General features: G+C 67.8%; 42 protein-coding genes and 2 pseudogenes. 27 read left to right on the top strand and 17 right to left on the bottom strand.

The window, feature by feature from the left end:
- The 3 genes and pseudogenes from VB739_RS07665 to VB739_RS07655 all read left to right on the top strand — a co-directional run.
- Window positions 1–338 (top strand): annotated as a pseudogene (locus VB739_RS07665) (hypothetical protein); the annotation flags it as partial.
- Between the two features lie 71 nt (window positions 339–409).
- The gene (locus VB739_RS07660) at window positions 410–1,726 is read left to right on the top strand and encodes an APC family permease (protein ID WP_323356506.1); all 1,317 of its coding nucleotides are present in this window, start codon (window positions 410–412) and stop codon (window positions 1,724–1,726) included.
- Window positions 1,723–3,318, top strand: a complete 1,596-nt coding sequence (locus tag VB739_RS07655; protein ID WP_323356505.1) for a glycine betaine ABC transporter substrate-binding protein — start codon at window positions 1,723–1,725, stop codon at window positions 3,316–3,318. The genes VB739_RS07660 and VB739_RS07655 overlap by 4 nt, the downstream gene beginning before the upstream one ends.
- Here VB739_RS07655 and VB739_RS07650 read toward each other — a convergent pair.
- Both VB739_RS07650 and VB739_RS07645 read right to left on the bottom strand, forming a co-directional pair.
- On the bottom strand, window positions 3,288–3,809 hold the full coding sequence (locus VB739_RS07650; RefSeq protein ID WP_323356504.1) for a universal stress protein: 522 nt from the start codon (window positions 3,807–3,809) through the stop codon (window positions 3,288–3,290). The two genes, VB739_RS07655 and VB739_RS07650, sit on opposite strands and share 31 nt — an antisense overlap.
- Before the next feature lie 10 nt (window positions 3,810–3,819).
- Window positions 3,820–4,569 (bottom strand): hypothetical protein, encoded by a 750-nt coding sequence (locus VB739_RS07645; protein ID WP_323356503.1) that lies wholly within the window; start codon window positions 4,567–4,569, stop codon window positions 3,820–3,822.
- Between the two features lie 177 nt (window positions 4,570–4,746).
- Here VB739_RS07645 and VB739_RS07640 point away from each other — a divergent pair, with 177 nt between their 5' ends.
- A complete protein-coding gene (locus tag VB739_RS07640; RefSeq protein WP_323356502.1) occupies window positions 4,747–5,178 on the top strand; it encodes a hypothetical protein in 432 nt (143 codons plus the stop codon).
- Here the strand turns inward: VB739_RS07640 and VB739_RS07635 are convergent.
- Entirely contained in the window at window positions 5,111–6,691 is a 1,581-nt protein-coding gene (locus VB739_RS07635) for a ferredoxin--nitrite reductase (protein ID WP_323356501.1), read from the bottom strand. The genes VB739_RS07640 and VB739_RS07635 overlap by 68 nt on opposite strands.
- A gap of 205 nt (window positions 6,692–6,896) precedes the next feature.
- On the opposite strand from VB739_RS07635, the gene VB739_RS07630 reads away from it, so the two are divergent.
- The 7 genes from VB739_RS07630 (at window position 6,897) to VB739_RS07600 (ending at window position 17,307) form a co-directional block, all read left to right on the top strand.
- On the top strand, window positions 6,897–8,036 hold the full coding sequence (locus tag VB739_RS07630; RefSeq protein ID WP_323356500.1) for an anthranilate phosphoribosyltransferase: 1,140 nt from the start codon (window positions 6,897–6,899) through the stop codon (window positions 8,034–8,036).
- 136 nt (window positions 8,037–8,172) lie between these two features.
- Window positions 8,173–9,726, top strand: a complete 1,554-nt coding sequence (locus tag VB739_RS07625; protein WP_323243571.1) for an MFS transporter — start codon at window positions 8,173–8,175, stop codon at window positions 9,724–9,726.
- 173 nt (window positions 9,727–9,899) lie between these two features.
- A complete protein-coding gene (locus tag VB739_RS07620) occupies window positions 9,900–12,182 on the top strand; it encodes a nitrate reductase (RefSeq protein WP_323356499.1) in 2,283 nt (760 codons plus the stop codon).
- Window positions 12,183–12,475: 293 nt separating this feature from the next.
- Window positions 12,476–12,685, top strand: coding sequence for a hypothetical protein (locus tag VB739_RS07615; RefSeq protein ID WP_323356498.1), 210 nt, complete (start codon window positions 12,476–12,478; stop codon window positions 12,683–12,685).
- Window positions 12,686–13,112: 427 nt separating this feature from the next.
- Entirely contained in the window at window positions 13,113–13,682 is a 570-nt protein-coding gene (locus VB739_RS07610) for a histidine phosphatase family protein (RefSeq protein ID WP_323356497.1), read from the top strand.
- Between the two features lie 110 nt (window positions 13,683–13,792).
- Window positions 13,793–16,222 (top strand): phosphoketolase family protein, encoded by a 2,430-nt coding sequence (locus VB739_RS07605; RefSeq protein WP_323356496.1) that lies wholly within the window; start codon window positions 13,793–13,795, stop codon window positions 16,220–16,222.
- Window positions 16,222–17,307, top strand: a complete 1,086-nt coding sequence (locus tag VB739_RS07600) for an acetate kinase (protein WP_323356495.1) — start codon at window positions 16,222–16,224, stop codon at window positions 17,305–17,307. Before VB739_RS07605 ends, VB739_RS07600 begins: the two co-directional genes overlap by 1 nt.
- Before the next feature lie 4 nt (window positions 17,308–17,311).
- Here the strand turns inward: VB739_RS07600 and VB739_RS07595 are convergent, their stop codons facing one another.
- Entirely contained in the window at window positions 17,312–18,055 is a 744-nt protein-coding gene (locus VB739_RS07595; RefSeq protein ID WP_323356493.1) for a succinate dehydrogenase/fumarate reductase iron-sulfur subunit, read from the bottom strand.
- Between the two features lie 435 nt (window positions 18,056–18,490).
- On the opposite strand from VB739_RS07595, the gene VB739_RS07590 reads away from it, so the two are divergent.
- Window positions 18,491–20,017 carry a bifunctional diguanylate cyclase/phosphodiesterase gene (locus tag VB739_RS07590; protein ID WP_323356492.1) on the top strand — a complete coding sequence of 509 codons (1,527 nt, stop codon included), beginning with the start codon at window positions 18,491–18,493 and terminating at the stop codon, window positions 20,015–20,017.
- On the opposite strand, the gene VB739_RS07585 is transcribed toward VB739_RS07590, so the two are convergent.
- Together VB739_RS07585 and VB739_RS07580 are read right to left on the bottom strand one after the other, a co-directional pair.
- Window positions 19,989–21,911 carry a fumarate reductase/succinate dehydrogenase flavoprotein subunit gene (locus tag VB739_RS07585; protein WP_323356491.1) on the bottom strand — a complete coding sequence of 641 codons (1,923 nt, stop codon included), beginning with the start codon at window positions 21,909–21,911 and terminating at the stop codon, window positions 19,989–19,991. The two genes, VB739_RS07590 and VB739_RS07585, sit on opposite strands and share 29 nt — an antisense overlap.
- Window positions 21,908–22,555, bottom strand: coding sequence for a succinate dehydrogenase (locus tag VB739_RS07580; protein ID WP_323356490.1), 648 nt, complete (start codon window positions 22,553–22,555; stop codon window positions 21,908–21,910). The genes VB739_RS07585 and VB739_RS07580 overlap by 4 nt, the downstream gene beginning before the upstream one ends.
- A gap of 84 nt (window positions 22,556–22,639) precedes the next feature.
- Here VB739_RS07580 and VB739_RS07575 point away from each other — a divergent pair, with 84 nt between their 5' ends.
- The 7 genes from VB739_RS07575 to VB739_RS07545 all read left to right on the top strand — a co-directional run bounded on the left by VB739_RS07575 (window position 22,640) and on the right by VB739_RS07545 (window position 31,777).
- Window positions 22,640–23,710: a glycosyltransferase family 2 protein gene (locus VB739_RS07575; protein WP_323356489.1), complete on the top strand. Its 1,071-nt coding sequence runs from the start codon at window positions 22,640–22,642 to the stop codon at window positions 23,708–23,710.
- A complete protein-coding gene (locus VB739_RS07570; protein WP_323356488.1) occupies window positions 23,683–24,981 on the top strand; it encodes a glycosyltransferase family 4 protein in 1,299 nt (432 codons plus the stop codon). The genes VB739_RS07575 and VB739_RS07570 overlap by 28 nt, the downstream gene beginning before the upstream one ends.
- Before the next feature lie 65 nt (window positions 24,982–25,046).
- Window positions 25,047–26,294 (top strand): MFS transporter, encoded by a 1,248-nt coding sequence (locus VB739_RS07565; protein WP_323356487.1) that lies wholly within the window; start codon window positions 25,047–25,049, stop codon window positions 26,292–26,294.
- A gap of 55 nt (window positions 26,295–26,349) precedes the next feature.
- The gene (gene ppk1 / locus VB739_RS07560; RefSeq protein WP_323356486.1) at window positions 26,350–28,491 is read left to right on the top strand and encodes a polyphosphate kinase 1; all 2,142 of its coding nucleotides are present in this window, start codon (window positions 26,350–26,352) and stop codon (window positions 28,489–28,491) included.
- Window positions 28,492–28,608: 117 nt separating this feature from the next.
- Window positions 28,609–29,616 carry a sigma-70 family RNA polymerase sigma factor gene (locus VB739_RS07555; RefSeq protein ID WP_323356485.1) on the top strand — a complete coding sequence of 336 codons (1,008 nt, stop codon included), beginning with the start codon at window positions 28,609–28,611 and terminating at the stop codon, window positions 29,614–29,616.
- 20 nt (window positions 29,617–29,636) lie between these two features.
- Window positions 29,637–30,314: a dolichol kinase gene (locus VB739_RS07550; RefSeq protein WP_323356484.1), complete on the top strand. Its 678-nt coding sequence runs from the start codon at window positions 29,637–29,639 to the stop codon at window positions 30,312–30,314.
- Complete coding sequence (locus tag VB739_RS07545) at window positions 30,314–31,777, top strand: mechanosensitive ion channel family protein (protein WP_323356483.1); 1,464 nt, start codon at window positions 30,314–30,316, stop codon at window positions 31,775–31,777. Before VB739_RS07550 ends, VB739_RS07545 begins: the two co-directional genes overlap by 1 nt.
- Before the next feature lie 41 nt (window positions 31,778–31,818).
- On the opposite strand, the gene VB739_RS07540 is transcribed toward VB739_RS07545, so the two are convergent.
- Both VB739_RS07540 and VB739_RS07535 read right to left on the bottom strand, forming a co-directional pair.
- On the bottom strand, window positions 31,819–32,187 hold the full coding sequence (locus tag VB739_RS07540) for a hypothetical protein (protein ID WP_323356482.1): 369 nt from the start codon (window positions 32,185–32,187) through the stop codon (window positions 31,819–31,821).
- 125 nt (window positions 32,188–32,312) lie between these two features.
- Window positions 32,313–33,386, bottom strand: coding sequence for a 3-deoxy-7-phosphoheptulonate synthase (locus VB739_RS07535; RefSeq protein WP_323356481.1), 1,074 nt, complete (start codon window positions 33,384–33,386; stop codon window positions 32,313–32,315).
- A 193-nt stretch (window positions 33,387–33,579) separates the two neighbouring features.
- Between VB739_RS07535 and acnB the strand changes: the two genes are divergently transcribed.
- Entirely contained in the window at window positions 33,580–36,222 is a 2,643-nt protein-coding gene (gene acnB / locus VB739_RS07530) for a bifunctional aconitate hydratase 2/2-methylisocitrate dehydratase (RefSeq protein ID WP_323356480.1), read from the top strand.
- Window positions 36,223–36,229: 7 nt separating this feature from the next.
- On the opposite strand, the gene VB739_RS07525 is transcribed toward acnB, so the two are convergent.
- The 6 genes from VB739_RS07525 to VB739_RS07500 form a co-directional block, all read right to left on the bottom strand.
- Window positions 36,230–36,610 carry a thermonuclease family protein gene (locus tag VB739_RS07525; protein WP_323356479.1) on the bottom strand — a complete coding sequence of 127 codons (381 nt, stop codon included), beginning with the start codon at window positions 36,608–36,610 and terminating at the stop codon, window positions 36,230–36,232.
- A gap of 128 nt (window positions 36,611–36,738) precedes the next feature.
- Window positions 36,739–37,416, bottom strand: coding sequence for a hypothetical protein (locus tag VB739_RS07520; protein WP_323356478.1), 678 nt, complete (start codon window positions 37,414–37,416; stop codon window positions 36,739–36,741).
- Window positions 37,417–37,664: 248 nt separating this feature from the next.
- On the bottom strand, window positions 37,665–38,051 hold the full coding sequence (locus VB739_RS07515; protein WP_323356477.1) for a VOC family protein: 387 nt from the start codon (window positions 38,049–38,051) through the stop codon (window positions 37,665–37,667).
- A 308-nt stretch (window positions 38,052–38,359) separates the two neighbouring features.
- Window positions 38,360–38,731 (bottom strand): HEPN domain-containing protein, encoded by a 372-nt coding sequence (locus tag VB739_RS07510; protein ID WP_323356476.1) that lies wholly within the window; start codon window positions 38,729–38,731, stop codon window positions 38,360–38,362.
- On the bottom strand, window positions 38,718–39,137 hold the full coding sequence (locus VB739_RS07505) for a nucleotidyltransferase domain-containing protein (RefSeq protein WP_323356475.1): 420 nt from the start codon (window positions 39,135–39,137) through the stop codon (window positions 38,718–38,720). The genes VB739_RS07510 and VB739_RS07505 overlap by 14 nt, the downstream gene beginning before the upstream one ends.
- Window positions 39,138–39,207: 70 nt before the next feature.
- Complete coding sequence (locus VB739_RS07500; protein ID WP_323356474.1) at window positions 39,208–40,299, bottom strand: calcium/sodium antiporter; 1,092 nt, start codon at window positions 40,297–40,299, stop codon at window positions 39,208–39,210.
- Between the two features lie 146 nt (window positions 40,300–40,445).
- On the opposite strand from VB739_RS07500, the gene VB739_RS07495 reads away from it, so the two are divergent.
- Entirely contained in the window at window positions 40,446–42,059 is a 1,614-nt protein-coding gene (locus tag VB739_RS07495; RefSeq protein WP_323356473.1) for a radical SAM protein, read from the top strand.
- Here VB739_RS07495 and VB739_RS07490 read toward each other — a convergent pair.
- Both VB739_RS07490 and purU read right to left on the bottom strand, forming a co-directional pair.
- Window positions 41,986–43,266, bottom strand: a complete 1,281-nt coding sequence (locus VB739_RS07490) for an O-antigen ligase family protein (RefSeq protein ID WP_323356472.1) — start codon at window positions 43,264–43,266, stop codon at window positions 41,986–41,988. The genes VB739_RS07495 and VB739_RS07490 overlap by 74 nt on opposite strands.
- Window positions 43,267–43,315: 49 nt before the next feature.
- The gene (gene purU / locus VB739_RS07485; protein ID WP_323356471.1) at window positions 43,316–44,170 is read right to left on the bottom strand and encodes a formyltetrahydrofolate deformylase; all 855 of its coding nucleotides are present in this window, start codon (window positions 44,168–44,170) and stop codon (window positions 43,316–43,318) included.
- Between the two features lie 126 nt (window positions 44,171–44,296).
- On the opposite strand from purU, the pseudogene psbQ reads away from it, so the two are divergent.
- The 3 genes and pseudogenes from psbQ to pstS all read left to right on the top strand — a co-directional run.
- Window positions 44,297–44,752, top strand: a pseudogene (psbQ, locus tag VB739_RS07480) (photosystem II protein PsbQ); the annotation flags it as partial.
- A gap of 166 nt (window positions 44,753–44,918) precedes the next feature.
- A complete protein-coding gene (locus VB739_RS07475; protein ID WP_323356470.1) occupies window positions 44,919–46,028 on the top strand; it encodes an FAD-dependent oxidoreductase in 1,110 nt (369 codons plus the stop codon).
- A gap of 55 nt (window positions 46,029–46,083) precedes the next feature.
- Window positions 46,084–47,079, top strand: a complete 996-nt coding sequence (pstS, locus tag VB739_RS07470; protein ID WP_323356469.1) for a phosphate ABC transporter substrate-binding protein PstS — start codon at window positions 46,084–46,086, stop codon at window positions 47,077–47,079.
- A gap of 129 nt (window positions 47,080–47,208) precedes the next feature.
- Here pstS and dnaK read toward each other — a convergent pair whose 3' ends face one another.
- A complete protein-coding gene (gene dnaK, locus VB739_RS07465; RefSeq protein WP_323356468.1) occupies window positions 47,209–49,113 on the bottom strand; it encodes a molecular chaperone DnaK in 1,905 nt (634 codons plus the stop codon).
- 176 nt (window positions 49,114–49,289) lie between these two features.
- On the opposite strand from dnaK, the gene VB739_RS07460 reads away from it, so the two are divergent.
- The 3 genes from VB739_RS07460 (at window position 49,290) to rpsF (ending at window position 51,144) form a co-directional block, all read left to right on the top strand.
- Window positions 49,290–50,186 (top strand): shikimate dehydrogenase, encoded by an 897-nt coding sequence (locus tag VB739_RS07460; RefSeq protein WP_323356467.1) that lies wholly within the window; start codon window positions 49,290–49,292, stop codon window positions 50,184–50,186.
- A gap of 36 nt (window positions 50,187–50,222) precedes the next feature.
- Window positions 50,223–50,690: a Tic20 family protein gene (locus tag VB739_RS07455; RefSeq protein ID WP_323356466.1), complete on the top strand. Its 468-nt coding sequence runs from the start codon at window positions 50,223–50,225 to the stop codon at window positions 50,688–50,690.
- 91 nt (window positions 50,691–50,781) lie between these two features.
- Entirely contained in the window at window positions 50,782–51,144 is a 363-nt protein-coding gene (gene rpsF, locus VB739_RS07450) for a 30S ribosomal protein S6 (RefSeq protein WP_323356465.1), read from the top strand.
- Window positions 51,145–51,321 lie beyond the last annotated feature (177 nt).

Raw genomic sequence — 51,321 nt, 5'->3', positions numbered from 1 at the left:
CCGCCGCCCTGGTGGCCAGAGGCCGCCGCCGCCTGGGCCGGCCCGCCGCCGCCCGCTTCTATTCCCAGCAGCCCACCCCCAGCTACGGCGCCAGCTTCCGGCTCGAGCAGCTGGGCCCACCGCCGCTGCTGGCGGATCTGGCTAAGCAGGAGGTACCGCTTCCTTCCAGCCAGCCCATGGTCGCCCCCTTCCAGTCCCCCCACTTCGCCATCGCGCCCACGGAGGACGGCTGGATCATCGAGGCCCGCGTCACCAAGGATCAACAGGGCGACTGGCTGCTGAGCCGCCACGAACTGGAGGAGCTCCAGGCCCTGCTGGAACGGGTGATCGCCTCCTGACCCGCTCCGCTCCCCCCGATCCGGCAGCTGCGGAGCTGGAGTCGCCGGGCCGCCTGCTGAACGTGCTGGGGGTGACCTTCGGCATCGCCGGCGCCGTGGGCGGCACCATCGGCGCCGGCATCCTGCGCACCCCCGGCCTGGTGGCCGCCCAGATGGGCAGCGGCCCCTGGGTGGTGGCGGCCTGGCTGGCCGGCGGCCTCTACGCCCTGCTCGGCGCCATCGCCGTGGCAGAGCTGGGGGCCAGCCTGCCCCTGGCCGGCGGCTGGTACGTCTACGCCCGGCGCTGCTTCGGTGATGCCGCCGGCTTCAGCGTGGGCTGGATGGACTGGATCGGCCACTGCACCGGCATCGCCTGGGTGGCGATCACCATCGGCGACTACGCGCTGTTCCTGCTGCCGGGCCTGGAGCTGCCTGGAAAGCTGCTGGGGCTGGGGGTGGTGGCCCTGTTCACCCTCATCCAGCTGCTGGGGGTGGAGGCCGGCAGCGGCAGCCAGAAGCTGCTGAGCCTGGCCAAGGCGATCGCTTTCCTGGCGGTGGTGGCGGCCTGCTTCCTGCTGGGCGGCCCCGACAGCCGCGCCGCCGCCAGCGCGGCGATCCCCACCACAGCGACGGGCCTGGCCACCCCGGCGGGATGGACGGGCCTGGCGGTGGCGCTGGTGTTCTCCCTGCAGGCGATCGTCACCACCTACGACGGCTGGCACAGCCCCATCTACTTCTCCGAGGAGTTCAGCGAACCCCAGGAGGACCTGCCCCGCTCCCTGATCGGCGGGGTGCTGGCCGTGATCGCCATTTACACCCTGTTCAACCTGGCCCTGCTGCGGGTGCTGCCCCTGAAGGTGATCGCCGTCTCCAGCCTGCCGGTGGCGGATGCGGCCGCCCTGTTGTTCGGCGCCTTCGGCGGCCAGGCGATCACCGTGCTGGCGCTGGTGTCCCTGGCGGGCCTGATCAACGCCTCGATCATGGGCGCCCCGCGCATCCTCTACGGCCTCAGCCGCGACAGGCTGTTCAGTCCCCTGGTCGACCGGGTGAACAAGGGCGGCACCCCCACCGTGGCCCTGGTGCTCACCAGCCTGGCCTCGGCCCTGCTGGTGCTCTGCGGCGATTTCACCATCCTGCTCGGTCTGGCGGCGTTTCTCTACGTGAGCCTCTACCTGGTGGGGATCGTCTGCCTGTTCGTGCTGCGCCGACGTGAGCCGGAGCGGCCACGGCCGTTCAAGGCCTGGGGCCACCCGTGGAGCACCGCCATCGTGCTGGTGGGGTCGATCGTCTTCCTGGTCGGCGCCCTGCTCAACGACACCGCCAACAGCGGCTGGGCCCTGCTGCTGATCGGCGTCAGCGTGCCGGTGTTCCAGGCCACCCGGGCCCTGACGCCGGCCGAAGCACCATGAGCGGCCCGTGGCTGCCGGCCTGGTGGGACGGCGCCCTGGCGGGGGAGATCCTGCAGCGCAGCGGCGAACACCTGCTGCTGGTGGGCACCGCCATCGGCCTGGCCCTGGCGATCAGCCTGCCGCTGGGCCTGTGGATCAGCCGCCGGCCCCGCTGGGCCGGGCCGGTGCTGGCCCTGGCCAGCACGGTGCAGACGGTGCCGAGCCTGGCGATCTTCGGCCTGCTGCTGACCGTGCCGCTGCTGGGGGGCATCGGCACCACACCGGCGATCGTGGCCCTCACCCTCTACGCTCTGCTGCCCCTGCTGCGGGGCCTGGTCACCGGCCTGGCCCAGGTGCCGCCGGGGTTGAAGCAGGCCGGGCAAGCCCTCGGACTCAGCGAGCGCCAGGTGCTGCTGCGGGTGGAGCTGCCCCTGGCCCTGCCCACCCTGATGGCCGGCCTCCGGGTGGCCACGGTGATCGGCGTCGGTGTGGCCACGATCGCCGCCGCCATCGGCGCCGGCGGCCTGGGGGTGTTCATCTTCCGGGGCATTGCCACGGTGAACAACGGCCTGATCCTGGCGGGGGCCCTGCCGGCCGCCGCCATCGCCCTGCTCGCCGATGGCGGCCTGGGGCTGCTGGAACGACGGCTGGCCCAGCCCCGTGCCAAGGGTCCCAGCGGCGGGCGGCGACGGCTGCTGCGGCTCGCCTGGCTCCTGGCGGGCCTTGCCCTGGGCACCGTGCTGGCCATGCGGTTGCTGCCGCCCGCAGGTACAGGGACGGTGCGGATCGGCAGCAAGAGCTTCACCGAACAGTTGATCCTGGGAGAACTGCTGGCCCAGCAGATTGAAGCCGCCACCCCGTTGAAGGTGCAGCGGGACTTCGGCCTGGGGGGCACCGGCCTGATCCACGCCGCCGTGCGCAGCGGCCGCATCGACGGCTACGTGGAATACACCGGCACCGCCTGGACCACGCTTCTTGACCAGTCCCCGCCGCCGCCGGACACGCCAGATCCGGCGCGGCGGGTGTTCGAGCAGACGCGCCGGCTCTATGGCGAACGCTTCGGGCTCACCGTGTTCCCCTCGCTGGGCTTCGAGAACAGCTTCGCGATCCTGGTGCGCCGGGACGAAGCGCGCCGGTTGGGGATCGCCACGATCAGCGAGGCCGCCCCCCACACCCCCAGCTGGCGGGCGGGCTTCGGCTATGAATTCCTCAATCGGCCGGATGGCTACAGCGGCCTGGCCCGGCGCTACGGGCTGCGCTTCGCCCAGCCGCCCGAGGCCATGGATCTGGGTCTCACCTACCGGGCCCTGGCTGAGGGGCGGGTCGACCTGATCGCCGGCGACACCACCAACGGCCTGATCCCCGCCCTCGACCTGCAGCAGCTGCGGGACGACCGCCACTACTTCCCGCCCTACGACGCCGTGCCGGTGTTCAACGCCGCCAGCCTGCGGCGGCACCCGGAGCTGGTGCCCGTGATCGACGCCCTGGCCGGCCGCATCCCCGCCGCCACGATGCAGCGCCTCAATGCCCAGGTCGACCTGGATGGCCTGGGTGTGGCGGACGTGGTGCGCCGCTGGCGGCTTCAGCTGGCCGGGGCGGCCGGGGCCGGCTGAAGCTCCGGATCGCTGCCGGCTTCCGCGGCCACGGGGCGCCGGAAGACGAGCACGGGCAGGTCGGTGTGGGTCAGCACCTGCTGGGTCTCGCTGCCCAGCAGCAGCCCGGCGAGGCCGCGGCGGCCGTGGGAGGCCATGAAGATCAGGTCGCAGCCGTGGCGGCTGGCGGCCTCGATGATCGCCTCGTAGACGACCGGATGATCACCCACGGCCGTGTCGCAGCGGACGCCCGCCTCCTCGGCCATGGCCCGGGCCCGATCCAGCAGCGCGGTGGCGTAGGCCCGCTCAGCCTGGCTGAAACGCTCCACCACGGCCGGATCGAGCAGCACCGGATCGCCGTAGATCGACGCCTGCGGTGGCATCGCCAGGTTGGCGAGCACGTGCAGAAAGGTGATGGTCGCCCCCGTCTCGCGGGCGTAGCTCACCGCCCGGCGGATCGTGCCGTCGGAGAGGTCGGAGCCGTCGGTGGGCACCAGCAGGTGACGGAACATCGGCCTCGCCTCATGCGCGCTGGGGGGACCCCCATGATCGCCCGTCAACCGCGTCCACACCCGCCCCTGCGAGGCGCCGCTCCACCCGGCGCGCCAGCTCCGGGGCCAGCCGGCCCCGATCGAGATCGGCCAGGTCCCCCCGGCCCGCCGGCAGTCGGGCCAGAAGGTCGACGGCCGTGGCCGCCAGGGCGGGATCGAGATCGCCGATGAGCTGGCGCAGGGTCTGCCGTAGGGGAGCCGCCGGCCAGGCGGCGAGCCCCACCGCCAGCCCCTCAAGGGCCGCGCGGCGCTGCTGCAGCGGCAGGGGAGCCAGGACCCGTTGGCGCAACAGCTGGAAATCCTCGGGATCGCGCTGGTGGCCCAGCAGCGGCAACAGAACAGCCATCCTGTCGATGGCCCCATTCCCAGCGGCAGCCCGCGCGTCAGTGGCCTCCCCTGGCAGGCGGAGGGCCTGTCGCAGCAAGGCCCTGCAGCGTCGGTCACGGATCCGGCCGATCAGGTTCAGCAGGGCGGGATTCGCGTCTGATTCGGCCAGCCACCAGGCCAGTAATCGGCTCGCCGCGGCGCCATCGAGCCGCCCGGCCAGCGCCGCGAGCAGATCGGCATCGGGCACCAGGCCGTGGCCCTCGATCGCCTCCAGCCAGGGCTCCAGGTCGAGGTCGTCCTGAGCGCGCAGACGCCGTAGCCAGGGCCAGCGATCGGGGCTGCCGGCTGGAGGCAGGTGCTGGGGAAGGGCCAGGAAAGGAGGCTGCCCGGTCAAGGATGAACCCCCCGGGACCACCGCGAGCCGCCAGCAGCTCCGCCCGATCCACCGGCTTGGCGGGCAGGGCCAGCCCCCTCAGGAACGGTCGCCATTGATACGTTTGATGCCCCAGTCCAGGGGTGTGGAGGCCCCAGGGCTACAAGGAAGGCACACCATTCGCAGGGCAGGCGTCCCATGGCCTTCAGCGGAATCGATGCCTTCTCCCACACCCCCAGCCAAAGGCAACGGGCCGAGACGCGGCGGTGGGGCCGGCCCAGCGAGACGCCGCGAACGGTCGGGCCGGTCGAGCAGAAAGAACGACAGCTGCTGCTGACCCTGGTGGCCCAGTTGGCCGACGCCCAGTTCATCAGGGCCGACAGGGATCGGGTGGCCCAGCTCTGGCAGGAAGTGGCGGCCCTGGAGATTGATCCCGAACGGGTCATCCGGCTTCTTTACGGAGGGCAGGATCTGAAGGACAGGGCCACGCTGGCCATGCTGGACCGTGGCTGGCACCCGGAGGTTCCCCGGGGCAGGCGTTTCCCCTGGGGCCGCCGAGCCCTCAGGCGAGGGTCGTCCGCCGCCGGGCGCCGAAACGTTCCACCAGCAGCGCTTCCAGCACGTCGCTGAGCGCACTGAGAGGAACACCCTTCTCGTGCAGTTCGGCCAGCCGTGGCTCCTGGCCCATCGACCCGCCCAGGAAGATCTTCGCCGCCTCCACCATCAGACCCTCCTGGCGGGCCTTGGCGCCCATCAGGCCGATCTGGCCCATGTAGGGCTGGCCGCAGGCATTGGGACAGCCGGTCCAGTGGGTACGCACCGCCTGGGGAAGCTCCAGGCGACGCTCCAGGTCGTCGATCACGGCCTGGGCGGTGCTCTTGGTGGGGATCAGGGCGAAGCTGCAGTAGCGGCTGCCCGTGCAGCTGACCGCTTCAGCCTGAAGGGGCCCCGGCTCGAGCCGGAACCATTCCAGCAGCGGTTCGGCTTGCAGGGCCCCAAGCCGATGGTTGGGGACATTCACGATCAGCACGTTCTGGGCTTCGGTGAAGCGCAGCTCGCCGCTGCCGTAATCGCGGGCCAGGCGCGCCAGTTCCAGCATCTGCTCCGCATCCAGGCGCCCCATCGGCACGTGCAGCCCCGCCCAGTGGAAGCCTGCCTGCTTCTGGGCCTGGAGGCCCAGCCCGTCGCGCGGGGCCCGCACCACCAGATGGCGGCCATCGTGGGGCAGGGGCGCCGGCGCTGACTCCCCGGCCAGCTTCCGGTAGCCCGCCACCACGGCAGCGCGGTAGGCCTCCAGCCCCAGGCCATCGATCAGATACATCAGCCGACTTTTGTTGCGCTGGACCCGGTTGCCGTGGGCGTCGTAATGCCGCAGCAAGGCCAGGGTGAAAGCGGGCAGCTGGTCGGGCCGCAGCCAGAGGCCCAGGGGAACGGCCAGTTCGTTGCGCTGGGCCGAGAAGAACCCGCCCACCATCACCGTGAAGCCGAGCGGCGCTGCCGGGTCCTGCGGGTGGGGCGCCGGCAGGAAGGCGAGGTCGTTGTGCAGCAGGAAGCTGTCGGGGGCGCCGCCCACCGCCACGTTGAACTTGCGCGGCAGGTTGCGGGGGCCGCCATCGGCCAGCAGCCGCGTCTGGATGGCCTCCACCAGCGGCCGCGTGTCGATCAGCTCCTCGGGATCGAGGCCGGCCAGGGGGTTGCCGGTGATGTTGCGAGGGTTGTCGTGGCCCGACTGGCGACTGGTGAGGCCAACGCGCTCCATCGCCGCCAGCAGGGGCGGCATGTCCTCCAGCAACAGCCCCCGCAACTGCAGGTTCTGGCGGGTGGTGATGTCGGCGCTGCCGTGCTCGCCGCAGCGATCGACGGCGTCGGCCAGCACCTCCAGCTGATCGGAGCGGATCACCCCGTTGGGCAGCCGCAGGCGCACCATGAAGCGACCGGGGGTGACGGGGCGGAAGAAGATCCCCAGCCACTTCAAGCGGATGGTCAGGGTGGCCTCATCCAGGTTGTCCCAGCCAGCCGCGGCCAGTTCCGCCAGCCGGGGCTCCAGATCCAGGCCGCAGAGCTCAGCCTTGGCCTGCTCCACCTTGCTGAGGCTGGGCGCTGGCGGCGTGGTGAGCTCGTTGCTGGTGTCGGTGCTGTTCATGCGAAAACGGTGGTCCGCATGGCCGGCCACGCGGAGAATCCCTGCCAGGCAGGAGGACGCAAGCAACCCCGGGGGGTCGTCTGAAGCCGGGACGCCGGTGAGAGCTGCGTCGACGGGAAGGATCGTTTGTCGGGGAGCGCCAGAGAAAGCTGCGCAGACCCACCGATCAAGAAGGGTTTAGTTTCCGGCATGGAGCCGTCCTCCCATGTCGCCACTGTTACCAGAACCGGCCAGCCTGGGGCCCGACGCCGCGGGGGATCGGCGCCTGGTGCGCCTGCGGGCGCTCGGCCCCGAGCGGGCCCACTTCCGCGAGTTGATCGGCAAGGTGGGCAGCGGCGAACACACCAGCACCGGTCTGGATCGGCAGGAGGCCGGTGTGGCGATGGACCTGATGCTCCAGGGCCAGGCCGATGACGCCCAGATGGGAGCCTTCCTGATCGCGCACCGCATCCGCCGCCCCCACCCCATCGAGCTCTCCGGGATGCTCGACAGCTACCGCCGCTGGGGCCCGGTGCTGGAAACACCCGGCCGACGACCGCTCTGCTTCGGGGTCCCCTACGACGGCCGCAGCCGCACCGCCCCCCTGCTGCCCCTGGTGGCCCTGGTGCTGGCCAGCGACGACCTGCCGGTGGTGCTGCACGGCGGCGACCCGATGCCGGTGAAATTCGGCGTCACCCTGGCCGAGCTGTTCGAGTCGATCGGCATCCCCTCGACCGGCCTGCCGCTCAGCAAAGTCCAAGAGCGCCTCGACCGCTATGGGCTGGCCCTCACCCACCAGCCCGACCATTTCCCACTGGCCGAAAAGCTGGTGCCGGTGCGGGATGCCATCGGCAAACGTCCGCCGGTGGCGAGTCTGGAGCTGCTGTGGACGCCGCACCGGGGGGAGCACCTGCTGGTGAGCGGCTTCGTCCATCCCCCCACCGAGACCCGCGCCTGGCAGGCCCTACAGGACTGCGGCGAGACCGACCTGCTGACGGTGAAGGGGCTGGAGGGCTCCACCGACCTGCCCACCTCCCGCGCCGGCATCACAGCCCGGGTGCGCCAGGGGGCCACCGAGCGGATCCTGCTCCACCCCCGCGACCACGGCATCACTTGCGCGGAGGTGCCCTGGCAGGGCCTTGAGCTGTGGCGATCGCAGGCCCTGGCAGCCCTCTGCGGCGAAGGCACCCTGATGCCGGCGCTGCGCTGGAACGTGGCGGCCTACCTGTGGTTCGCCGGCCGCTTCGAGCGTCTCGAGGACGCCCTGGAGCGGGCGACGGGCCTGCTGATGGCCCGCAGCGGCGAGCGGCTGCGGCGGGACATGACAGAACGTGGAGAAGAAAACGGCCGCCCCGCCCCGACATGACCGCCAATCGGTAGCTATCGCCACAGCCCACGCCCCTGCGCGAATGGTGTGATCTTGGAGTGGTCAGCATTTGCGCCGCTCTACGACCTGGGCGCATTCTTTCCAGAAGCCAGGGTTATCACCCATACCCTGACTCATGCTTGGCGAACTCTGGTCCTTCCAGGGAAGATACCGAACCCTTCACCTCACGTGGTTCGCGTTCTTCCTCACTTTTGTGGTCTGGTTCAATCTGGCCCCGCTGGCCACGACGGTCCAGGCCGATTTCGGCCTCTCCGTTCCCCAGATCCGCACCCTGGCCATCTGCAACGTGGCCCTGACGGTTCCGGCAAGGATTCTGATCGGGATGCTGCTCGATAAATTCGGGCCCCGGATCACCTATTCCACCCTGCTCGTTTACGCCGCCATTCCCTGCCTGATGTTTGCGGCCGCGCAGGACTTCAATCATCTCGTGATCGCCCGCCTGCTGCTCTCCATCGTTGGCGCCGGCTTCGTGATCGGCATCCGCATGGTGGCGGAGTGGTTCCCCCCCAAGGAAATCGGCCTGGCGGAAGGGATCTACGGCGGCTGGGGAAACTTCGGTTCGGCCTTCTCGGCCCTCACACTGGTGATCGTGGCCGGATGGCTCTCCTTCTCCGGCGGCGCCGACATCGGCGGGGTGGTGCTCAACTGGCGCGGAGCCATCGCGCTCACCGGCATCATCGCAGCCGTCTACGGAGTCATCTACTTCTTCAGCGTCTCCGACACTCCCCCTGGCAAGACTTATCAAAAGCCCGCAAAGACCGCCGGCCTGGAAGTCACCTCCATGAAGGATTTCTGGGGTCTGCTGGGGATGAACGTTCCCTTCGCGGTGATTCTGGTCGTGCTGGCCTGGCGCCTTCAGAAGGTCAAATTCCTTGATGCCGGTGGTTACACCATCGCCCTTTTGCTGGTGCTGGCCTGGTTCATCTTCCAGACCTGGGGAATCATCCGCACCAACCGTGATCTGATCTCCGGCGCCAAGAGCTATCCCAAGGAGGATCGCTACGACTTCAAGCAGGTGGCCGTGCTTGAGCTCACCTACATCGTCAATTTCGGCTCCGAGCTCGCCGTGGTGTCGATGCTCCCCACCTTCTTCGAAACCACCTTCGCGCTACCCAAGGCCACCGCCGGCATCCTGGCCTCCGCCTTCGCCTTCGTGAACCTGGTGGCCCGCCCCGGCGGCGGCCTGTTGTCCGATCGGCTCGGCAGCCGCAAGAACACCATGGGCTTCCTCACCATGGGCCTGGGCATCGGCTATCTGGTGATGAGTCTGATCAAACCCGGTACCTTCACAGGAAGTGCCGGGATTGCGGTCGCCGTGGTGCTCACCATGGCCTGCTCCTTTTTCGTTCAGGCCGGAGAAGGGGCCACCTTTGCCATGGTGCCCCTTGTCAAGCGCCGGGTCACCGGTCAGATCGCCGGCATGGTGGGGGCCTACGGGAATGTGGGCGCTGTGGCCTACCTCACCATCTACAGCCTCCTGCCGCTGTGGATGGGGGACGGCTCCAAGGATCCCTCCCCGGCGATCGTGGCGGCCTCCAACAGCGCCTTCTTCCAGGTGCTGGGGATTGCGGGCCTGATCGTGGGTTTCCTCTGTTACTTCTTCCTCAGGGAGCCCAAGGGATCCTTCGCCGAGGAACACGAAGGCGAGGCGGCCCTGGCCCAGGTCTGAGTCCGGTTCGATCCGGTCGTTCGTCCAGAGGCCTCGTTCAGCGGCCTCTTCCAGCTGTGGAGGTCGGTTGCTTCGTCCGATCTCCACCCAGCTGCGAACACCGTTCAGGCCGTTCCGGAACGCCATGCCCACCCAATCCACACGCAAGTCCCTGTTGACGGTCACCTGCCGCGATGGCTGAGCCAACTGACGCCAGAACCCTCTCCCAGTGCCCCTACTGCGGCGTGGGCTGCGGCCTCGAGATGCTTCCACCCGCCGTGGCGGGACAGAGCGTGCGCCGTGATGCCGAGGGAACGCCGATGTGGACGGCCCGCGGCAGCCGCAGCCATCCCTCCAGCCTGGGGCAGGTGTGCATCAAGGGGGCCACGGTGGGGGAAACCCTCTCCCGGGGCCGCCTCAGCCAGCCCCTGTATCGCTCCAGCCTGGAGGAGGACTTCCAGCCGATCCCCTGGGAGGCGGCCTTCGATCTCCTGGTGGATCGGCTTCGCACCATCCTGGACACCAGGGGGGCCGGGGCCATCGCCATGTACGGCTCCGGACAATTCCACACCGAGGACTACTACCTCGCCCAGAAACTGTTCAAGGGGGCCCTGGGAACCAACAACTTCGATGCCAACTCACGCCTGTGCATGAGCTCGGCCGTGGCCGGCTACACCCGCAGCCTCGGCTCTGATGGGCCACCCTGTTGCTACGAGGACCTCGACCACTGCAGCGTCGCGTTCCTGATCGGCACCAACACCGCCGACTGCCATCCGGTGCTCTTCCAGAGGCTGCTGAAGCGCAAGAAACGCCAGCCCCGCAGCGTCACGATCGTCGTGGTGGATCCGCGGGCCACCGACACGAGCAAAGCCGCCGATCTCCACCTCGCCATCGCGCCCGGGACCGATCTGGCCCTGCTGCATGGCATCGCCCACCTGGTGCTGCGGCAGGGGGGCTTCGACAGCGACTTCATCGAAGAAGCCACGGACGACTTTGCCGCCTATGGCCAGCTGGTGGCGGAGTGGACACCCGAGCGGGTGGCAGGCGTCTGCGGCATCCCCGAGAAGCAGCTGCGGGCCGTGGCAAGGCTCTGGGGATCGCAGAAAGGCATCCTCAGCCTCTGGTCGATGGGGGTGAACCAGCGCCGCGAGGGCACTGCCGTGGTGGGGGGACTGATCAACCTCCACCTGCTCACCGGCGAGATCGGCCGTCCCGGGGCCGGGCCCTTCTCCCTCACCGGTCAACCCAATGCCATGGGCGGCCGCGAAGCCGGGGGGCTGGCCCACCTGCTGCCGGGCTACAGGCTGGTGGCCAATGGCGAGCACCGGGCGGTGGTGGAGCAGGCATGGGGCTTCGCGCCGGGGTCGATCGCTCCCGAGCCCGGCCTCACCGCCTGGCAGCAGGTGGAAGCCATCGAGGCCGGCGCCCTCGATCTCTGGTGGGTGGCGGCCACCAATCCGCTGGTCAGCCTGCCGAATCTGGAGCGCGTGAAGGCGGCCATGGCCCGCTGCCCCCTGGTGGTGCTGAGTGAGGCCTATGCCGCCACGGAGACGGCCCACTACGCCCATCTGCTGCTGCCGGCCTCCCAGTGGAGCGAAAAGGCCGGCGCCATGACCAACTCCGAGCGGCGGGTCACCTACTGCCCGGCCTTCCGTCCGCGCCATGGCCAGAGCCGGCCCGACTGGGAGGTGTTCGCTGAACTGGGTCGTCGACTCGGATTCACGGAGCAGTTCCGCTACGGCTCATCCGCGGAGGTCTATGCCGAGTTCGCCGCCCTCACCGCCGGTCGGGTGTGCGATGTCTCCGGCCTGAGCCATGCGCTGCTGCAGCGGGAGGGGCCACAGCAGTGGCCCTTCCCTTCCGGTAGCCAGCCCAGCTCCGCTTCCCGGAGGCTCTACGGCGACCTCTGCTTTCCGACTCCTTCGGGGAGGGCCCGCTTCGTGGCGGAGCAACCGCTGGGCCTGGCGGAACCGGCCTGTGAGGCCTATCCGCTGGTGCTCACCGTGGGGCGCTACCTGGGCCAGTGGCACACCATGACCCGCACCGCCAAGGCGGAGCGGCTGCAGGCCATGCATCCGGAACCACTGCTGGAGATTCATCCACAGGATGCGCAGCGCTTCGGCATCGACGATGGTGACCTGGCGTCCATCACCTCCCGTCGCAGCCGGATCACCGCCAAGGTCCAGGTGACGGATCGGATCCGCCCCGGCTCGGTGTTTCTGCCCATGCACTGGGGCTTCAGCCAGGAGCTGGCCTGTGAAGCCAATGCCCTGATGCACGAGCAGGCCTGCCCCATCTCCGGCCAGCCGGAACTCAAGGCCACCGCGGTCTGCGTGGCTCCTGCCGCCGCCGTGCACCGACCCCGGGAACAGCCTCTGGGAAGCGATCCCGCCAGCCATGCGGGGGATGCCACAAGGTCATCAGGGCATCGGTCCAGTCGAGACGATCAGGGAGGCCCGAGCCGTGCGACCTGTTGAGAAGTATCAAGAACTACAGAAAGTCGTGAGGTCCGGACGGGGCCCACGAGAGTTGCAATCGGTGTCGTCCGCTGCGGATACTTTCCCCTGCATCCCTGCAGGATGAATCAATCACTGAGTTGTTCCAGTGCATCTCGCGATTTCACTGGGCCTGCTCCTGGGTATCGGTCATGGCTGGCTGGCCTCTGAGCAACGACTGCGGTCCACCGTCTCCACCCCTCTGAGCTGGCTTCAACCCGTCAGCCACGGCGAGGCGCTTTCCCCATACTGATGGGGTGCTGCCAGGCTCCCCGATGACCCAGATCAGGACCTCCAACCGCGCCGGGGCCACCCCCCTTGGGGTTGCCGCCGGATTTCTTGGTGCCTTTGTGGTGGCCTCCCTTGCCGTTCAGTTGATCCGTGGGGCCCAGCCTGCTGCCGGCACCGCCATGCAGGCCCCTGCCAGACCAGCCCCCGTTGTGGCCCATCAGGCCGCCCTCTGGGACACGCTGGGCAAGCCCTGACGCGCTCACCTCGTGGGGGAAAAAGCCCCTTGCCGGGCCGCGTACGGGAGATGGGGACAGGACCGCGGATGGACAACAAGCTCAGGCGGTCTTCTGAGCAACGCCCCTGGACCAGCCTCGGCGGCTGGCCACCACCTTCACCGACCTGACCGCGTCCAAGGCAGTGACCTTCTGGGGTCGGATCCTTCCCCGGAGATCGGTCGTAGGGAGGACCACATGGAACGGCGAGCATCCTCGTTCTCACATCCCCAGGAGCAAGAATGACCTTCCGGCAAAAGGGGCATCCCGACGATCCCCCGGTCGGGACGCCATCAATCCCTACCCCAGCTGTCATGCCGTGCCATGGAACGACCAAGCGAGCACACTTCGCCCCATGGAAGGCAAGACAGTGACAACACACCAACACGACCCAGCCCCCGGCGCCGAGGTGGTCCTGATTCGCCATGGAGAAACGGCATGGAGCCTCTCGGGCCAGCACACCGGCAGCACCGACATCCCCCTCACCGAGCGGGGGGAGGCGGCCGCCCGCGGGCTGGCCCCGCTCCTGGCGGCGGGCCCGTTCTCCCTGGTGCTGTCCAGTCCGCTGCAGCGGGCGCGGCGCACCTGCGAACTGGCGGGCCTGGCTGGGGAGGCCCGCCTTGAGCCCGACCTGGTCGAGTGGGACTACGGGGCCTACGAGGGTCTGACGAGCAAGGAGATCCAGCGGGATCGGCCAGGCTGGATGGTGTTCCGTGATGGCTGTCCCGACGGGGAGAGTCCCGCCCAGGTGGGGGAACGGGTCGATCGGGTGATCCGGCGCCTGCAGGAGGGTGGCGGCCGGGTGGCCCTGTTCGCCCACGGGCATCTGCTGCGGGTGTTCGTGGCGCGCTGGATCGGGCTGACGCCCAGCCACGGCGCCCATTTCCTGCTCGACACCGCCACCCTCACGATTCTGTCCAACTACCGCGGCCTGCCGGCGGTGCAGTGCTGGAACGCTCCCCTGGCTCCGGGCCCCTGAGGGCGGTCCATGTCGGATTGCTGACCCCCCCAAAGGAGAGCGGTTGATTTATCAGCTTTTTCACGCAGGCAGGCGAAAGTTGAGGTCAATGCCCCCTGCATGTGACGGCCATGACCATCTCGACGATGGCCCCCTTCGAGGCCCAGGCCATGACGCCGGAACTGGAGCAGGAGCTGTCCCTGATCGATGCCTGGTGGCGCGCCGCCAACTATCTGGCCGTCGGGATGATCTATCTGCGGGACAACCCGTTATTGGCCCAACCGCTGCGCCATGAGCACGTCAAGGCACGGCTGCTGGGGCACTGGGGCTCCTCCCCCGGCCAGGCCTTCCTCTGGGCCCATGCCAACCGGGTGATCCGCCGCCACGACCTCGACATGATCTACCTGTCGGGGCCGGGTCACGGCGCCCCCGGGGTGCTCGGCCCCACCTACCTCGACGGCAGCTACAGCGAGGTGTATCCCGACAAGAGCCAGGACGCCGAAGGGATGCGGCGCTTCCTCAAACAATTCTCCTTCCCCGGGCACATCGGCAGCCACTGCACCCCCGAAACCCCCGGTTCGATCCACGAAGGTGGTGAGCTCGGTTACGTGCTGTCCCATGCCTGCGGAGCGGTGTTCGACAACCCCGATCTGATCGCTCTGGCCTGCGTGGGTGATGGCGAGGCCGAGACCGGGCCCCTGGCCACCTCCTGGCACATCAACAAGTTCCTCAACCCGATCAGCGACGGGGCGGTGCTGCCGGTGCTGCACCTCAACGGCTACAAGATCGCCAACCCCACCCTGCTGGCCCGCATCCCCCACGAGGAACTGGCCAGCCTGATGCGCGGCTACGGCTGGGAGCCGATCTTCGTCGAAGGCCACGAGCCGATGGCCATGCACCGGGCCATGGCCGCCGCCATGGATCGGGCCATCGGCCGCATCCTGCAGATCCGTGCCGAGGCTCGCGCCAGCGGCGAGGCCGTCCGTCCCGCCTGGCCGATGATCGTGCTGCGCTCGCCCAAGGGCTGGACCGGACCGGCCTCCCTGCACGGCAAGAAGCTGGAAGGCTTCTGGCGCTCCCACCAGGTGCCCCTGGCCGCCCCGAACACCGATCCCGAGGAACTGCAGCTGCTGGAGGAGTGGCTCAGGAGCTACCGGCCCGAGGAGCTGTTCGATGCCAATGGCACCCTGCAGCCGGAACTGCAGGCGCTCTCCCCGCAGGGACTGCGGCGGATGGGCTCCAACCCCCATGCCAACGGCGGCCTGCTGCGCCACAAGCTTCGGTTCCCCCCGCTGGAGGACTATGCCGTGCCCGTGGTGTCCCCCGGCACGACGCAAGTGGAAAACACCTATCCGTTAGGGGAACTGCTTCGCGACATCATCCGCCTGAATCCCGATTCGATGCGGGTGTTCGGCCCTGATGAAACCGCCTCGAATCGGCTGCAGGCGATCTATGAGTTCAGCAAGAAGGTGTGGATGGAGGAATTCCTGCCGGAAGACCTCAATGGCAGTGAATTGGCCCGCAACGGACGGGTCGTGGAGATGCTCAGCGAGCACACCCTGGTGGGAATGATGGAGGGCTACCTGCTCACTGGGCGCAACGGGTTCTTCCACACCTACGAGGCCTTCGCCCATGTGATCGCCTCGATGTTCAACCAGCACGCCAAGTGGCTGGAATCCTGCCTGCTGCATGCCCCCTGGCGGGCCCCGATCGGCCCCTGGAACTGTCTGATCTCCTCCACGGTGTGGCGCCAGGACCACAACGGTTTCACGCACCAGGATCCCGGCTTCATCGACCTGGCCGGCAACAAGAGCGGCGACGTGGTGCGGGTGTACCTCCCGGCTGACGCGAACTGTCTCCTGGCGGTGGCGGAGGAGGCCCTGGTGGAAACCAACGTCTGCAACATCATCGTTTCCGACAAACAAAAGCACCTTCAGTACTTCAACCTGGAGCAGGCCAGGCGCCATGTGGCCAAGGGGATCAGCATCGTCGGCTGGGCCAGCAATGACGACTGCGGCACCCAACCGGACAACCCGGATGTGGTGATGGCCTGCGCCGGCGACATCCCCACCAAGGAGACGCTGGCGGCGGTGGAGATTCTGCACCGCGAGATCCCGAGTCTGCGGATCCGTGTGATCAACGTGGTCAAGCTGTTCGCCCTCACCGAACCGAACGAACATCCCCACGGTCTCAGCGACAGGGATTTCGACACTCTGTTCACCACCGACCGGCCGGTGATCTTCAACTTCCATGGTTACCCCTGGCTGATCCACCGCCTCACCTACCGACGCACCAACCACGCCAACATCCATGTGCGCGGCTACAAAGAGAAGGGCAACATCAACACGCCCCTGGAGCTGGCGATGAACAACCAGATCGATCGTTTCAATCTCGTGATTGATGTGGTCGACCGGGTGCCTTTCCTGCGCTCCCGCGCCGCCCATGTCAAGGAGCGCATGCAGGACACGATCCTCGCCCACCGGGCCTATGCCCACGCCCACGGCACCGATGCCCCGGAGGTGACCAACTGGCGCTGGACCCCACCCGCCGCCGCGGACTGATGACGGCAACGCCGGCCGTGGGGGAGGTGCTGGTGCTCAACGCCGGCAGCTCCAGCCTCAAGGTCTCGGTGCACGGGCGCGGCGGGAATCGCCTCTGGAGCGACCAGCGCAGCTGGAGCATCACCGCCACCGAAGACACCGAGGCGGTGCTGGACGCCTGGCTGCCAGAAGCCCTGGCGGCCTGGGGGGATGGGCTGATCCGCGCGGGCCATCGGGTGGTCCATGGTGGTGAGCGCTTCACCGCCCCCGTCCGGCTGGATGAGGAGGTGCTGGAGGTGCTGGAAGGACTGGTGCCCCTGGCTCCATTGCACAACGGACCGGCGCTGCGGGTGATGCGCTGGCTGAGAGGCTGGAAGCCCGCGATCGAGCAGTGGGCCTACTTCGACACGGCCTTCCACAGCACCCTGCCGCCGGAGGCCCGCACCTACGCACTCCCGGCCCGCTGGCGCGCCGAGGGCCTGCGCCGCTTCGGCTTCCACGGCCTCAACCATCAGCACGTGGCCGAAAGCGTGGCCCGCCGCGCTGAAACCGAGGGCCGTCCCGATGCCCCCGGCGGCGAAGCCCTGCGGCTGATCAGCTGCCACCTCGGCGCCGGCTGCTCCCTCTGCGCCATCCGGGGCGGGCGCAGCATCGCCACCACGATGGGCTACACCCCAATGGAGGGCCTGGTGATGGCCACCCGCAGCGGTTCGGTGGATCCGGGGCTGTTGCTGCACCAGATGCGCCGGGGGGCTGCGGTGGAGGAACTCGCCCACGACCTGCAGCAGGAGAGCGGCCTGCTGGGCCTCTCGGAATTGAGTCCGAGCATGAAGGACCTGCGCCTGGCCGCGGTCGACGGCCATGGCGGGGCCCAGCTCGCCATCGCGGTGTTCCGCCACCAGCTGCTGCAGGGGATCGGGGCGATGGCCGCCAGCCTGGGGGGGGTCGATGTGGTGGCACTCACCGGCGGCATCGGCGAAAACGATGGAGCGCTGAAGCAGGAGCTGGAGCAGGCGCTCACCTGGCTGGGGCCCTTCGAGCTGCTGCAGGTCCCCGCCGATGAGGAGGGGGTGATCGCCCGCCACTGCGCTGCGGCGGACGCCTGACGCTTCAGGTCCGCCGCCAGGATTCGCGGTGCATCCAGCTGATCCAGTCGGCGGAGATCTGTTTGGGGCAGGTGGCCTCGCATTCCAGGTGGCTGCTGCAGCTGCCGAAGCCTTCGCTGACCATCTGCGCCTGCATCACCCGGGCCCGGTGCTGCCGCTCCGGCTGGCCCTGGGGCAACTGGCCCAGGTGCGCCAGCTTGGCCGCCACGAACAGGCTGGCGGAGGCGTTGCGGCAGCTGGCCACGCAGGCGCCGCAGCCGATGCAGGACGCCGTGTCAAAGGCCTGGGCCGCCTGCTCGCGGCCGATCAGCAGGGCATTCGCTTCCGGCGCACTGCCGGTGTTGATCGAGCAATAGCCGCCGGCGGCGATGATCCGGTCGAAGGCGGAGCGGTCGACGGCCAGATCCTGCAGGACAGGAAAGGCCCGGGCGCGGAAGGGTTCCAGGGTCAGCACCTCGCCGTCACGGAACTGGCGCAGATAGAGCTGGCAGACGCTGGTGGCCCGCTGGGGCCCCTGGGCCTGACCATTGACAAGAAACCCACAGGACCCGCAGATGCCCTCACGGCAGTCGTGCTCAAACCCCACAGGACGCACTCCGGCGGCAATCAGCCGTTCGTTGAGCAGGTCAAGGGCCTCCAGCAGGGAGAGATCGGTGGAGACCGCGTCCAGCCGATGGACCTCAAAAGCCCCGCCGTCCTGGGAGCCGGCCTGACGCCAGATCCTCAGGGTGAGCGAAACGGTGGTCATCGGTACGGCTTTGGCATGGGTGTCACCGTTGACGGGACCCGGACGTTGCCAGGCGCGATCAAGGATTCTGCCGATCCCAGGGTACGGATGTTGTCGATCCGCGTCATCCAAGCCCTCTTGCGAGGGAAAAGATGCAAGACTCAGTAAATTTTCAGTATTGCTTAGCCAACCCATGCCCCTTCAGGTCCCTGCCGCCGCGTGAACGACCAACGCAAGCTGGTGGTGGAACTGCGCCGGTCGATGGGGCGGCTGGAGGCGGCTCTGGGCACCATCAGCGATGCCCTGGCGATCACCTGCTGCGAGGGACGGGTGCTCTGGTGCAACGCCAGCTACGCCCAGCTGGTGGAGCGGACTCCTCCGGCGCTTCTGGGGGAATCGATCTACAACCAACTCCCGCGCGACTGCGACGGCGCCCCCCTGCTGAACCCGGGGCAGGTGCTGGCCGGCGGCGATCAGGGGGGGCAATTCACCAAGGTGTTGCATCACAGCGAGCTGCGCGCGATCGAAATTGAGTGGAAGCCCATCCACAGCGAGCGGCGGCGGCCCCTGATCTTCTGTTTAAGGGACGTCAGTGCCCTGCTCTCCTATGAGCAGCTGCGGGTGGAGGTCGACCGTATCGAGCGGCGGCGCCAGCAGACTGAGAATCTGAACCGGGCCCTGGAGCTGGAACGCCTGGCCCTGGCCACCAAGGTGATGGAGTGCCCGGTCACGGGCCTGCCCAACCGCCGCGGCCTCCACGTCAGCATTCGTGCCGCCCTCAAGACCCAGCGGGAGAATGGCGGCCGGATCAGCATCCTTTTCTGCGATCTCAACGCGTTCAAAGAGATCAATGACCTTCATGGACATCAAATCGGCGACGACCTGCTGATCGAGATCGGCCGCCGTCTACAGCGATCCTTGCGTTTCGGAGATATCCTGTCCCGCCTCGGTGGCGACGAATTTGTGGTGCTCACAATGGGCATTTTCGACGAGGGCGATGCTCTCCAATTAGCCATGCGTCTCAATGACGCCGTCAGCCAGACATGGTCGGTAGAAGATCATACGATCCGCCCATCAATGAGCATCGGAATCACGATCTCAGACGACCCGGACATCTCCGTCGATGAGTTGATCCGGCGGGCAGATCTTGCCATGTACGAGGCCAAGACCAACAGCGATCAGCATATCTCCTTCTACCATTCATCCATCGACAAGAAGGTGAGGAAAAACATCCATCTGCGACATCAACTCGAAGGAGCTCTCCAGCACAAGTCCATGTTTCTGGCTTATCAGCCGATCGTGGAGCTGGATGATCGGATGGTCGTGGGCATGGAAGCGTTACTACGCCTTGGGGCCATCGCTGCGCCGATTGCCACCCCGTCGGAATTCATCCCCCTGGCCGAACGCACGGCCCTGATCCTGCCGATTGGCCGCTGGGTGATCACTCAGGCCCTCGAGCAGCTATGTCAACTCCGCTCCCAGGGTTCGGACGTCACCATGGCGATCAACGTGAGTCCCTTGCAGCTGAAGGAAACTGGCCTCAGCGACTTCTTCCTCAGCCAGGCGGAACGTTCCGGAGTGGATCCCTCCTGGACGGTGATCGAGGTGACCGAAAGCATCCTGATCGAACATCCCGACCTGGCCACATCCGAACTGCGCCGATTACGAGAGGCCGGCGTCAAGGTGCATCTCGATGATTTCGGCACAGGCTACTCCAGTATGTCGTGGTTGGCACGATTGCCGATCGACACGATCAAAGTGGACCGTAGTTTCATCTCCGATTTTCTCCATGATCACCGCAAGGCCGTGGTGCTCGAAGCGATGATTCGCCTCTCCCGCGACCTGGGTCTGGGCCTGATCGCCGAAGGCATCGAGACCGTCGAGCAACATGCCGGCCTGCTCGCCATGGGTTGCGTCCGGGGTCAGGGCTATCTCTTCGGCCGTCCCGAACCTCTCACCCATAGCTGCGCGGTCCCGGCGTGATGGATCGGAAGACGAGTGGCTCGCGATGGCGGACGGGAGTGGCTCCGGGCCGGTGCTCCCAGGCGGCGATGTGGGCGAAGTGTTCGTCATCGCGCTGGGCTTCCCCAGCCGGGGTCTGATGGTCCTCGCGGAAATGGGCTCCGCAGGACTCCTCCCGGGCCAAGGCATCCCTGAGCATCAGATCCGCCAGTCCGAAGAAATCCTCCAGCCGCAGGGCCTTGGTCAGCTCACCATCGAGAAGGCCATCCTCCTGGGGAATGCAGACCTCCTGCAGAAATTCCAGCCGTAGTGCTTCCAGTTCACCGAGCGCCGATGTGAGCCGATCCGGTCGGCGGCTGATGCCGCAGGCGTCGATCATCAGGTGGCCGAGGCCCCTGTGGAAGACATCGACGGGTTGGCAGCCGCCCGTGCGGCGCAGCGCTTCGATGCGTGCCTCCACCGAAGCCAGCGCCTCGCGGCAGGCCGGGTGGTCGGCCGGCAACGCTCCCGCAGCCTGGCCCGCCAGCCAGCCCGTCACCGTTGCCGGAGCGATGAAGTAGCCATCAGCAAGCGCCTGCATCAAGGCGCTGGCCCCCAGCCGGTTGGCGCCGTGCTCGGAGAAGTTGGCCTCCCCGAGCACGAACAGACCTGGCACGGTGCTCATCAGGTGGTAGTCGACCCACAGTCCGCCCATCGTGTAGTGCGGTGCGGGATAGATCCGCATCGGCGTGGTTCTGGGATCGTCACCGGTGATGCGCTCGTACATCTGCAGCAGGTTTCCGTAGCGGGCCTCAATCGCCGCCGTGCCGTCCCGGGTGATGGCCTCGGCCAGGTCGAGATACACCGAACGCCCCCCGGGCCCGACACCCCGGCCCTCCAGGCAGAGCTCCCGGGCTCGCCGAGACGCAAGATCCCGCGGCACCAGGTTGCCGTAGCTGGGGTATTGCCGCTCCAGGAAATAATCCCGCTCCGCTTCCGGGATCGCCGCCGGCGGCCGGTCGTCGCCCGTCCGCAGCGGTAGCCAGATCCGCCCGTCGTTGCGCAGGCTTTCGCTCATCAAGGTGAGCTTGCTCTGGTGGACATCGCCGCTGGGGATGCAGGTGGGGTGGATCTGGGTGAAGCAGGGGTTGGCGAAACAGGCACCGCGCCGGTGGGCCTGCCAGATCGCCGTGGCATTCGACTTCAGGGCATTGGTGGAGAGGTAGAAGACGTTCGAATAGCCACCGGTGGCCAGCAGCACGGCATCGGCACTGAGCACCTCCAGGGCGCCGCTGATCTGGTGCCGGCAGACCACCCCCCTGGCCACACCCTCGTGGACGATCAGATCCAGCATGTCGCGGCGGCAGAGCAGCTCCACCCGCCCAGCCGCAACCTGCCGCAACATCGCCTGATAGGCGCCATAGAGCAGCTGCTGCCCCGTCTGGCCCCGGGCGTAGAAGGTGCGACTCACCAGGGCCCCGCCGAAACTGCGATTGGCCAGGGTGCCGCCGTACTCCCGCGCGAAGGGCACCCCCTGGGCCACGCACTGGTCGATGATCGCGCCGCTGATTTCGGCCAGCCGATGGCAGCCTGCTTCCCGGGCGCGGAAATCGCCGCCCTTCACCGTGTCGCGGAACAGGCGCTCGATGCTGTCGCCGTCATTGGCGTAATTGCGGGCCGCGTTGATGCCCCCCTGGGCCGCCACCGAGTGGGCCCGGCGCGGGCTGTCGTGGTAAGTGAGCACCTGAACCCGGTAGCCCTGTTCGGCCAGGCTGGCGGCCGCCGCCGCCCCGGCCAGGCCGCTGCCCACCACCAGGATCCGCAGCCCCTGCTTGCGGTTGGGGCTGATCAGCGGCAGGCTTTCGCGGCAACGCTGCCAGGCGGTGGCCACGGGGCCCTCGGGCAGGCGCGGATCCAGCGACGGCCTGGGGCTCATCGGCCTGCCAGCAGCGGGACGGCGGGCCGCAGCACCAGGGCGAGCGGAAGCAGCGCGAAGCCCGCCCCCAGGAGCAGGGCCAGCCCCCGCCCACCCAGGCGCAGGGCCACCGCATTGGCGGGGTCCAGCAACCCCAGCCGGCGCACCGCGCTTTCGGCGCCATGCAGCAGGTGCAGACCCGCCGCGGCCCCGGCAGCCACATAGAGCACCAGGCACCAGGGCGACTGCAACACGGCCAGGACCGCAGCGAGTTCAGCACCGTCCACCGGCCGGTGCCAGCGCAGCTGAGCCAGGTGGACGGCAAGGAATAACAGCAACAGTGATCCACTCCAGGGGATCAGCCGAGCCGCCAGGGCCGCCAGTGGCTCCCATGGCCCCTGGCGGCGGCTGCGCAGGGGGCCGGGGTCCGGGCCCCTGGCCTGGCGATTGGCGCGGGCCCGCTGCAGGGAGAGCAGCGGGTGGGCCAGGGCGGCCGCGAGCAGGGCGACCTCGAGCCAGGGGAGCCAGGCCTGCTGGTGCAGGGTGGTGGCGAAGCGTTCAAAGCCCATCGGGTCCAGCAGAGCCATCCCCACCCCACCCAGGTGGACGGCCAGGAACAGCACCAGCCCAAGCCCGGTGACGGCGATCCAGAATCCGACGATCATTCCGCTGGTGGTGAACTCCCCTGGAGGCAAGGTGGCAGGAAGCGACAGGAGGATCGGGTGGTGGCTACTGGATGGACGGCATCCATGAAGGAGTCCGGCCAGTCCCCTCTCGTCAGCGTCATCGTACCCAACTACAACCATGCCGCCTTTCTCAGCGAACGTCTGCGATCCATCCTCAACCAGACGTTTCAGAATTTCGAGCTGATCGTTCTGGATGATGCCTCCACGGATGATTCCCTGGCAGTGATCCGGGAGCAACTGCAGGACCACCCTCACCAGATGTTCTGTAATGCGACCAACTCAGGCCAGCCCTGCTCGCAATGGCTGAGTGGGATCAAGAAGGCTTCAGGGCGCTACATCTGGATCGCGGAGTCAGATGACACCTGTTCACCGAATTTTCTTGAGCGAATGGTGGCTCATCTGGAGCAAGGCAACATGCTGGCCTACTGCCGCACCACCTCCATCGACGCCGAAGGCGCAGCACTCGCCGACCAAAGCTTCTGGCCAGACACGTTCGACCCCAAACGGTGGCAGCGCTCGTTCACGCTCAATGGGGGCGAATTGTGTCGCAGCTTCATGACCCAAGGAAACATCATCGCCAATGCCAGTTGCGTGGTCTTCCGCAATCCCGCAAGGGCAGTCCTCAACGCAGTGGGAGCTGTGACGGCGAACAGGAGACATACGGGAGACTGGCTTTTCTGGACCCACTATCTGATGAGAATGGGTGGATCGGTGAGCTTTGATGCTGAACCGCTGTCCTGCTTCCGTTGGCATGATCACACGACCCGCAGTCTCGTCAGTCGAAGCCGGGAAAAACTCCGCTTCGTCGAGTATTCCTCCACGATCACCTCGGTTCTTAGAATCACCCGGCCATGGCCATGCTGGCATTGGCATGCTGTGGCCAAGAGCGGAGGCTGGGACTGGATTTTGTACGAATATCTCTGGCGTTACCAGCCATCGTGGACCGAGAAGCTTATGTTTCCAATCATCCGTGGCCCCCTGCTCCTGGGGTTGTACGCCAGGCTCATGCGATCACCCACCCTGCGGCGTGTCTACAGGCGCTGGCCCATCCCCTTAGAGGGATTGCAGCCGGGATGTGACGACACCAATGCCAATGGGTATGGTCAGTGCAGAGAAGCACCGGATCAGCGTTGAGAGTCGCCTTCGCCCACTACAGCCAACCGAACGACATCAGCGGTGTCACCACCTGGGTACTGGGGATGGCCAAGCGATTGTCAGCAGATGGCGTCTCCGTCGCTATCCATTTCTGGATGGCACCCGATGGACAGGACCAGGAGCCAGATTTCTTTCAGGAACTACGCCATCAGGGCATCCATGTCTCCACGGCGCCGCGGAGGGCCAACCTGAAGGCAGATGTACTGGAAACTCTCGGATTCCTCAACCAATGGCAGCCAACGGTGTTCCTGCCCCAATGCATCTCGGCCCACTATGCGGCGGCGGCCCAGGGCGGATATCAGGGGCTGCCCTGGGCGCTGACCCTACATTCGGATGATCCTGCATACTGGGCAACGGCTAAGTCCTTTGGTGGGTCTCGTCATCGAAGCTCCCTGGTCTGTGTGTCCCACCACATCCGCGACGAATTCAACCGCAGGCGTATCGATCGTCCCGCCAGCGTCATTCCTTACGGTGTGACCGTGCCGGTAACGCCAACGGAGTTTCGAACGGATCCCTTCCGGGTTGTCTTCAGTGGCCGGATCTGGGAACATCAGAAACGCGCCTCTCTGGTGATTCAGGCATTGATCAAGGCCTGCAGGGCCAGGGACTCCATCCGAGCCACCCTGATCGGCGATGGCTACGCCCGGGCATCCTGTGAACGGCAGGTGGCGGAGGCCGGCCTCTGTGAGGCGATCACCTTCACCGGGCCCCTGGCGGCCGACCAAGTGCAGGCCAGGCTGCTCGAGTCCCAGGCCATCCTGCTGATGTCCGATTTCGAGGGGCTGCCCATCGCCCTGCTGGAGGCGATGGCGGCCGGGGTGGTGCCAGTGGTGCGTCGCATCCCCAGCGGCATTCCCGAGCTTGTGGATCACGAGCGCACCGGTTTGCTGGTCTCGGAGGATCCCGAAGAGGCAGCCCGAGCCCTGCTGCGGCTAGCTGACGATCCTGATCTCTGGCAGCGCTGTTCAAAGGCGGCCAGGGGTCTCGTCGCTCAGCACTACAGCGCTGATGGGAGTTACAAGCAGTGGCGCCATCTGCTGGAAGAACTGGATCGGCAGTTCGATGACGCCCCGACCAACCCCTATCCGATCAACTGCCGCAGGATCGTCAGCCTTCGACGCATCGACCGCAAACTCCATCTTCAGTACAGGACTCCCACGAAGCGGACCACCACGCTGCGGCAGTCCCTGCGCACCCGCATCGCCCAGATCAAGCATCGGATCAAGCGCCTGCTGAACCGCCATCCCTGAAGACGCCTGCCCATACGGAGATTGCCCCGCCATGGGAGGGTGCCCTGGATCCCCGGCTCACCGCCGTGCGCCTGTCGCGCCCCTCCACCCTCTTCTGCGCCTTCCTGACGCTGCTCAACGACCGGCTGGGGGAGAGCATCGTGTTCCCGCTGCTGCCGTTCCTGCTGGCGGACTTCACAACGGACGGCCGCACCCTCGGTCTGCTGGCCGGCAGCTACGCCATTGCCCAGTTCGCCTTCACCCCCCTGATCGGCGCCCTCAGTGACCGCTACGGCCGCCGGCCCGTGATCACGGCCTGCGTGGCCGGTTCGGTGCTGGGCCTGGGCCTGTTCGCCCTCACCGTGATCCTGCCCTGGGGCCGCCTCTGGCCGGAGGCCGCCGCCGCCGGTCTGCCCCTGGCCCTTCTGTTCGCCGCCCGGCTGATCGACGGGGTGAGCGGCGGCACCGCCGCCACGGCCGCCGCCGTGCTGGCGGACATCTCGACCCCGGAGCGGCGGGCCCGGGCCTTCGGCTTGATCGGCGTGGCCTTCGGGCTGGGGTTCATCCTCGGCCCGGCCCTCGGCGGCCTGCTGGGCCGCATCAACGTCAGCCTGCCACTGCTGCTCGCCGTGGGCTTCGCGCTGCTGAACCTGGTGGTGGTGGTGACCCTGCTGCCGGAAACCCATCCGCCCGAGGCCCGTCTGCCCCTGCCCAGGCACTGGGAGCTGCAGCCCTTCGGCCAGCTGCAGCGGGTGTTCGCCAATCCCCGGGTGCGGCGCCTCTGCGCCGCCTTCTTCCTCTTCTTCCTGGGATTCAGCGGTTTCACCGCCCTGCTGGTGCTCTATTTCAAGCAGGTGTTCGGCTGGGGTCCGGGCCTCTCGGCCGGCGCCTTCCTGGTGGTGGGCGTGGTGGCCACGGTGGTTCAGGGCGGACTGATCGGTCCACTGGTGCAGCGGCTGGGGGAGTGGCGTCTCACCCAGATCGGCCTGGGCTGCGTCATGGCGGGCTTCCTGCTGGTGCCCCTGGCGGAGCGACAGAACGCGGTGCCCCTGGTGTTCACGGCCGTGGCGATCCTGGCCCTGGGCACCGGTCTGGTGACCCCCAGCCTGCGCAGCCTGGTGTCACGGCGCCTCGCCGACAGCGGCCAGGGCGCCGCCCTGGGCAGCCTGCAGGGGCTGCAGAGCCTGGCCAGCTTCCTGGGGCCGCCCCTGGCGGGACTGGCCTACGAGACCATCGGCCGCCGCAGCCCCTTCTGGCTGGGGATTCTGCTGATGGCTGTCGTGGTGTGGCTTGTGGCGGCTGGATCCCAGCGTCAAGCAGAGCCGACACCCTGAGGGCGGGATCGCCATTGCTACGTTGCCTTTTTTAAAGCTCGCGGAGCCCCGCCGTATGTCGTCGCAGCCGGTCGTCGCTCCCGATCTCTATATCAACCGCGAGCTGAGTTGGATCGACTTCAACCATCGGGTGCTGTCCCTGGCCCTCGACGAGCACACACCGCTGCTGGAACAGGCCAAATTCAGCGCCATTTTCAGCAACAACCTCGATGAATTCTTCATGGTGCGGGTGGCTTCGCTGAAGTCCCAGCTGGAGGCTGGTGTCACCAGCCGCAGCGACGACGGCCTGACGCCTCAAGAACAGCTCGACGCGATCCACACCAAGCTGCGGCCCCTGCTGGAGATGCAACAGCAGCACTACCGCCACTCCCTCAAGACCCACCTGGCCGAGTACGGCGTCCAGCTGCTCGACTACCTGAGGCTCAACGAAGCCCAGAAAAGCTGGGCCGACGACTACTTCCGCAAGGCGATCTTTCCGGTGCTGACGCCCCTGGCCGTTGACCCGGCCCACCCGTTCCCGTTCCTGAGCAACCTGAGCCTCAACGTGGCGGCCCTGATCCGCGACCCGGACACCGGCCGGCAGCAGTTCGCCCGGGTCAAAGTGCCCCAGAAGATCCTGCCCCGGTTCGTGCCGATTCCCACGGAACTGAGCGGCATCGTGCCCACGCCGGGCTTCACGGCGGTGCCCCTGGAGCAACTGGTGGCCTTCAACCTGCGCTGGCTGTTCCCCGGCATGACCATCGAGGGGCACTACTTCTTCCGGATCACGCGCGACGCTGACCTGGAGCTGCGCGACCTGGAGGCCGACGACCTGATGGAGGCCCTGCAGGAGGGCCTGCGCAAGCGCCGTGTCGGCGGCGAGGTGGTGCGGGTGGAGGTGGCCGACGAGATGCCCGAGGAGGTGGTGCACCTGCTGATGGAGGGCACCGACGTGGAGCCGAAGGACATCTACCGGACCAATGGTCCCCTCGGTCTCGACGACCTGATGAGCCTGATGGCGATCCCGCTCAGCCAGCTGCGGGACGCCCCCCACAAGGGGCGCACCGCGCCATCCCTGGTGCGGGCCCAGCGCAGCCAGCTGGAGGACGGCTCGATCAAGCAGGAGGAATTCGAGAGCATCTTCTCGGTGCTGCGCCGCGGCGATGTGTTGTTGCACCACCCCTTCGACCTCTTCTCCACCTCGGTGGAGGAGTTCCTCAGCCAGGCCGCCGCCGATGCCTCGGTGCTGGCCATCAAGATGACCCTCTACCGCACCTCGAAGGACTCGCCGGTGGTGGCCTCCCTGATCCGGGCTGCCGAGAACGGCAAGCAGGTGATGGCCTTGGTGGAGCTCAAGGCCCGCTTCGACGAGGACAACAACATCCAGTGGGCCCGGCAGCTGGAGCGCTCCGGGGTGCACGTGGTGTACGGGGTGCTGGGGCTCAAGACCCACACCAAGGTGCTGCTGGTGGTGCGGCGCGAGAAGGAAGTCCTGCGCAGCTACGTGCACATCGGCACCGGCAACTACAACTCCAAGACCTCCTCGCTTTACACCGACGTCGGCCTGCTCACAGCCCGGGAGGAGTTCGGCCAGGACCTGGTGGAGCTGTTCAACTACCTCACGGGGTTCTCCAAGCAGCAGAGTTTCCGCAAGCTGCTGGTGGCGCCCGTCACCCTGCGCAAGGGGATGGAGGGGTTGATCCGCCGGGAGATCGACCATGCCAGGGAAGGTCGCGGGGGACACATCCGGGCCAAGATGAATGCTCTGGTCGATCCGGCCATCATTGCCCTGCTGTACGAGGCCTCCGCGGCGGGCGTGCGCATCGAGCTGATCATCCGCGGCATGTGCTGCCTGCGCCCGGGGGTCGAAGGGGTCAGCGAAGGCATCAGCGTGGTGAGCGTGATCGGTCGCTTCCTGGAGCATTCGCGGCTGTTCTGGTTCGCCAACGGCGGCCAGCCGGAGATCTTCTTCGGCAGCGCCGACTGGATGCCCCGCAACCTGGACCGGCGCGTCGAGGCGGTGGCGCCGATCGAGGATCCACGCCTGCAGAAACAGATCGAGGCGTTGCTTGACCTTTACCTGACCGATACCGGCGCCTGGCACATGCACAGCGATGGACACTTCTCGCAGCGTCAGCACTCCGGCGAGGCAAAACTGACGCAAATGCTGCTCATGGAGCGCTGGCGCGGCGGCCTCTCGAACGAAGCCAAAGCGTAGCCATCACGACATACGTAACATTTTTCAGGTAAACCCCATACAATCTTCCGGCTGGAACTGGTTTCATCCTTCCTGCGGTGCTACATTCCGGCCAAATTCATTCGGGAGCCTGGGGTGATGGGGACACCTCTGCATTCCGCCCTCTCTCTGCTGAAAAGCAGTGCAGATGGGGCTTCGTCCAGCAGGACGAAATCCAGCGGCGGTTCAGTCAGTTCCAAGACAACAGCCCGCCAGGGTGGTCGCCTCAGCGCGGATTCCATTGGTTGGTATCTCAGCACCATTGGCCGTGTGCCGCTTCTCACACCGGCTGAAGAAATTGAGCTGGCCCACCATGTCCAGGCCGGCAAGAAACTGCTTGCCCTCGTCGAGGGGGAGCTCACGGCACGTCAGAAGCGACAGCTGCGCATGGGCCAGCGGGCCCGCGACCGCATGATGGCCGCCAACCTCAGGTTGGTGGTGAGCGTGGCCAAGAAGTATCAGAATCAGGGCCTGGAATTGCTCGACCTGGTCCAGGAAGGGGCCATCGGCCTTGAGCGGGCCGTCGATAAATTTGACCCTGCCATGGGCTACAAGTTTTCCACCTACGCCTATTGGTGGATACGCCAGGGCATGACCCGGGCCATCGACAACAGCGCCCGCACGATTCGTCTGCCGATTCACATCAGCGAGAAGCTCTCAAAGATGCGGCGCATCACCCGCGAACTTTCCCATCGGCTGGGGCGCCAGCCCAACCGCCTCGAGTTGGCCCACGCCATGGGCATGCAGCCCGAAGAGCTCGAAGAACTGCTGACCCAGAGCGCCCCCTGCGCCTCCCTCGATGCCCATGCCCGGGGCGAGGAAGATCGCAGCACCCTGGGTGAACTGATTGCCGACCCGGCCAGCAACGAGCACTTCGATTCGATGGATCGCCTTCTTCAGAAGGAGCACCTTGGTGCCTGGCTCTCCCAGCTCAACGAGCGGGAACAGAAGATCCTCAGGCTGCGCTTCGGCCTGGAGGGCGCCGAACCCCTCACCCTCGCGGAGATCGGCCGCCAGATCAATGTCTCCCGTGAACGGGTACGGCAGCTGGAAGCCAAGGCGATCATGAAGCTGCGCTTGATGAGCAATCTCCACCAGGCCGCCTGACCCCACCTTCCCTGCTGGCGTTGGTCCTTCCGCCCCAACAGGGCGGGGTTGCCCAGCTCACCGGCGTGCTGGCGGTGGCTGGCTGGTTGGCCCTGCTCAGCGGTGCTGCCCTGCTACTGCGTCGCCGCTGGCCCGAGCAACGGGAATGGAGCCGCAAGCTGGTCCACATCGGTGCCGGGCCGGTGGTGCTGATCGCCTGGGCCTTCGGAGTGGACAAGCTGATCGCGGTGCCGGTCGCCGGCGCCATCACCCTGCTGGCCGCCCTCAATCACCGGGTGCGGGTGCTGCCGGCGATCGAGGACGTGGAACGGCGCAGCTACGGCACGATCGCCTACGGCGCCTCCATCACCCTGCTGCTGTGGCTCTGGTGGCCCGACCATCCCGCCACGGTGGCGGCCGGCATTCTGGTGATGGCGTTCGGTGACGGCCTCGCCGGTCTGCTGGGGCCCATGATTCCTTCGCCCTCCTGGACGGTGTTCGGGGAGCGGCGTTCTTTGGCGGGCACCGGCGCGATGGGCCTGGCCAGCCTCACCGTGCTGCTGGCCCTGGGCCAGCTGGGCAGCGACCCCTCGCCCGCAACGGCGGAGATTGCCCTGATCGCCCTGGTGGCCACGGGGCTGGAGCAATGGGCCCTGCTGGGGATTGATAACTTCAGCGTGCCGATGGCGGTGGCCAGTCTGTGGCGGGTGCTGAGCTGATGGGACCGATCGAGCGGATCCTGATCGGCCTGGCCCTGGTGGCGGCCTGGCTGGCCCTGCAACAGGCCACCCGCCGGTTTCGCCTACCGCCACCGCCGTGGCGGCTGCCGCTGGTGGCGGTGATCCTTTGGTGCCTGCTCAACGGCACGGCCCGACCGGCCGGGCTCCAATGGCTCGGCGCCCTGGACGAGCTGGCCACCGCCTATGCCCTGGTGGCCCTGCTGGCCTGGCTGAGCCTGGAGTGCCCTGAAGCCCTGCGATGGTGGCAGCCCACCGCCAAGATCCTGCGCGACCTGCTCACCCTGGGCCTCTCGGCCCTGGCCACCGTCGTGGTGCTGCAGAGCCAGGCCAACCTCAACCTGGTGGGGTTGGTGACCACCTCAGCGGTGCTCACCGCCGTCATCGGCCTGGCGGCCCAGGAATCGCTCAAGGATCTGTTCGCCGGGATCGAACTTCAGTTGGATCCGCCCTTCCGTGAAGGGGACTGGATCAGCGTCGGCGAGGAGAGCGGCACGGTGGAGTCCCTGCACCTGATGAGCACTCGCCTGCGCTGCAGGGATGGTTCCACCGTGAACCTGCCCAACAACACGGTGGCGGACAACCCGATGCGGCGGTTCAGCCGGCACAAGCCGGTCGGCAACCACTTCGAGATCGCCCTGGGGTACGAAATCCCGCCGGCCCGGGCCCGCCAACTGCTGGTGCGGGTGATGCAGGACAACCCCCTGGTGCTCAACGACCCTCCGCCGGAGGTGCTGATCAGCGCCTACGAGGACTCCCAGATCCGCTACGAGCTGCAGGCCGCCCAGCGGGGGCCATCCGACGGGGACCGGCTGCGGCTGCGCAGCGAGCTTCTCGAGCAGATCTGGTACGCCGTGGAGCGGCAGGGCTGGGAGTTTCCCTACCCGGTGCGGGAGCTGAAACGGCGGCAACTCCAGCGGGATCCGGCCCACCCCACCGGCGTGGATGCCTCCCTGACGGCGGAACTGCTGCGGCGCAGCTGGCTGTTCGCCCAGCTGGATCCCGAGCAGGTGGATCGGCTGGCCACATCGGTGCGCTGCCTGCGCTTCGGCTCAGGGGAAACGATCGTGGCCGAGGGCGAGGAGGGGGATGCCCTGTTCCAGGTGGTGGATGGCGAGGTGGAGGTGTTCAAGGCCGACGGCTCCCCCCTGGGGCGATCTGTGGCGGTGCTGGGCCGCGATCAGATCTTCGGCGAGATGACCGTGTGTACAGGCGAACCCCGCACGGCCACGGTGCGGTCGCGGGGGGAATGCGTGCTGCTGGAAGTGGAGCGGGAGGACTTCATGCCCCTGGTGGAGGACGATGCCGGCCTGCTGGAGGCCCTGGCGGCGATCGTGGGCCAACGGCGCTCGGAGCTGGAGAAGCTCTCCTCGCCGGATGCGGCCCGACGCCAGACCTCGATCCTGGAGCGCATGCGGCAGCTGTTCGGCATCCAGGTCGACTGAGACGGCCGCGGGCCCGGGACTGGCTGCGGCCGAGGCGGTGCTCAGGCCCGCAGGAGCTGCTCGCAGCGGAATTCCCAGTCGCGCTGGGTGCCGATCCCCGCCACCAGCATCCGCCCGGCCGGCTCCTCCCGCAGCCGCAGCTGCCACTGGCGGATCACATCGGCCCGCTCCATCCAGACATCAAGCACCAGCCGCTGGATGGCCTCGCCGTCCCAGCTGCGGCCCCGGGCGGTGTCGAGGGCCCAGCCGAGCAGATCATCCAGCTGGAACGGGCGGAAGCCGCCGTAGATCGGTCCCGAGATGGGGCTGCCAGAGGCGGGGCTTTCGCAGACGGGGGCGGCAGAATTCTGTTCGAGGTAAAACAACTGCAAGGGATCCGACAACCCGCAGAACTGCAGGAGATAGGACATCAGCGAACCTCGTTGATCTTGCCGATCCAAACGTACCCAGGGTGAGCGAGTTAGCTGTTCATCAAGAACAGTCTGTTGCAGACGATCCAATTAGCACTCACCTCATCAGAGTGCTGATTGGCCCCTCAGGCGAGGGCAAGGCTTCGGGCCTGGGCCTGCTGGACGGCCTCGGCGAGTTCGACCAGCAGATTCAGGGTGGTGTCCAGATCGATGCAGGCATCGGTGATGCTCTGGCCGTAGGTGAGGGAGGAAAGATCGGCGGAGATCTTCTGGTTTCCTTCCACCAGATGGCTCTCCACCATCACCCCCATCACGTGGACAGAACCCTGGCGCACCTGGTCGGCCACCTGGCGCAAGACCTCCCCCTGGCGGCGGTAGTCCTTGTTGGAATTGCCGTGGCTGCAATCCACCATCAGCCGGGCCGGCAGTCCGTCCTTGGCCAGCAGGGCCGCCGCGGCCTCGACCGCCTCAGCGTGGTAATTGGTACCGCTCTTGCCCCCCCGCAGCACCAGGTGGCCATCCGGGTTGCCGGTGGTGGAGACGATCGCGGCCTGGCCCTCCTTGTTGATGCCCAGGAAATGGTGCGGCCGGGCGGCCGCCTCCATGGCATTGATGGCGGTGGCGGCGCTGCCGTCGGTGCCGTTCTTGAAGCCGATCGGCATCGACAGGCCCGAGGCCATCTCACGGTGGGTCTGGCTTTCGGTGGTGCGGGCGCCGATGGCGGTCCAGCTGATCAGATCGGCGAGGTACTGGGGCACCACTGGATCGAGCACCTCGGTGGCCGCCGGCAGGCCCATCTCCGCCAGGTGCAGCAGCAGCGAGCGGGCACGGCGCAGGCCGGTGTTGATGTCGTAGCTGCCGTCGAGGTGGGGATCATTGATCATTCCCTTCCAGCCCACGGTGGTGCGGGGCTTCTCGAAATAGACCCGCATCACGATCTCCAGCTCGCTCCGGTGCCGGCGCTGGGCCTGGGCGATGGCCTCGGCGTACTCGCGGGCGGCGGCCACGTCATGGACCGAACAGGGGCCGACGATCACCAACACCCGCTGGTCACCGGCATGCAGGATGGCCTTGATGCGTTCGCGCGCCTGCTGCACCGTGCGGGCGGCCTGCTCGGACAGGGGCAACTCGGCATGCAGCACCGCCGGCGGCACCAGCGGCCGGGTTTCCACCACGTGGAGATCGGAGGTGGGGATCATGCGCGGCGGCCGGAGGGGATTGGTCAGACCCTCCAGCCTACGAACTGACGTTCCAGACACCCTTCGTCACCCAGAAGCCGTTGCTCGCAGCGCCGACTTCTGCAGCCGTCGTCACCAGAGGGCGGCCCCGCGGGGAAGAACAATGGGGGTCATGCCCATGCCATCCGGGGGTACGACCCGGACCCACGCCCCTATGTCCGCCTCCCCGAGCCCCGCCCCCCTGTCGCCGTCCGAGCTGCTCACCACCTACCGCGAGACCGCCGCGGCCCGCGAAGCCCTCGGCGTGCCGCCCCTGCCGCTCACGGCACCCCAGGCCCAGGCCCTCATCCTGCTGCTGGAGCACCCTCCCGCCGGCGAGGAAGCGTTTCTGCTGCACCTGCTGAGCGAACGCATCCCGCCGGGGGTGGATGAGGCCGCCTACGTGAAGGCCGGCTGGCTGAGCGCCGTGGCTCAGGGGAGTGCCACGAGCCCCCTGGTGAGTGCCCTGGAGGCCACCAGGCTCCTGGCCACCATGATCGGTGGCTACAACGTCGGCGCCCTGATCGCGCTGCTCTCCTGCCCGGAGGCTGAGATCGCCGAAGAGGCCGCCCGGGGGCTGAGCCGCACCCTGCTGGTGTACGACGCCTTCCACGACGTGCTGGAACTGGCCGAGTCCAACCCCCTGGCCCGCCAGGTGGTGGACAGCTGGGCCGCGGCCGAATGGTTCCACGCCCGGCCGCCCCTGCCCGAGGCGATCACCGTCACGGTGTTCAAGGTGACGGGGGAAACCAACACCGATGACCTCTCGCCGGCCACCCACGCCACCACCCGCCCCGACATCCCCCTGCACGCGATGGCGATGCTGGAGACGCGGATGCCCGAGGGGCTCGGCCTGATCGCCGAACTGAAGGCCAAGGGCCACCCGCTGGCCTACGTGGGCGATGTGGTGGGCACCGGCAGCTCGCGGAAATCCGCCATCAACTCGGTGCTCTGGCACATCGGCACCGACATCCCCCACGTGCCCAACAAACGCAGCGGCGGGGTGGTGCTGGGCAGCAAGATCGCGCCGATCTTCTTCAACACCGCCGAGGATTCCGGCGCCCTGCCGATCGAGTGCGACGTGAGCGCGCTCAACAGCGGCGACGTGATCACGATCCGGCCCCACGCCGGCACGATCGAGCGGGCCGCCGGCGAGCCGGGCGCCGGAGAGGTGCTGGCCCGCTTCGAGCTCAAGCCCAGCACCATCGCCGACGAGGTGCGGGCCGGTGGCCGCATCCCCCTGCTGATCGGCCGCTCCCTCACCGACAAGGTGCGGCTGCAGCTGGGCCTGCCCCCGTCGGAGGCCTTCATCCGGCCGGTGGCCCCCAGCGACACGGGCAAGGGCTTCACGCTGGCCCAGAAGATGGTGGGCAAGGCCTGCGGCCTGGCGGGCGTGCGCCCCGGCACCAGCTGCGAACCGCTGATGACCAGCGTCGGTAGCCAGGACACCACCGGGCCGATGACCCGCGATGAGATGAAGGAGCTGGCCTGCCTGGGCTTCTCCGCCGATCTGGTGATGCAGAGCTTCTGCCACACCGCCGCCTACCCCAAGCCGGTGGACCTCAAGACCCACGCCGAGCTGCCCGACTTCATCAGCTCCCGGGGCGGTGTCGCCCTGCGCCCCGGCGACGGCATCATCCACAGCTGGCTCAACCGCATGCTCCTGCCCGACACGGTGGGCACCGGCGGTGACAGCCACACCCGCTTCCCGCTCGGCATCTCCTTCCCGGCCGGCTCCGGCCTGGTGGCCTTCGCCGCCGCCATCGGCGCCATGCCGCTCGACATGCCCGAATCGGTGCTGGTGCGTTTCTCCGGCTCGCTGCAGCCCGGCGTGACCCTGCGGGACGTGGTCAACGCCATCCCCTACGTCGCCATCCAGCAGGGCCTTCTGACGGTGGAGAAGGCCGGCAAGAAGAACATCTTCAGCGGCCGGATCATGGAGATCGAAGGTCTCCCCGATCTGAAGCTGGAGCAGGCGTTTGAGTTGACAGACGCGACCGCCGAGCGCTCCTGCGCCGGCAGCACGATCAAGCTCAGCGTGGAAACGGTGAGCGAATACCTGCGCAGCAACGTGGCGTTGCTGAAGAACATGATCGCCCGGGGCTACAGCGATGCCCGCACCATGGCGCGGCGGATCAAGGCGATGGAGGCCTGGCTGGCCGATCCGGTGCTGATGGAGGCCGATGCCGACGCCGAGTACGCCGCGGTGATCGACATCAACCTGGACGAACTGAGCGAGCCGATCCTGGCCTGCCCCAACGACCCCGACAACGTCAAGCTGCTGAGCGACGTGGCCGGCGACCGGATCGATGAGGTGTTCATCGGCTCCTGCATGACCAACATCGGCCACTACCGCGCCGCCGCCACGGTGATGGATGGGGCCGGCACCAGCGCCGCCCGGCTGTGGGTCTGCCCACCCACCCGCATGGACGACGAGGTGCTGAGGGCCGAGGGCTACACGGCCAAGTTCGAAACCGCCGGCGCCCGCATGGAGCTGCCCGGCTGCTCCCTGTGCATGGGCAACCAGGCCCGGGTGGAGGACAACACCACCGTGTTCTCCACCAGCACCCGCAACTTCAACAACCGCCTCGGCAACGGCGCCCAGGTGTACCTGGGCAGCGCCGAACTGGCGGCGGTGTGCGCCCTGCTGGGCCGCATTCCCAGCCCGGCCGAGTACCTGGAGATCGCCGCGGCCAAGATCGACCCCCTCTCCGACCAGCTCTACCGCTACCTCAACTTCGACCAGATCGATGGCTTCGAGGATGCCGGGCGGGTGGTGAGCGTGGAGGAGGAGAAGAAGGTGCTGGCGGAGGTTTGAGCTGCCGCTATCGGGTGCCCGGCGATGGCCTCCAGAGTCCCAGTTGCATGGCTTGGGCTCTCAACTCCGCCTCTCGGTAGATCTGCTGGTTGCATGGGCTCGCGGCCTGGTGATCCAGCGCCGCCAAACCGACCTGCACCAGGCTCAGGTTGATTGGCACCGTCGAGCCAACGGGAATGATCTCCGCCAGCTCAATGCCCTCAGTTGCCTTGCTGCGGGTCGACAGTGTCACCCAGGCACCGGGCTGGAGAAGGCCCTCCAGGGCTGCCTTGGCGGCCAAGTCAGAGCTGCCCTGTCGGAGTTGCGGGGGCCGGAGGCAGGCCAGCCGCACCGTGAACGGGTCGCCGTAGGGGGTGACAACGATCGTGTTGCCATCCAGCACCTTCACGACGCGGACGTCGTCAGCGGGGGGCGGTGGAATGGCGCGCACCGGAGTCCCCGTCATCGAAAGGAGCAGGGCGGACAGACCAACCAACGTGCGATTCACGGCGCCATCCCTCACCACAGGCTGGGGCCTCACCCCCCCACCACCAAGGCGTCGACAATCTCGTAGCGCTCGACGTTCTCCCCAAGCAGCAGCACCGACACATCCCCGCGCCGCTGCACCGAGAGCTTCTCGGGCTGATCGGACGCGACGGCCTTGCCCTTCACAAACAGGAACTGGCGTTTCTGGCCCTCGGGGTTCATCACCACCACCGTGGCGCCGTTCTTGGCCCGGCGGATCACGGAGGCCTTGCACCTGGTGGCCTTGCCGCTGCTGCCGGACGAACAGGGCACATCCGCAGAGGCGTGGTACGGCGTGCCTGGGATCAGGGCATCGCGGGACGCGGGCACGGGGGCGAGGGGCGCACCACTGATCCCCACCTTGAGGCTGTAGGTGCTCGTTTCGTTGCGGCGCGCCGCCGGGCGCATCAGATACACCCTCACCCTCACATCGCCATCACTGGGCAGGAGGCCCCGGAAGCGGTTGCCGGAGCTGCTGCCGATGAACAGGGCGGTGTCGGTCCCGGCCGCCATCACGTTGAAGTAGTTCTGTGGGTTGGAACCCTTGAGTTCCACGCTCAGGGTCTGACCGGCGCCGGCCCGCAGTTTGTAATCGACGGTCTGGTCGCCCTTGAGCTGACCCTTGAGCAGGGTGGAATCAGCTCCGGCTCGAAACGTGACTCTCTGGCTCTCAATCGCGGCCTGGGCCATTCCAACCGCAGCTGGGAGGCTGATGGCCAGGAGGCCAGAAGCAACAAAGGCGAGGGGAGCACGCATCGATCCTTTGCTCGAGCCAAGGCAAACCCTACCTGGCTTGCTCCCGGGAACGTTTCCTCCCACCTGTGAAAGGGATGGGTGGGCCGTTCCGGTCTGTTGCGAACTGTGGAATGAATTGTCGAACCCCAGGTTAGGCCGCACGTCGTTGGCAGTGCCGCAACGTGATGCGCACAGCCTGCCCTTCAGTACGGATCATCTGTCAGGCGCTCCGACAACCACCACAGATTTCCGAACTGGTCTCGGATGCCGCCCTGCCTGTCCTTGTATGGCATGGTCGCCACATCCATGATCTTTTCGCCCCCCGCAGCAATGGCCTTCAACATCGCCTCATCAGCGTTGTCGACGTAAAGGTAGTACGAAGCCGGCATGGCAGGAAACTCTGCTGATGCCTCACTAACCATGACAGTTGATGTTCCAAGTCGCACTTGTGCGTTCGCGATGCGCTCGCGGTTCATGTGGCGGCCAATCTCGACAGCACCAAATGCCTCAGCGAGGAATTGAAGAAAGAGGTCAGCACCTTCCACGAAGAAGTACGGAGTGACAGTACTGAAGCCTTGTGGAATTCGCATGGAATCTCCGTTTATGCGGCCTAACTCTTCTTGAGCGGAAACGTTTAAGTCCCAAATCTTCCGCCGTGGGAAGCATACGTTCGAGTTGCCCTGAGGGCAACACCGCTAAACCCCGTCGACTTAGGCAGAACCGGAGAAACACCCTGCTGCCGTAGCTTAACCTGGCCATCTTTCAGCGCTCCATCCAGGGAGTGGTTGAACCCAATCTCACCGCATTGGGACGGGTTCGAACAGAAAAACCTGAGCATGAAGCTCCACCCAGCGTCACTCCGAAGCGCTGAACGCCGGGCGCCCACGGGCTTGGCCGATCAACCCAGCGCCGCCACGGCCCGCTCGCAGCGTTCCAGTTCGGCCTCCAGCAGGGCCAGCAGCTCCGATCGCTCGGCCGGCAGGGGGAAGGGCCCTTCCTCGTAACGGGCCTCCACGGCGAACTCCTGCAGCGCCGCCAGCCGGGGCTCCAGGGGCTGCCCCGCCAGGGAGGCCAGGTCGATCAGTTCGTGCACCCGTGGTGGCCGGCGATCGCTGAGCACGATCCAGGCCTTGAGCAGCTTCTCCACCACCTGCTGGGCGGTGAAGCCCCAGTCCTCCTCCGGGTACCCAGGATCGAGCCCAATCCGCAAGGTGCGCAGATGGCGACGCACGAGCGCCAGCAGCAGGGCCGCGTCCTCAGCCGGCGACATAAAGCACCTTCCCCTCGCGGGCCACATCGCCGAACACGTGCCAGCGGGAGCCACTCAACCGTTCGGCGTCGGCGGCCCCGGCCACCACCAGGTCCACCCTGACGCCGAGGGAACCGAGGGCCTGGCGACTGCGCTGCCAGCAGGCGGCCTTCTCGGCGGGGGTGAGCTGGGCGCGGCCCACGATCACCGCCAGATCCAGATCGGAATCGGGGCGCGCCTCGCCCCGGGCCCGCGAGCCGAACGCCAGCACCGCCATCACCTCGACGTCGGCACAGAGCCGTGCCAGGGCCAGGCGACAGACCTCCGGATCCAGGCCGGGGCCGAGATCCGGCAGCAGCGACAGCCCCTGGGGCTCACGCCAGGGAATCGCGGGCGGCACGAACGGCTGTGCGGAGGCGGAGACCATGGCAAAACGCTACCGCCGCTGACCGCAAGGGCCCAGCGACGTGACCACACCAAGCCAGGCCTGCCCGTTCCTAGTCGCCGCCCTGAACGGCCAGCAGCTTGCGCTGCTGCTTCCAGCGCAGCACCTGCCAGACCAGGAACACCAGCAGCAGGGGCAGCACCGCCACCAGCACCACGAAGCGGTAGGTGTTGTCGACGATCTCGCCCCCGGCGATGGCCGCCAGCACCTGCTCCACCAGATAAAGCCCATAGAGCCCCAGCAGCAGCCATCCCTCAAGGCGGCTGATCACGCCGCTGGTCCAGAAGATCGGCAGGCAGGCCAGGGTACTGGCCACCATGATGGGGAGATCGCGGCTGATCATCACCGGATCCACCGCCAGTCCCTTGCCGCCGGACACCACGGCACAGAGGCCCAGGATCAGCACCTGGTTGAGCAGATTGCTGCCCACCACGTTGCCGATGGCCAGGTCGGCCTTGCCCCGATAGGCAGCCACCACGGAGGTGACCAGTTCGGGCATGGACGTGCCGGCGGCCACGATCGTCAGGCCAATCACCGTCTTGCTCACCCCCAGGGCCACGGCGGCCGTGGTGGCCCCCCTCACCAGCAGCTGGGAGCCGAGCACCAGCAGGGTCAGGCCAGCGGCCAGCTTCAGGGCGGCCACCAACGGGGTGACCCGTTCCGCTTCGTTGTCCTCGTCGTCGTCCGAATCTTCCGAGGCGGTGCGGATCTCCCAGACCAGATTGGCCACCATCGCGAACAGCAACGCCACCCCCGCCTGCCAGGTCAGCCGGCCCCCGGAGGCCATGCCCCACACGGCCATCGAGATGCCCAGCAGCAGGGGCACGTCCCGGCGCACCAGGCGGCTCTTCACACGCAGGGGGACGATGGCCGCGCTGGCGCCCAGCACCACCAGAATGTTGAAGATGTTGCTGCCCACCACGTTGCTGACGGCCAGGTCGGAATCCCCCTGAAGGGTGGAGATCAGACTCACGAACAGTTCCGGAGCGCTGGTGCCCAGGGACACCACCGTCAGGCCGATCACCAGCTGGGGGATGCCCAGCAGCAGGGACAGGGCGACCGAACCAGCCACGAACAGCTCGCCGCCGCCGAACAGCACCAGGATCCCGAGAATGATCTCGACGGAACTCGGCAGCGTGGGCATGACAGCTGTCGTACAGCTTCGATCTTAGTGAGACGCCACCGCGTCGCCTGAAGTGACACCCTGGAACTCCCCTCCCCGCCGCACCCCTGAATCAGGAAACCCTGCTGTTCCAGCCGGCCCGGCCGGCCGTTGATGCCCTGCGCACCGTGCTGGCCTTCCCGAGCAGCTATTCGGTGGGGATCACCAGCCTGGGGTATCAGGTGGTGTGGGCCAGCCTGGCGCGCCGCAGCGACCTGGACGTGCGCCGGCTGTTCACCGACCAGGGGGACCCGCCGCACCGTCACTGTGATCTGTTCGGTCTTTCGCTCAGCTGGGAGCTGGACGGACCTGTGCTGCTCGACCTGCTCGAGCGCCAGGGCATTCCCCTCTGGAGTCATCAGCGGGGAGAGGACGACCCGATCGTGTTCGGCGGCGGCCCGGTGCTCACCGCCAACCCCGAACCGCTGGCCCCCTTCTTCGACGTGGTGCTGCTCGGCGACGGCGAGTTGCTGCTGCCCGCCTTCATCGACGCCCTCAAGGCCGGCCGCGCCCTGCCCCGGCCCGAACGCCTGCGGCAGCTGGCCCAGGTTGCCGGGGTGTACGTGCCGGCGCTCTACGCCCCCCGCTACGACGCCGACGGAGCCCTGCTGGCGGTGGAGCCCACCGCCGCCGACCTGCCGGCCACCATCGCCAAGCAGACCTGGCGCGGCAACACCCTGAGCCATTCCACGGTGATCACACCGGAGGCGGCCTGGCCATCGATCCACATGGTGGAGGTGGCCCGCAGCTGCCCGGAGCTGTGCCGCTTCTGCCTGGCCAGCTACCTGACCCTGCCGTTCCGCACCGCCTCCCTCGACGATGGGCTGATCCCGGCGGTGGAAACGGGTCTGGCGGTGACCCAGCGGCTCGGCCTGCTGGGGGCCTCGGTGACCCAGCACCCCCAGTTCGCCGACCTGCTCAGCTGGCTGGATCAGGACCGTTTCGAGGGCACGCGGGTCAGCGTCAGCTCGGTGCGGGCCGCCACGGTGACTCCCCAGCTGGGGCAGATTCTGGCCCGGCGGGGGAGCAAATCCCTGACGATCGCGATCGAGAGCGGCAGCGAGCGCATGCGCCAGGTGGTGAACAAGAAGCTGAGCGGCGAGGAGATCTTCGCCGCGGCCCGTTACGCCAAGGAGGGGGGCCTCAGCGGCCTGAAGCTCTATGGCATGGCCGGGCTGCCCAGTGAGGAGGACGCCGACATCGAGGCCACCGCCGACCTGCTCCTTGCCCTCAAGAAAGCCACCCCGGGCCTGCGGCTCAGCCTCGGGGTGAGCACCTTCGTGCCCAAGGCCCACACCCCCTTCCAATGGCAGGGGGTACGCCCGGAGGCCCAGAAGCGTCTGCAACGGCTGGCGCGGCGCCTGCAGCCGAAGGGCATCGAGCTGAGGCCCGAGAGCTACGGCTGGAGCGTCATCCAGGCCCTGCTCTCCCGCAGCGATCGGCGCCTGGCGCCGGTGATCGCCGCGGCGCGGGGCCAGCACGACAGCCAGGGGGGCTGGAAGAAGGCCTACAGAGCGGTGCGGGGCGGCGAGCTGGCCGCACCGGCGGATCTGCCGTTCCCCCTGCCGCTGCCGCCCCCCTGGGAGGAGGTGGTCCACGCCACCTGGGCTGAGGAAAGGGTGCTGCCCTGGACTCACCTGGAAGGCCCCCTGCCGCCGGCCACCCTGCTCAGGCATCGGCAGGAGGCGCTGGCTGGCGATAGCAGCGCAGACCTGCCAGGAGCACCCAGCCCGCCACATTGACGCGGCTGTCGTAGAGGGGAATGTCAGTGGCGTGCAGGGCCACCAGCACCAGGGTCGCCGCCCACCAGGCCCGATCGAACAGGCTGCCGCCGGCCATGCCCAGCCAGCCGGCCCGGCCCAGCAGCCACAGCACCAACCCCACGATCAGCACGGCGACCGGCACCCCGTGGCTCATCGCCAGATCGATCGGCAGGTTGTGGGGGTGGCCGTGCCAGAAGCCGGTGCGCATCGGGTAGATGATGCTGAAGGCGGCCGCCCCCCAACCCAACCAGGGCCGTTCGGCGATCAGTCCCAGGGCCACCTGCCACTGGGCCAGGCGGGTGATCGCCAGCGGCCGCTGACCGCCGGAGTCAAGGTCGATCAGCCGGCCCCAGATCGCTTCGGGCACCAGGTGTCGAGCCAGCTCCTGCGGGGCGGCCGGCACCCAGGGCAGGGTGGCCAGGCCGATCACCGCCAGCACCACCAGCAGCACCGGCAGCAGCCACACCCAGCTTCCAGGCCCCGCCACCAGAGGGACCGCCAGCATCAGGGCCCCCCAGGCATTGCGGGAATCGGTGAGGAACACCGCCGCCACCAGAGCGGCGGCGATCACCAGCACCACCCCCCGGCGCCGCCAGCCCTGGCGGGTTTCCACCAGGGCTGCCAGGGTGAAGGGCCAGGCCAGGACCATCCAGGCCCCGGCGATGTTGGCGTAGTCGAACAGGCCCGCCAGCCGCTGCGGCGGATTGCCCCCGGCCTTGATGTGCCAGATGATCAGGCCCCCCAGCCACTGGAACGGTCCGCTCCAGCCCCACCAGAGCTGGCCCAGGCCGGTGAGGATCACCGGCACCGTGCCGGCCACCACGGCCAGGGCCACCCGGCGGCGGGCGCCGGGGGTGCCGAGATACACCTGAAAGCCCCAGAAGCCCCAGAAGAAGGGCAGCCAGTTGCCCATCCCCAGCCAGGCCAGTTCGTTGCTGGCGGCCCGGAAGCAGCCGAGCACCATCAGCACCGCCGCCGCCAGAAGCACACCATTGGCACGGTCCTCCAGGACGGGGCGGCGGCCGCGGCTGCCCAGGATCAGGGCCAGCAGCAGGGCCAGGCCGGCCAGAAGGGCACTGCTGGCCAGGAGGAACATCCCCAGCTGGAAACAGCGCCAGCCCAGGGGGGTGGCGGCGGCGGGCCGATGCGCCAGAAGGCGATCGTCGAGGGCGGATAAACGGATCACCGGAGCGGTGGCGGCAGCGGAGGACCGACGGCGGGTCCCGGGGGAAGGCTCAATCAAACACGGCGGTTCGGCCCCTGTAGACCATCACCTGTCGCCGCAGAAACAGGCGCACCGCCCGGGCCAGGGCCAGCCGTTCGGTGTCGCGGCCCTTGCGGATCAGGTCCTCCACCTCGTCGCGGTGGCCCACGTGCATGGTGGCCTGCTCGATGATCGGCCCCCCGTCCAGCTCCTCGGTGACGAAGTGAGCGGTGGCGCCGATCAGCTTGACCCCCCGCTCCCAGGCGCGGTGGTACGGCTGGGCCCCCTGGAAGGCGGGCAGGAAGGAGTGGTGGATGTTGATCACCTGGGAGAAGCGGGCCAGGAACGCCGGGCTGAGCACCTGCATGTACTTGGCCAGCACCACCAGCTCGATCCCCTCCTCCTCCAGCAGGTCCAGCTGGGCCTGCTCCACCTCCGGGCGGGAGGCGGCCGTGATCGGCAGATGCACGAAGCGGGCACCGAAATCGACCGCCAGCGCCTCCAGGTCCGGATGGTTGGAGACCACCAGGGGCACCTGCATCGGCAGCTCCCCGGAGCGGGTGCGCCAGAGCAGGTCCACCAGACAGTGGTCCTGGCGGCTGGCGAAGATCGCCACCCGGGGCAGGGCGTCGGAGAAATGCACCTGGCCCTCGCCGCCGAGGCGCCCCGCCAGGGCCGCCACCGCCGGCACGATCGCCTCACGGGGCAGGCCAAAGCCCTCCAGGGCCCATTCGATCCGGCTCAGGAACAGCCCCGCCCCCGCATCGGTGTGGTGGTCGGCATGGAGGATGTTGCCGCCGTTGGCGGCCACCCAGCCCGACAGTTCGCTCACCAGCCCTGGCCGATCGGGGCAGATCAGCTGCAGGATCGCCGTGGGAGAACGCATCGATGATTCCGGAATGGAGCGTGGTCGGGACTGTCATGGTGGCGCAGGCGGGCCGGTAAAGTCACGGCGCCAGCCACGTCACAGCACCGTCCCATGGCCGTCGCGTCGATCCCCGCGCCCATCTCCCTGATGGCAGGCCTGCGCCGCCTCGGCCTGCTCGCCGTGGCCCTGCTGCTCAGCGTTTCGCTGGTGGCCTGCTCGGGTGACCAGACCCGCAAGCCCCCGACGATCAGCCCCGCCGACATGACCCTGATCGCCCGTCAGGCCGAAGGCTTCCTGGCCTCGAAGGCGCGTCTGCCCGAACTGGCCGATCTGGTCAACGACCGCAATTGGGTCTTCACGCGCAATCTGATCCACGGTCCGATGCAGGATCTGGGTCGCGAGATGCTCTACATCAATCAGCGCCTGCTGCCGGCCGACCGGGCCGAGGCCGGCAAGCTTGCCACCAAGCTGAAGGCCTCCCTGGCCAAATTGGATGAGGCCGCCCGTCTACAGGACGGCGAGAACCTGCGCAAGGACTACATCAAGGTGGCCACCGGCTTCAGCGCCTATGCCGAAGTGATCCCGGCCGAGGCCGTTGCCATGGCCGAAGCCTTCGCCGCCGAGGTCAAGGAGTCCAACGCCGTGCCCCCGGCCCCCTCGGCCTCCACCCCCGCTCCCCAGCCGGTCTCCGCGAGCGACGCCGACGCCTGAAACCAGGCCCCGGCAAGCACCGCCAGCAGGCAGCGTCCCTACCACGGTGATCGTGGTGGGGGCGGGAATCGTGGGCCTGGCCTGCGCCTGGTGGCTGCAGTGCCGGGGCCACCAGGTGCTGCTGCTCGATCCAGCCCTTGGCGGCGATGGCTCCGGCGATGGCGTCGAGCGCAGCGGCAGCCGGGCGGCCCTCGGGGTGCTGATGGCCGACACCTTTCACCGGGACCGGGGCAGGGCCTGGGATCTGCGTCAGCGCAGCCTGCAACTCTGGAACCAGTGGCGTGAGGAACTGGCACGACGGGGCCATCCGATCCAGCACCGGCCCGGGGTGCTGCTGCTGGCGGCGGATGCCGCCGAGGAGGAGCGTCTGATCGCGCTTGGGAGGCGCAAACGGGCCCTGGGCCTGCCCCTGGCCCTGTGGGATCGGCAGCGTCTCGCTCCGCTTCTGCCAAGCCTGCCCCAACCCTCCCTTGCCGGGCTCCACTCCGGCCGCGATGGCCAGCTCGATCCCGGATCCGCCCTGGCCGCCCTGGCGGCGGACGGGCAGCAGCGGGGGCTGATGCTGCGGGCAGAGGCGGCCGTAGCCCTCCAGTCCCGTCAGGGCGGCTGGGGGGTGGACCTGGCCGGAGGCGGATCGGTGCAGGCCGCCTGGGTGGTGCTGGCGCCGGGAACCGCCGCCGGCGCCCTGCTGGAGGGTGTTCCTGGCTCCGCCAGCCGCTGGGCGCTGGAGCCGGTGCTGGGCCAGGCCCTGGAACTGGAACTGGAGGAGCCCCTGCCCACCCCATGGCCCGGGGCTGTGGTGTGGCGGGGCCTCAATCTGGTGCCCCGCCCCGACCTGGAGGGTGGCCGGCGTCTGTGGCTGGGGGCGACCCTGGAACCTGGCTGCAGGGCCGACCCCGACCAGCTCACCGAGCTCCTCCGGATGGGGGGTGCGGCGCCGGACTGGTTGCAGAGGGCCCAGGTGGTGAGCCGCTGGCAGGGGCTGCGCCCCCATCCGGTCGGCCGGCCGGCCCCCCTGCTGGAGATGCCGGCCCCCGGACTCCTGCTGGCCGGCGGCCACTATCGCAACGGTCTCTTGCTGGCCCCGGCCAGCGCCGCCTGGGTGGCCGGGCGGATCGAGGCAGGCGACACGCCGTTCCAGCCGACAACGGGGAGCTTTCCTTAACCAGGTCTTGGGGCTTCTGCTCTACGTTCCCGTGTCAGCTCTTTTTGCGGTAGCGATGCATACGTCCATCACCTTTCTCCGCCGACCCCTCTCCGCCGCCCTGGCGGTGGCCACCACCGGAGCCCTGCTGGCCGGCTGCGGCGGCGGCGGAAGTGTCACCTTGAACGGCGCCGGGGCCTCTTTCCCCGCAGCCATCTACCAGCGCTGGTTCCAGGAGCTGGCGACCAAAGGCGCCCAGGTCAATTACCAGTCGGTGGGATCGGGGGCAGGCGTGCGCCAGTTCATTGCCGGGACCGTGGACTTCGGTGCCAGCGACGTGCCCATGAAGGCCGATGAAATCGCCCAGGTGAGCCGGGGGGTGCTGCAGATCCCGATGACCGCCGGCGCGATTGCGGTGGCCTACAACAACCCCGGCTGCGAGCTCAAGCTGAGCCAGGCCCAGCTGGTCGACATCTTCCTGGGCAAGATCAAGGATTTCAGTGACGTGGGCTGTGAGGCCAAGCCCATCAAGGTGGTGCACCGCTCCGACGGCTCTGGCACCACCGCCAACTTCACCGCCCACCTGGCCGCCATCAGCCCGGCCTGGAAAGACGGCCCCGGCGTCGGAAAGACGGTGAACTGGCCCCTCGGCATCGGCGCCAAAGGCAACGAAGGGGTCTCCGCCCAGCTCAGCCAGGTGGATGGGGGCATCGGCTACGTGGAAGTGGCCTACGTGAAGGGCGACCTGCAGGCCGCGGCCCTCACCAACAGCTCCGGCGAGACGCTGAAGCCCACCACCGAAAGTGAAACCACGGCCCTGGCCTCAATCGAACTGGGGCCGGATCTGATCGGCAGCAATCCCAATCCCGACAAGGGCTATCCGATCGTCACCTTCTCCTGGATCCTGCTTTACAAGAGCGGTAACGCCGACAAGCTCGACGGCATCAAGAAGGTGTTCGACTTCACCCTCTCCGAGGGGGCCCAGGCCATGGCCCCCGAACTGGGTTACGTCCCCCTCCCCCCCTCGGTGCTCGAAAAGGGGCGCGAGCGCCTGGCCACCCTGGAGAAGTGATCGCCTGAGAGGGAGTCCCCCGGGGGGAGGGGGATCAGAGAGATCAACAGCCATCAAAAAAGCCCCCTTGCAGGGGGCTTTGCTCTGCCGATCGAGAGGGAACCAGCCGCAGACCGGCTCCCCTTCGACTCATTTGCTCTCGGTGAACTCCGCGTCAATGACATCATCGGCGGCAGAGGCGGTGCCGTTGCCATTGCCGCCGGGGGCGGCTCCGGCGGCGGCACCCTCGGCCCCGGCCTGCTGGTACACAGAGGCACCGGCGGCATAGAGGGCCTGCTGGAGCTGCTCGAGGCTGGCCTTGATGGCCGGGCTGTCGTCCTTCTCAAGGGCTTCCTTGAGGTCGGTGGCGAAACCCTCCACCTTGGCCTTGTCTTCGGCGCCCACCTTGTCGCCCAGTTCGCCGAGCTGCTTCTCGGACTGGTAGATGAGGGTCTCGGCCTGGTTCCTCAGGTCGATCTTCTCGCGCTTCTCCTTGTCGGCGCTGGCGTTGGCCTCGGCGTCCTTCACCATCTTGTCGACTTCGTTGTCGCTGAGGGTGGAGGCGCCGGTGATGGAGATGCTCTGCTCCTTGCCGCTGCCCTTGTCCTTGGCGGTGACGCTGAGGATGCCGTTGGCGTCGATGTCGAAGGTGACTTCGATCTGGGGCACGCCACGGGGGGCCGGGGGAATGCCGTCGAGGCGGAAGGTGCCCAGCGACTTGTTGTCGGAGGCCATCTCGCGCTCGCCCTGGAGCACGTGGATCTCCACATTGGTCTGGCCGTCGACGGCGGTGGAATACACCTCCGACTTCTTGGTGGGAATGGTGGTGTTGCGGGTGATCATCTTGGTCATCACGCCACCGAGGGTTTCCACGCCCAGGGAGAGCGGGGTGACGTCGAGCAACAGGATGTCCTTGACCTCGCCGGCGAGCACACCGCCCTGGATGGCGGCACCCACGGCCACGACTTCATCGGGGTTGACCGTCTGGTTGGGGGTCTTGTTGGTGACCCGCTTGACCAGCTCCAGCACCGCGGGGATGCGGGTCGAACCACCCACCATGACGATCTCGTCAAGCTCGCTGGTGGAGAGCTTGGCGTCCTTGAGGGCCTGCTCCACCGGCACCCGGCAGCGGTCGATCAGCTTGGAGGCGAGCTCCTCGAACTTGGCCCGCGTGAGGGTGAGGTCGAGGTGCTTGGGGCCTTCGGGGGTGGCGGTGATGAAAGGCAGGTTGATCTCGGCCTGGGTGGCGCTGGAAAGTTCGATCTTGGCCTTTTCGGCCGCCTCCGTGAGGCGCTGCAGGGCCTGCTTGTCCTGGCGCAGGTCGATGCCTTCGTTGGCCTTGAAGTTGTCGGCCAGGTGATCCACGATCACCTTGTCGAAGTCGTCGCCGCCCAGGTGGGTATCACCGCTGGTGGAGAGCACCTCGAAGACGCCGTCGCCCACTTCCAGCACGGAGACGTCAAAGGTGCCGCCGCCGAGGTCGAAGACGAGGATGCGCTCGTTGCTCTTGCGATCCAGGCCGTAGGCGAGGGCCGCGGCGGTGGGCTCGTTGATGATCCGCAGCACTTCGAGGCCGGCGATCTTGCCGGCGTCCTTCGTGGCCTGGCGCTGGGAGTCGTTGAAGTAGGCGGGGACGGTGATCACCGCCTGGGTGACGGTTTCACCGAGGTACTTGCCGGCGTCCTCAGCCAGCTTGCGCAGCACTTCCGCCGAGATCTCCTCGGGGGCGAACTGCTTGCTGAGCACCGGGCACTTGATCTTGACGTTGGAGCCGGCCTTCTCGACGCCGTAGCTGACTTCCTTCGACTCCTCGTTCACCTCATCGACCCGGCGGCCGATGAAACGCTTGACGGAATAGAAGGTGTTCTCCGGGTTCATGACCGCCTGGCGCTTGGCGATCTGTCCCACCAGCTTGTCCTGGTTCTTCGTGTAGGCGACCACGGAAGGCGTCGTGCGGAAGCCCTCGGCGTTGGCGATCACCGTGGGCTTGCCGCCCTCCATCACGGCGACGCAACTGTTCGTGGTGCCGAGGTCAATACCGACGACCTTGCCCATGGATGACCAACTCCTGGTGTGGATGAATTTCTGGCTTCTGCCATCTTCCGCATCAGGGGTTGACCCAGGCGAGGGGTGGTTCCCGAACCGGTGCCGTACCGGCACGGGGGCGGCGGCCTGTCGGAGCCTGGGATCCAGCGGATCTACGGTCGGGCGGCAGCTGCCCGCGCGAGCCCATGGCGACCCCCCCGACAGCACCGGCGATCGGTGGCGGCACCGCCCTGGTGGGGGTGCTGGGGGATCCGGTGCGCCATTCCCTCTCGCCGGCGATGCACAACGCGGCGATCGCCGAGCTTGGCCTCGACTGGGCCTACCTGGCCCTGCCGGTGGCGGCCTCCGACCTGGCCGTGGTGCTGCGGGCCCTGGCGGCGATCGACTGCCGCGGCCTCAACGTCACCCTGCCCCACAAGCAGGCCGCCGCCGGACTGGCGGACGCGCTGACACCGCTGGCCCAGCGGCTGGGGGCCGTGAACACCCTGGTGCGACGCGAGGGCGGCGGCTGGCTTGGCACCAACACCGATGTGGAGGGGTTTCTGGCGCCGCTGCGGCCCCTGGCCGCCCGTGAAGCGCTGGTGCTGGGCTGCGGCGGCAGTGCCCGGGCGGTGGTGGCGGGCCTGGTGGACCTGGGCCTGGACTGCATCCGGGTGGCGGGCCGCGACGCGACGCGACTGGACCCGTTCATCCGCTCCTGCGCCGACTGGGCCCCCGGCCTGGTGCCCCTGGCCTGGGACCCTGACAGCACCGGCTCAGCGGACCCCCTGGGCGCGGCGTTGGCGAGCGCCGATCTGGTCGTCAACACCACGCCGGTGGGCATGGCCTCCGCGGAACGCTCGCCCCTGCGCGCCGACCAGATCGCGGCTCTGTCACCGGCGACCACGGTCTACGACCTCATCTACACCCCCAGACCCACGGCCCTGTTGCGCCTGGCCCACCAGCAGGGCTGCCGCAGCATCGACGGCCTGGAGATGCTGGTGCAGCAGGGGGCCGCCTCCCTGCGGCTCTGGAGCGGACTGCAGGAGATGCCGGTCGTCGCCATGCGGGACGCAGCCCTGGCCAGGCTGGGGGGCCCCTAGCCTTCAGCCACTGTTCTGCGTCTGCCCGGAGTCCCCATGGAAGGTCCCCCGATCTGGCAGCGGCTGCTGGGCGCCCTGGCCTACCTGCTGCCCTTGAGCGATGCCCTTCGCTTCGGCCAGGCCCTGTTTGACATGTTCCCGCTGCTGCAGTGGGTGGCCGTGCCCGCCCTGCCCCTGGTGGTGCTGGAGCAGGCCGTTCCCTTCGGCGGCCTGGTGCTGTTCCTGCTCCTGTTCCTGCTGGTGGTGCGCAACCCCAAGGTGCCCTACCCGATCCGCTTCAACGTGCTGCAGGCGATCCTGATCGACATCGTGCTGGTGCTGCTCACCCTCGCCTTCGACACGGTGCTGGCCCCCCTCGGCGCCGGCTTCGCCATCCGCACCCTCTCCAACACGATCTTCCTCGGCACCCTGCTGCTGGTGCTGTTCTCGGTGGTCCAGAGCCTGCGGGGCAAGGAAGCCGACATCCCCACCGTCTCCGAAGCGGTACGGATGCAGCTCTTCTGAACGTCCCATCCAGAGCGGTGACGGCGCTGCGATAGGTTCCTAGATCCGTCGCTGACGGGCTCCGTGCCCCTCAGCCCCTCCACAGGCGACCATGACGCAGCCCTATTACGAGACCATGTACATCCTCCGGCCGGACATTCCGGAGGAGGAAGTCGAGACCCACGTCGCCAAGTACCGCGACCTCGTAACCGAGGCCGGCGCCGAAGTGCTCGACACCCAGATGCGCGGCAAGCGTCGCCTGGCCTATCCGATCGCCAAGCACCGCGAAGGCATCTACGTGCAGCTGAACCACAGTGGCGACGGCCAGCAGGTGGCCGTGCTCGAGCGGGCCATGCGTCTCTCCGAAGACGTGATCCGCTATCTGACCGTGATCCAGGACGGTCCCATGCCTCCCCCCCGCAGCGTCCCCGGCGCCCCCGTCGAGGTGGCCCCCACCGAACCGGCGGCGGTCTGATCCCGGTTGTTCATCCCTGAGCGCTGGGCCTACAGTCCGCCCAATGGGTGCTAGGAGTCTGTCGCGCATAGACCAGCGCCCAAGCCCTCCACAGCCGCTCCTAAATCTGCCCAAATCCCTTTGACTGCAATGGTTCTCAGCCGCACAATGGGGCATGGTCAAGCCCAAGTCCTTCCG

The sequence above is a fragment of the Cyanobium gracile UHCC 0281 genome (genome assembly GCF_034931305.1).
GTDB lineage: Bacteria > Cyanobacteriota > Cyanobacteriia > PCC-6307 > Cyanobiaceae > Cyanobium > Cyanobium gracile_A.
This window is presented reverse-complemented; position numbering and strand designations above follow the sequence as displayed.

Bases quoted from the DNA above. Each gene is read 5' to 3' on its own strand.
- VB739_RS07620 (WP_323356499.1), top strand. From the start codon at position 9,900: ATGGCTGAGCCAACTGACGCCAGAACCCTCTCCCAGTGCCCCTACTGC.
- acnB (WP_323356480.1), top strand. From the start codon at position 33,580: ATGTCCGCCTCCCCGAGCCCCGCCCCCCTGTCGCCGTCCGAGCTGCTC.
- VB739_RS07625 (WP_323243571.1), top strand. From the start codon at position 8,173: ATGCTTGGCGAACTCTGGTCCTTCCAGGGAAGATACCGAACCCTTCAC.
- VB739_RS07455 (WP_323356466.1), top strand. From the start codon at position 50,223: ATGGAAGGTCCCCCGATCTGGCAGCGGCTGCTGGGCGCCCTGGCCTAC.
- VB739_RS07655 (WP_323356505.1), top strand. From the start codon at position 1,723: ATGAGCGGCCCGTGGCTGCCGGCCTGGTGGGACGGCGCCCTGGCGGGG.
- dnaK (WP_323356468.1), bottom strand. From the start codon at position 49,113: ATGGGCAAGGTCGTCGGTATTGACCTCGGCACCACGAACAGTTGCGTC.
- purU (WP_323356471.1), bottom strand. From the start codon at position 44,170: ATGCGTTCTCCCACGGCGATCCTGCAGCTGATCTGCCCCGATCGGCCA.
- VB739_RS07630 (WP_323356500.1), top strand. From the start codon at position 6,897: ATGTCGCCACTGTTACCAGAACCGGCCAGCCTGGGGCCCGACGCCGCG.
- VB739_RS07515 (WP_323356477.1), bottom strand. From the start codon at position 38,051: ATGCGAATTCCACAAGGCTTCAGTACTGTCACTCCGTACTTCTTCGTG.
- VB739_RS07535 (WP_323356481.1), bottom strand. From the start codon at position 33,386: ATGATCCCCACCTCCGATCTCCACGTGGTGGAAACCCGGCCGCTGGTG.
- VB739_RS07580 (WP_323356490.1), bottom strand. From the start codon at position 22,555: ATGATCGTCGGATTCTGGATCGCCGTCACCGGGCTTGGGCTGGTGCTG.
- VB739_RS07615 (WP_323356498.1), top strand. From the start codon at position 12,476: ATGACCCAGATCAGGACCTCCAACCGCGCCGGGGCCACCCCCCTTGGG.
- VB739_RS07585 (WP_323356491.1), bottom strand. From the start codon at position 21,911: ATGAGCCCCAGGCCGTCGCTGGATCCGCGCCTGCCCGAGGGCCCCGTG.
- ppk1 (WP_323356486.1), top strand. From the start codon at position 26,350: ATGTCGTCGCAGCCGGTCGTCGCTCCCGATCTCTATATCAACCGCGAG.
- VB739_RS07575 (WP_323356489.1), top strand. From the start codon at position 22,640: ATGAAGGAGTCCGGCCAGTCCCCTCTCGTCAGCGTCATCGTACCCAAC.
- VB739_RS07500 (WP_323356474.1), bottom strand. From the start codon at position 40,299: ATGCCCACGCTGCCGAGTTCCGTCGAGATCATTCTCGGGATCCTGGTG.
- VB739_RS07460 (WP_323356467.1), top strand. From the start codon at position 49,290: ATGGCGACCCCCCCGACAGCACCGGCGATCGGTGGCGGCACCGCCCTG.
- VB739_RS07650 (WP_323356504.1), bottom strand. From the start codon at position 3,809: ATGTTCCGTCACCTGCTGGTGCCCACCGACGGCTCCGACCTCTCCGAC.
- VB739_RS07540 (WP_323356482.1), bottom strand. From the start codon at position 32,187: ATGTCCTATCTCCTGCAGTTCTGCGGGTTGTCGGATCCCTTGCAGTTG.
- VB739_RS07555 (WP_323356485.1), top strand. From the start codon at position 28,609: ATGGGGACACCTCTGCATTCCGCCCTCTCTCTGCTGAAAAGCAGTGCA.
- pstS (WP_323356469.1), top strand. From the start codon at position 46,084: ATGCATACGTCCATCACCTTTCTCCGCCGACCCCTCTCCGCCGCCCTG.
- VB739_RS07510 (WP_323356476.1), bottom strand. From the start codon at position 38,731: ATGTCGCCGGCTGAGGACGCGGCCCTGCTGCTGGCGCTCGTGCGTCGC.
- VB739_RS07640 (WP_323356502.1), top strand. From the start codon at position 4,747: ATGGCCTTCAGCGGAATCGATGCCTTCTCCCACACCCCCAGCCAAAGG.
- VB739_RS07635 (WP_323356501.1), bottom strand. From the start codon at position 6,691: ATGAACAGCACCGACACCAGCAACGAGCTCACCACGCCGCCAGCGCCC.
- rpsF (WP_323356465.1), top strand. From the start codon at position 50,782: ATGACGCAGCCCTATTACGAGACCATGTACATCCTCCGGCCGGACATT.
- VB739_RS07600 (WP_323356495.1), top strand. From the start codon at position 16,222: ATGACGGCAACGCCGGCCGTGGGGGAGGTGCTGGTGCTCAACGCCGGC.
- VB739_RS07605 (WP_323356496.1), top strand. From the start codon at position 13,793: ATGACCATCTCGACGATGGCCCCCTTCGAGGCCCAGGCCATGACGCCG.
- VB739_RS07505 (WP_323356475.1), bottom strand. From the start codon at position 39,137: ATGGTCTCCGCCTCCGCACAGCCGTTCGTGCCGCCCGCGATTCCCTGG.
- VB739_RS07520 (WP_323356478.1), bottom strand. From the start codon at position 37,416: ATGGCCCAGGCCGCGATTGAGAGCCAGAGAGTCACGTTTCGAGCCGGA.
- VB739_RS07545 (WP_323356483.1), top strand. From the start codon at position 30,314: ATGGGACCGATCGAGCGGATCCTGATCGGCCTGGCCCTGGTGGCGGCC.
- VB739_RS07595 (WP_323356493.1), bottom strand. From the start codon at position 18,055: ATGACCACCGTTTCGCTCACCCTGAGGATCTGGCGTCAGGCCGGCTCC.